A 56,184-nucleotide genomic window follows, 5' to 3' on the forward strand; every position below is an offset into this window, starting at 1 on the left:
GTGCGGACCTGTCGAACGAAGAGCTCTCCCTGCGGGTGATCCCCCGTCAGGCCGACGAGTTCACCTGCTCGCGCTGCTTCCTGGTGCACCACCGCAGCCAGCTGGCCTCTGAGAAGAACGGCCAGCAGGTCTGCCGGGAGTGCGCCGCCTAAATCCTGGAGCGAAGGAGCCCGGGGCGCGCGAACGGCACTCCCTGAGCGATCGCGACCAAGACCAAACGGAGGCACCGCGTGGCCGCACCAGAGAAAGACCAGCAACCAGGCAGTGAGATCGCCGACCCCGAACATGAGGTCGGCGAGCTCGTTGGCAGGCTCACCGCTCCCGGTGAGCTCGAGCCGGCCGAGCGGCGCAAGCTGCTCGGCCGACTAGCCCAGGCGCTGTCCGCCGGGGCCAAGAGGGCACGGGAGACCGGCATCGGCCGGGGCCGCTGGCTGGCCGACGTCTTCCTCAACATCGCGCCGCGCATCCCGATCAGAGATCTGCACACCCTTGCCGAGCATCATCATGGCCTGACCGGCGAAGAGCTCGCCGACGACCTTGTGCGCACCGCGCAGAAGGCCACGATGACGGTCGGCGCTATCGGCGGAGCACTGGCAGCGGCCGAGTTCGCCGCGCCACCCCTCCTGCTCTCCGCCCCCGCTCAGCTCGTCGCCGAGACCATCGTCGTCGCCGCCATCGAGGTCAAGATGCTGGCCGAGCTGCACGAGGTCTATGGCGTACACGTCCAGGGCTCCGGCACCCAGCGCGCCGTCGCGTTCACCGCGGCCTGGGCCAAACAGCGCGGCATCGACCCCCTCGCGCCCGCGTCCGTCTCCCTGGCACTGGGAGCCGCCACCAAGACCGCCCTGCGCAACCGTCTCATGCGGACGCTGGGACGCCATCTGACCACGTTCGGGCCCTTCCTCACCGGGGCCATCGCCGGTGGCGCGCTCAACCGCCTGGCCACCAAGAAGCTGGGTGCGGCCATCCGCGACGACCTGCGGGTCAAGCGCCCCTCGCTGCCCCAGGACCAGGAGCGGGACGAACTCACCCCCTAGGGGAGCGCAGGCCGTCGAAGATGATGGTGAGCAGCGTCTCAGCCAGATCGTCCGCCGAGGCGCCGCGCGACGGCTGGTACCACTCCGTGATCGAGTTGACCGCGCCGAACAGCAGGCGCGTCACCAGCGCGGGGTCCACGTCGGCGCGGATGCTGCCCTCCGCCGCCGCCTCCTTGACCAGGTGACTGACGAACCGGTCGAACTCCCTTCGCCGCTCCAGCGCCGCCTGCTCCGTCACGCTGTTGCCGCGCACCCTCAGCAGCAGCGTCACGTACGGCAGCCGCTCCACCAGGATGCGCACGCTCTGCCGCAGCACCCACTCCAGCCGGTCGATCGCGGCCCCCGAGGCGGCACGCGGGTCGGCCACCATCGCGAACAGCCCGTCCAGCGCCCGGTCCAGCGCGCGGGCGAGGAGCTGCTCCTTGCCCGGCACGTGGTAGTAGATGGCCGACTTGGTGACCCCGAGCGCCCTGGCGAGCTCCGCCATGCTGGTGCCGTCGTAGCCGCGCTCGTTGAACACGCCCACGGCGATGGCCAGCACCGACTCGGGGTCGTGGCCGCGCCCGCGCCGGCGGGCGGGGTTCGCGGTGGTCACGGGGTCAGGTCTTCCGCTGGTCGACGACCCGCTTGAGCTTGCCGACCGACCGCTCCAGCGTCTCCGGGTCCACGACCTCGACCTCGACGCTGACGCCGACGGTGTCCTTGACCGCCCTGCGCAGCGCCTCGCCCGCCTCCCGCCGCCCGGGGAAGCCGGGGCGCGCCTCGACCCTGACCGTCATCACGTCGAGCCGCTCGGGCCGCGTCAGGCGGAGCTGGAAGTGCGGCGACAGGCCCTCGACGCCCAGCACCAGCTCCTCGATCTGGGTCGGGAACACGTTCACGCCACGCAGGATGATCATGTCGTCGGTGCGTCCCGTCACCTTCTCCATGCGGCGGAAGGCCGGCCGGGCGGTGCCGGGCAGCAACCGGGTCAGGTCGCGGGTGCGGTAGCGGATGACCGGCATGGCCTCCTTGGTGAGCGTGGTGAAGACCAGCTCGCCCTGCGGGGCGGGCTCGCCGGTGAACGGGTCGACGGTCTCCGGGTAGAAGTGGTCCTCCCAGATGTGCAGCCCGTCCTTGGTCTCGACGCACTCGTTGGCCACGCCGGGGCCCATCACCTCCGACAGCCCGTAGATGTCCACGGCGTGCAGGTCGAAGCGGTCCTCGATCTCGGCGCGCATCTTCTCGGTCCACGGCTCCGCGCCGAAGATGCCGACGCGCAGGGACGACTCGCGCGGGTCGAGCCCCTGCGCGGTGAACTCGTCCAGCAGGGCCAGCATGTACGACGGCGTCACCATGATCACGCTGGGCCGGAAGTCCTGGATGAGCCGCACCTGCCGGGGCGTCATCCCGCCCGAGACGGGCACCACGGTGCAGCCCAGCCGCTCGGCCCCGTAGTGCGCGCCCAGGCCGCCGGTGAACAGCCCGTAGCCGTAGGCCACGTGCACGATGTCGCCGGGCCGCCCGCCGGAGGCGCGGATCGAGCGGGCCACCACCTCCGCCCACACGTCGAGGTCGTTCCTGGTGTACCCGACCACCGTGGGCAGGCCCGTGGTGCCGCTGGAGGCGTGGATGCGGGCGACCTGCTCGCGCGGCACGGCGAACATGCCGAACGGGTAGGACTCGCGCAGGTCCTGCTTCGTGGTGAAGGGGAACTTCGCCAGGTCGGCGAGCTCCTTGCAGTCGCTCGGATGCACGCCCGCCCGGTCGAACTTGTCCCGGTAGAGCGGCACGTTCTCGTACGCCAGGCGCAGGGTCCGCTGCAGGCGTTCGAGCTGGAGCGCCATGAGCTCGTCGCGGGACACGCACTCGATCGGGTCGAGCTCGTGCGCGGCGGGGGGATCTCCAAGTTTCACTTCAACTCCCGGCTCCGGCCGCGGAACTCCGCGACCACCTGACCGTCGGGGCGCCGCACGGTGACGTCGTAGATGCCGCTGCGGCCGTAGCGCGTGCGCTCGGCCGCCTCGGCCACCAGGACGTCGCCCGCGCGGGCGGGGGAGACGAACGCGATCTCGGCGCCCGCCGCCACCGTGACGGGGCCGTAGGTGTTGCACGCGCACGCGAACGCCGTGTCGGCCAGCAGGAACACGTACCCGCCGTGACACAGGCCGTGGCCGTTGACCATCGGGCCGGTCACGGTCATCCGGCACACCGCGCGGCCCTCGGCCAGGTCCGCCAGCTCGATGCCCAGGGCGGCGGAGGCGGTGTCGGCGTCCATCATGCGGCGCGCGCTCTCCAACGCGATCTCCCTCGTCAACTGACCGAATGTTCGGTAAACACACCACCGCCCGACTTGCCTGTCAAGAGGGCGCGAGCCGCGCCGCGGGGTATGCCTCTGTCGGAGCTACGCCCGGATGGCAGGAGGAGCGATGGTCAAACCGTTCGCCTCGTCGGCGGACCTCGGCGAGAAGAAGCAGGTCCTGGAGGTGCTCGCGGAGGGCGTGTACGCGCTCACCGCCGAGGGCGACCCGAACGTGGGCGCGATCGAGGGCGAGGACTTCCTCGTCTGCTTCGAGGCGCTGGCCACCCCGGTCGCGGCCCGCGAGTGGCTGTCCAGGCTGCGCGAGCACACCACCAAACCGATCCGGTACCTGGTGCTGTCGCACTACCACGCGGTCCGCGTGCTGGGCGCCTCGGCGTTCGGCGCGGACGTGATCGTCACGCACGAGAAGACCCGCGAGCTGATCGCCGAGCGCGGCGAGCAGGACTGGGCCAGCGAGTACGCCAGAATGCCCCGCCTGTTCAGGGAGCCCGCCTCGATCCCCGGCCTGACCTGGCCGACGGCCACGTTCAGCGACCGCTTCACGATCGACCTGGGCGGCGGGCGCGGCGACCTGGTGCTGCAGTACTGCGGGCGCGGCCACACCGAGGGCGACCTGGTGGCGTGGCTGCCCAGGCAGCGCATCCTGTTCGCCGGCGACCTCGTCGAGTCGCAGGCGGCCCTCTACACCGGCGACGCCTTCCACCGCGACTGGTCGTCGGGCACGCTCGACCGGGTCGCCTCGCTGGGGGCGGAGACGCTGGTCGGCGGCAGGGGCGCGGTGGCCAGGGGCAAGGAGGGCGTGGAGTCGGCCATCGGGCAGACGCGCGACTTCCTGGCCGTGATGCTGCGTGAGACGGGCGCGGCCGGGTCGCTGAAGGAGGCGTTCCAGCGCACGCACGCCGCCCTGGAACCCCGTTACGGCCGCTGGCCGATCTTCGAGCACTGCCTGCCGTTCAACGTCTCCAGGCTCTGGGACGAGTTGCACGGCGTCGAGCGCCCGCGCGTCTGGACCGCCGAGCGCGACCGTCAGGTGTGGGACGAGCTGCAGTCATGAACGAGCACCAGGTGATCGTGGTCGGGGCCGGGCCGGTCGGGCAGAGCGCCGCGCTGCTGCTGGCCCGGTGGGGCGTGCCGGTGCTGGTGCTGGACCAGCGCCCGGGGCGGGGGCGCGGCGGGTCGAAGTCCATCTGCCAGCAGCGCGACGTGCTCGACATCTGGGCCGCCGCAGGGGCGGGCAGGGTGGCGGAGGAGGGGCTGGCCTGGACCACGGCCCGCACCTACTACCGCGAGCGCGAGCTGTTCTCCTGGACGTTCCAGCGTGAGGGGCCGCTGCCGCCGTGCGTGAACATCTCCCAGACGCGCACCGAGCAGCTCCTCGACGAGGCCATCGCGGCCCAGCCGCTCATCGAGGTGCGCTGGGACCACGAGGTCACGGGGCTGAGCCAGGACGACTCCGGCGTCACCGTGCACTGCGGCCGGCGGCGGATGCGGGCGTCGTACGCGCTGGTCTGCGCGGGCGCGAGGGCGCAGGCGATCCGCGACTCGCTGGGCGTGACGTTCTCCGGGGAGACGTTCGAGGACCAGTTCCTGATCTGCGACATCAAGGCGGATCTGCCGGGCTGGGAGAGCGAGCGGCGCTTCTGGTTCGACCCCGTCTGGAACCCCGGCCGCCAGGTGCTGATCCACCCCTGCCCTGGGGGGACGTACCGGATCGACTGGCAGATCGCCCCCGACTTCATCCCGACAGAAGCTGATATTTCGCGAAAAATCAGGCAGATCATTGGCGATCGGCCGTTCGAGCTGCTCTGGCACAGCACGTACCGGTTCCACTCGCGGCTCGCCTCCCGCATGCGGGTCGGCCGGGTCCTCCTGGCAGGCGACTGCGCCCATCTGGTGGCCCCGTTCGGCGCGCGGGGGCTGAACTCCGGGGTGCCCGACGCCGAGAACGCCGCCTGGAAGCTGGCCTTCGCCCTCAACGGCTGGGCCGGGCCCGGGCTGCTGGAGTCGTACCACGCCGAGCGGCACGCCGCCGCGCTGGAGAACCTGGAGGTCACCGCCGCCACCATGCGCTTCCTCGTGCCGGGGAGCGTGGAGGAGCGGATGCGCAGGCGCGCGGCGCTGGAGGGCGGCCGGATCGAGGAGGTGGACTCGGGGCGCTTCGCCGAGCCCTTCTGGTACGTGGACTCGCCGCTCACCACGCCCGAGCCGGCCCGCCCGTTCCTGGGCCGCCCGCCCAAGGGAGCGCTGTGCACGCCCGCGCCCGGCGTGATCCTGCCCGATCTGCCGCTACCCGGGGGCCGGTTGCGGCAGCACACCCGGGATGGATTCCTCGTCCTGCTGGGCGATATGTGCGATTCGAGTTTGTTTGTGCAGGTCCTGGGCAAGGTCATTACGGCGCCGCTCGCCGTACGCGGGCTCGCGGAGATGGATGGAACCGGCTCGCTCGCTGAGAGGCTCGGCGCCGGGCCGGATGAGGCATGGCTCATCAGGCCCGATTCCCACATCGCCGCGATCATCCCCCATGCGGGGCCGGAGTCGGTGGCGGCTGCTGTGAGCCGTGCGCTAGGCGGCTTTCCTGATATTTGACCCCATAGGAGGACTGCGTTGAGTGGCCGTAGCTCGTTTCTGATCGTCGCGAACCGGTTGCCGGTCGATCGCACGATCGAGCCAGACGGAACGGCTTCGTGGCGCAGGAGTCCTGGCGGCCTCGTCACCGCGATAGCGCCGGTGATGCAGCGCCGCCACGGAGCCTGGGCCGGCTGGCACGGGGCGCCCGACGAGAAGCTGGAGCCGTTCGAGCAGGACGGGATGAGCCTCATCCCGATCCCGCTGTCCGCCCGTGAGGTCGAGCTCTACTACGAGGGCTTCTCCAACGCCACGCTGTGGCCGCTCTACCACGACGTCGTCGCCACGCCCGTCTTCGACAGGGAGATGTGGGAGACCTACCGCAGCGTCAACCAGCGCTTCGCCGAGGCCGCCGCGGAAGCGGCCGATGAGAACGCGGTCGTGTGGGTGCAGGACTACCAGCTCCAGCTCGTGCCCGCGATGCTCCGCAAGCTCAGGCCCGACCTGCGGATCGGGTTCTTCCTGCACATCCCGTTCCCGCCCACGGAGCTGTTCTGGCGGCTGCCGTGGCGCAAGGAACTGGTCGAAGGGCTGCTCGGCGCCGACCTGGTCGGCTTCCAGCTCCCCGGCGGCGCCTCGAACTTCCGGCGGCTGTGCCGCAGGCTGCTCGGGCTGCCGTACAAGGGGAACGAGATCTTCCTCGACGACCGGATCGTCACCACCCAGGCCTTCCCGATCTCCGTGGACTTCGCGCAGCTCGACTCGCTCGTCCGCGAGCCGCGCATCGTCGACAGGGCCAAGGAGATCAGGGTCGAGCTGGGCGACCCCGAGCACGTGCTGCTCGGCGTGGACCGGCTCGACTACACCAAGGGCATCGGCCAGCGCCTGGAAGGCTTCGGCGAGCTGCTCAAGGACGGCCGGCTGCGGCCCGGCGAGGCCGTGTTCGTGCAGATCGCCACGCCCAGCAGGGAGCGCGTGGAGGAGTACAAGAAACTGCGCGACGACATCGAGCTGCAGGTCGGCCGGATCAACGGCGAGCACGCCCAGCTCGGCTACCAGCCGGTGTGGTACTTCCACCAGTCGTACGGCCACGACGAGCTGGCGGCGCTCTACCTGGCCGCCGACGTCATGGTCGTCACGCCCTTGCGCGACGGGATGAACCTGGTGGCCAAGGAGTACATCTCCTGTCACCACGACCTGCACGGGGCGCTGGTGCTCAGCGAGTTCGCCGGGGCCGCCGACGAGCTGCGGCAGGCGTACCTGGTCAACCCGTACGACGTGGAGGACGTCAAGCGGCAGATGCTGGCGGCGATGCGGGCCACGCCGCACGAGCTGGCCCGGCGGATGCGCACGATGCGCCGCCGGGTCGCCACCTACGACGTGGACCGCTGGGCGAGTGAGTTCCTCACTGCCCTGGAGTCACCTGCTTCAGCGACTTCCACGCGTCGTAGCGCTTCTTGGCGGTCCGGTTGACCACGATCTGCGCCACGGACATGCCGACCCCCATGACGACGGCGTAACCGATCGCCTCGCCCATGCTGACCTCGGGCGAGTCGGTGTCGATGGGCGGCTCCTTGCCGGTCGCCTTCTTCCAGGCGAACCCGAGCACCTTCCTGGCCGCCCACGCCGTCACCAGCCCCACCAGGCCGCCGACGACGCGCCAGGCGATATCGGGCTTGTCCTCCGCCATGTCGATCTCCCTTCCCCTTTGTAACGAACACTAGTCTCTACCGCTGCGACGCCCGCGAAGCCGTACCATAAGGAGGCATGACTCAACAGCGACTACGCCGTCCATCCATGCCCCAAAAGCCGACCCTTGACGGCTTGGAGCAGGTATGGGTAGCTCGCTGGGAGGAAGAGGGCACCTACCGCTTCGACCGGTCGGCGCCGCGCGAGCGCGTCTACTCCATCGACACGCCCCCGCCGACCGTGTCCGGCTCGCTGCACGTCGGTCACGCCTTCTCCTACACGCACACCGACATCATGGCGCGTTACCAGCGCATGCTCGGCAAGTCGGTGTTCTACCCCATCGGCTGGGACGACAACGGCCTGCCGACCGAGCGCCGCGTGCAGAACGTCTACGGCGTGCGCTGCGACCCGTCCCTGCCGTACGACCCCGGCTTCGTGCCGCCGGACAAGCCGGGCAAGCGGGAGACCTCCATCTCCCGGCGCAATTTCGTGGAGCTGTGCCACCAGCTCACCGCCATCGACGAGCAGGCGTACGAGGAGATGTGGCGGCGCATCGGCCTGTCGGTCGACTGGTCGCTGCTCTACACCACGATCAGCGACGAGTCGCGGGCCGTGGCGCAGCGCGCGTTCCTGCGCAACCTGCTGCGCGGCGAGGCCTACCTGGCCGAGGCGCCGACGCTGTGGGACGTGTCGTTCCGCACCGCCGTCGCCCAGGCCGAGCTGGAGGACCGCGAGTGGCCCGGCGCCTTCCACAAGATCTCCTTCTACGGCGAGAAGGGGCCGGTCTGGATCGAGACGACCAGGCCCGAGCTGATCCCCGCCTGCGTGGCGCTGGTCGCGCACCCCGACGACGAGCGCTACCGGGAGCTGTTCGGCACCTCGGTGCTGACTCCGCTGTTCGGCGTCGAGGTGCCGGTGCTGGCGCACCGGCTGGCCGAGCCCGACAAGGGCACCGGCATCGCGATGATCTGCACGTTCGGCGACCTCACCGACGTCACCTGGTGGCGGGAGCTGCACCTGCCGACCCGGCCCGTGATCGGCTGGGACGGGCGGCTGCTGCCCGAGCCGCCGGAGGGCGTGGAGGCGGAGCCGTACAAGGAGCTGGCCGGAAAGACCGTGCACAGCGCCCGCGAGCGCATCGTGGAGCTGCTGCGCGAGTCCGGCGACCTCGACGGCGAGCCCAGGCCCGTGCAGCGCACGGTGAAGTTCTACGAGAAGGGCGACAAGCCCCTCGAGATCGTCACCACCCGCCAGTGGTACATCCGCAACGGCGGGCGCGACGAGGAGCTGCGTGAGCGGCTGCTGGCGCGCGGGCGCGAGCTGACCTGGCACCCGCCGCACATGCGGGTGCGCTACGACAACTGGGTCGAGGGGCTCACCGGCGACTGGCTGATCTCGCGGCAGCGCTTCTTCGGCGTGCCGTTCCCCGTGTGGTACCCGATCGACGAGGCGGGGCAGCCCGTCCACGACGCGCCGATCCTGCCCACCGAGGAGATGCTGCCGGTCGACCCGTCCTCCGACGTGCCGCCCGGCTACACCGAGGAGCAGCGCGGCGTGCCCGGCGGCTTCATGGCCGACCCCGACGTCATGGACACCTGGGCCACCTCGTCGCTCACCCCGCAGATCGCCGGCCGGTGGGGCACCGACGACGAGCTGTTCCGCCAGGTCTTCCCCGCCGACCTGCGGGCGCAGAGCCACGAGATCATCCGCACCTGGCTGTTCTCGACCGTGGTCAGGTCGCACTGCGAGTTCGGCACGCTGCCGTGGAGCGACGTGGCGATCTCGGGGTGGATCCTCGACCCCGACCGCAAGAAGATGTCCAAGTCCAAGGGCAACGTCGTCACCCCGATCGACCTGCTGGAGCAGCACGGCTCCGACGCGGTGCGCTACTGGGCGGCCAACGGCCGCTACGGCGTCGACACCGCCTTCGACGCCGGGCAGCTCAAGGTCGGCCGGCGGCTGGCCATCAAGATCCTGAACGCCTCGAAGTTCGTGCTGGGGCTGGCCGCCGGCGAGTCCGCCGCCGAGGTGAGCGAGCCGATCGACCTGGCCATGCTGGCGGCGCTGTCCGACGCCGTGCGCGAGGCCACGGACGCGTTCGAGGCCTACGACCACACGCGGGCCGTCGAGGCCGTGGAGCGCTTCTTCTGGGCGTTCTGCGACGACTACGTGGAGCTGGTCAAGGCCAGGGCCTACGACGACTCCGGCAACGGATCCGGCGGCGAGTCCGGCGCGGGTTCCGCGCACGCGGCGCTGCGGCAGGCGCTCGACGTGCTGCTGCGGCTGTTCGCGCCGTTCCTGCCGTTCGTGACCGAGGAGGTGTGGTCGTGGTGGCGCGAGGGCTCCGTGCACCGCTCCTCCTGGCCCGCCGTCGAGCGCGGCGCCGGCGACCCCGCCGTGCTGAGCGTCGCCTCGGAGGTGCTCGGGCAGATCCGCAAGGCCAAGTCCGAGGCCAAGCTGTCGATGCGGGCCGAGGTGTCGCGGCTGACCGTGTGGACGCCCGACCTGGAGCTGGTCCGGCAGGCGCAGGACGACCTGTGCGCCGCCGGGAACGTCGAGGAGTTCGTGCTCGAGTCCGGTGACACGCTGAAGGTCGAGGTCCACCTGGCCTGAACCTCGTGATCGCGTGACGCGGGGCGCGCATGCGCGCCCCGCGTCACGCGTCTCTGCTGACGTCCTTGTGCACGGCGAGGAAGAGCGAGTACGCCTCCCCGCCCGGCGCCGGCGGCCGGTGCGCGAACTCGTCGAACACCTCCTGCAGCCGCTCGGTCAGCTCGGCGTGCCCCTCGGGGGTGAGCCTGAGCCCGAGCCTGGTGAAGCTGCCCTCCTCGATGTCGACCAGCCTGATCTCCTCCAGGAACGCGTCCAGCATGGCGGTCCTGCCGCCCGTCACGCCGCTCTCCCTGACGTCCATCTCCCACGACTTGCCGGTGGCCCGGTAGGGGATCTCGGTCGAGCCGCGCGGGCCCGGCCGGCTCGGCTCGGCCACCAGGAAGCCGGTCTCCACCAGCTTGCGCACGTGGTGCAGGGTCGTGGCGGGGTTCGCGCCGAGCCGGTCGGCGATCTCCTTGTTGGTGAGCGCCTGGTCCAGGCACAGGCGCAGGATGCGCAGCCGTACGGCGGAGGCCAGCGCGCGGGCCTCGGCCTCGGTAGCGGGACGGCGTTTGGTGGCCATGGCAGGCCACCCTATAACCGGTTGAAATTACCCAATCGGTTGTGAGAGGTTTCTGCTCGTGAGCCTCTTACGCGACCACGACTTCCGGGGGCTGTTCCTGGCCGACACCGCCAGCCAGGTCGGCAGCCAGCTCCTCATGCTGGCGCTGCCCCTGGTCGCCGTGACGGCGCTGGACGTCTCGGCGTTCGAGCTGGGGGTCCTGACGGCGTGCGAGACGCTGGCGTTCGTGGTGATCGGGCTGCCGGCGGGCGCGATCGTCGACCGGCGGCGCAAGCGCGTCGTCATGGTGGTCAGCGACTGGGCGCGGGCGCTCGCGCTGGCCTCCGTCCCGCTGGCCTGGTGGCTGGACGTCCTGACGATCTACCAGCTCTACGCCGTGGCGCTGGTGCTCGGGGTGTTCACCGTGTTCTTCGACGCCGCGTACCAGAGCTACCTGCCGCACCTCGTCGGCCGTGAGCGGCTGGTCGAGGGCAACTCCACGCTGGAGGTCGTCCGCACGGTCGCGCAGCTCGGCGGGCCCAGCGTCGGCGGCTACCTGATCCAGTTCCTCACCGCGCCGTTCGCGCTGATCATCACCGTGGCCGGGTTCGCCTGGTCGGCGCTGTGCCTGGGCACCATCCGCAAGCGGGAGGAGCGCCAGGAGCGGCCCAGGGCCCACCTGGGCAAGGAGATCGCCGAAGGCGTCAGGTTCGTGCTCGGCCACCCGCTGCTGCGCCGCATCGCCGGCTGCACCGGCACCGCGAATCTGTTCTCCGCGATCATCCACCCGATGACCCTGCTGCTGCTGGCCAGGGAGCTGGACGTGAGCGCCGGCACGATCGGCCTGCTGATGTCCGCGGCGGGGCTCGGCGGCTTCGCCGGCGCGCTGTTCAACGCGCGGCTGGCCCGGTGGCTGGGGCAGGGGCCGACCATGTGGCTGGCCATCGTGGTCCCCGCGCCGCTGACGTTCCTGCTGCCGTGGGTGCAGGCCGACTGGCGGCTCGGGCTGGTCGTGCTGTACGAGTTCTGCATGGGGGCGGGCGTGGTCGTCTACAACGTCACCCAGCTCAGCTTCCGCCAGGCCGCCACCCCCGAGGCGCTGCTCGGCCGGATGAACGCCACCATGCGTTTCCTGGTCTGGGGGACGATGCCGCTGGGCGCGCTGATCGGCGGCGTGCTGGGCGAGGCGATCGGCGTCAGGAACACGCTGATGGTCGCGGCCGTAGGGGCGTGCCTGGCGTTCCTGTGGATCTTCACCTCACCCCTGCGGACGATGCGGGAGCTGCCCGTCCCCTCGGAGCTTCAGTAGCCGCCCCGCCGACGCCCGCACGGAGCCGTCGCCCGCGGACCGTCGGCTCAGTAGTCGCACACCCCCGTCGGGAAGATCTGCTTCAACCTGGCCCGCTGGTCCGGCGTCGGGTCCCACGAGCCGTACAGGCCCTTGGCGACCGCCCGCTCGACCGGCTGCAGGCGGCACTTGTAGACGCCGCCCTCGATCGGGCCGCCAGCCACCGTGCGGGAGGTGCCGTAGAGCGGGAAGCGCTGGGTGCACGGGCCGGGGGAGCGGCGGTCGAGTACACCGTCCCAGACGTGCGGGCCCGCGGCGATCTCGGTGCCGTCCGTGGCGAAGCAGCGGTCCACGGCCTGGGGCGGCTTGTTCCCGACGACGCCCCGCGCCGGATATTTCCGGATATTCGCCATCCAGGCGTCGATGACCTGGAGCGCCTCCGGCGTCTGGTCGAACATCGGCCCGTCAGGACGGGCGTCGGTGAACCAGATGACCTGGTTCCCGGCCCGGCCGTCGTGGTCCAGCATGCGCTTCCTGGAGGCGAACGACTGGTGCGCGTTGTGCATGTCCAGCCGCTCCTCCAGATAGTGCCGCCAGTCGATGACCGGCAGGTCGAGGTCGCCGCCGAACACCAGGCCGCTGCGCCGCACGCTCCTGATCGCCTCCGGGTCGCCCGTCCGCCTCGGGGCCGGGTCGCCGCTCAGGTTCGCGTTGCGGGCGCTCCACGGGTCGAGGTCGGCCGGGCAGGCGGTCCGTACGAACGGGCAGCCCTCCTGCACCATGTCGGCCGCCTCCTTCCACGACCCCACCTCGGCGTTGAGGTCGAGGAACTCCTCCGGCGTGATCACCCCGCCCGCCAGCGCCTCCAGCCCGTACTGGACGCCGACGTTGTCCCAGGTCGAACGGGCGTAGCCGCGCTCGTCCACGCCGTACACCTTGCGCAGGTCGTCCCAGTGCGTCCACTGGACGGTGTCCTTGACGCCCGGCGGGTCCATGCGCTGCCACTCGGGGTCGTTGTTGCTCGTCCACAGCGGGTTCATGGTCAGCGGGGTCAGACCGCGCCAGCCGTTGACGCACTCGTCGGAGCCCGGCCGGCCCGTGAGCGGGTTGACGACCGTGTCGCTGGCGTTCATGCCGATCAGGGCCGTGCGGTCGTCCCAGCGGGCCCAGCGGGGGTGGTGGTCCATGTAGCGTTCGAGCAGCTCGCAGTCGCCCACGTGGATGGTCTGGGTGACCATGTCCGGATAGGAGTACTGCGGGATGGCGGCGTCGATCACCCGGTCGCCGTAATTCTGGCCGTAGACGTACTGCTGGATCGCGCCGCCCGAGGCGCCCACGCCCACCGTGTAGAGCGGCGTGCCGTGCCGCTCGACGAAGCGCTCCTTGACCATCAGGGCCGTCTCGCCGCCCAGGATCAGGTTGTAGTGGGTGGAGGTGCGGGTGCCCGAGGAGTGCAGCACCGCGTAGCCCTTGCCCAGCCCGTACGGGTCGAGCGCGCCGCCGCCCAGCGTGCCCTGGTCGTGGCCGATCGCGACGCCGCCGTCGAAGCGGTAGATCGCCCGCTGGTTCCAGCCGTTCTCGATCATGGCGATCGAGTAGAGGAAGCGGTTGATCACGCCGCGCTCCCGCCGTACCACGAAGTCGACCGTACGGCCGTCCAGCAGCGTCGTCGTCGCCAGGTCGGCGGGATGGCCCTGCTCGGGCATCGGCTTGTACGTGCCGTCCGTGGAGCGGTAGAGGCGGTCGGTCACCACCGGGGCGAAGCAGTCCCTGCTCCAGCCGCCTTCGACGCGCATGCCCTGGCCGTCCTGGTTGTCCGCGACCGGCGGGCCCAGGCCGCTGCGCTCGGTCTTGCACAGGAACGGGTACTGGTGCGCGCCCGAGAAGACCGGGCCCTCGATGGGATGGTTGCGGATCCTCAACGACCTCCTGTGCGGCCCCGACGTGGCGGTGACCGTGTTCTCGCCCACGACCAGGCCGTCCACCAGGCCGGTGAGGCCGTTCCCCGTCCGCTCGAAGAGCGCCGTCACGTCCTCGCCGTTGCGCAGCACCCTGCTCGCGCCACGCACCCTGATCAGGGCGTCGCCGCCGGTCACCTGGTCGGGGCGGCTGGACAGGACCTCCAGCGCCAGGTCCGCGCGGGAGGCGGGAGCGGGGGTGAGTGACGCCAGCAGGGTGAGGACCAGCACCGTCTTCATGACCATGACGGTGACACGCGCTCCTGCCCTTGCCCAGGCCCGATCTGCCGGAGGTGAGCGGCACTTTCAAGTGCTGCGCCATTACGCTCTCGGCTGCCGGGCCGATATCCGCGCGCATCCAGGGCCAGGACGTGCCAGTCTTGAACACGTGCTCTCCGACCGCCCAACCAAGCTCGTGCCGCCCGTGCTCGCCAGAATGGCCGCATGGAGTGGGTGCCTGATCCTCGTCGGCGTGGTCGTCTACTTCATCGTCCAGGCGATCGCCCGCCTGGCGTTCGTCGCGCTGCCCGTGGCGATCGCCCTCCTGCTGACCGCGCTGCTGTTCCCGCTGACCAACTCGCTGCGCAACGCCGGCATGCGGCCCATCTACGCCACCTGGATCACCATGCTGGTGGCCCTGGCCGTGCTCGTCGGCACCGGCTGGCTGGTCGGGGCGCGCGCCAGCGAGGAGTTCCCCAACCTGGTCGAGCAAGTGCAGGAGACGGCCAGATCCGTGCAAGGGTGGCTGATCCAGGGCCCGCTGCACCTGGAGCAGACCCAGATCACCGGCTACGTCGACGAGCTGGCCACCATGCTCAACGCCCAGCGCACCGCCATCACCGGCACCGTGCTGTCGGCCGGCGCGGTGGCCGTCGAGGTGCTGGCGTCCATCGTGCTGCTGCTGTTCGTGACGTTCTTCCTGCTCAAGGACGGCGACCGGATCTGGTCGTGGTTCCTGAGGGGGTTCGGCGGGGTGTCGCCGCGCGTCGACAGGGCCGGGCGGGCCGCCTGGGCCACGCTCTCCCACTACGTCCAGGGCACGGTGGCGGTCGCCGCCGTGCACGGCCTCATCATGGGCATCGTGCTGGCAGGGATGGGCGTGCCGCTGTGGGCACCGCTGGCCGTGCTGATCTTCTTCGCCAGCTTCATCCCGATCGTCGGCATCTTCTTCGCGGGCACCATCGCCACCCTGGTCACCCTGGGGGCCAAGGGGCTCGTCTACGCGCTGATCTTCCTCGGCATCCTCATCGTGGAGCAGCAGCTCGAGAACCACGTGCTGCAGCCGCTGATCGTGGGGCGGGCGCTCAACTTCCACCCGCTGGCCATCATCCTCGTGCTGTCGGTCGGGGGCATCCTGGCGGGCATCGCGGGGGCCGCCGTGGCCGTGCCGGTGGCGGCCGTGATCTACCGGGCGCTGCCCGAGCTGCGACATCAGCAACCCGAGCTGCCACCCGGTCACAGCGACGCCCCTCCAGGTGACGATCCACCACCGCCGGGGCCGCGCGACCCTCAGGAAGGGGCCGCCGTCCCGCCGGACGCCACTGGCGACAAGCGTGGTGAGGACACGGAGTAACCTCGTCACCCGTGACGCGTTCCTCCCTCACCACCCCGCCGCCGGGCGCGCAGGCGCCCGCCGCGCATCCCGATGCGCCGCAGGCGGGCACCACCCTGGGCTCCCACTACAGTCAGTGCTTCGGCTGCGGCGCCGGCCACCCGACCGGGCTGCACCTCAACGCCAGAACCCCCGACGGCACCACTGTGGAGGCCGAGTTCACGGTAGGGGAAGCCCACCAGGGCGCGCCGGGCCTCGCCCACGGCGGCGTCCTGGCCGCAGCCATGGACGAAGTCATCGGAATGTCCGTCTACCTGTTCCACAAGCCCTATGTGACGGGACGGCTGGAGACCGACTATCTGCTCCCCGTTCCCGTGGGCACGACACTCCACCTGCGTGCCTGGTGCAACGGCATCGACGGCAGAAAGGCGTACCTTGAGGCTGAGGGGCGCATCGGCGCCCCAGACGGACCGGTCGCCGTCCGCGCGGCAGCGCTGTTCATCGAGGTGAACATGGAACACTTCGCCAAGCACGGCGATCTGGCCGCCATCGCCGCCGAACACCAGGACTACGAGGTGAACCCTTGACCGAGGCAGAGGTCCTCATCCAGCGGCTCGACCCCGAGCTGCCGATCCCGTCGTACGCCCATCCGGGAGACGCGGGAGCCGACCTCTACGCGGCCGGCGACGTGGAGCTGCTGCCCGGCGAGCGCGCCGTCGTCGGCACGGGCGTGGCGATCGCCCTGCCCGATGGCTACGCCGCGTTCGTGCACCCACGTTCCGGGCTGGCCGCCAGGCACGGCGTCACGCTCGTCAACGCGCCCGGCACCGTGGACGCCGGCTACCGGGGCGAGATCAAGGTGACGGTGATCAACACGGACCTCAAGGAGCCGTTCCGGCTGCGAAGGGGTGACCGGGTGGCGCAGCTCGTGATCCAGCGGGTGGAGCGGGTGGCGTTCACGGTGGCCGAGCGGCTGCCGGAGTCCGTGCGCGGCGCCAACGGATTCGGATCGACCGGCCGCTGACGGGAAGGGGCCCGGCAGGGCCCGGAGAACCACGGGCCCGCAACGGCCCGACGAGCAGGGAGAGTGAGGAACGTGTTCCGACGTCGTCGTCGTGAGCAGCCGGAGCAGGCGGCCGATCAGGAGGCCGCGGCGCCAACGCGAGAGTCCGGCCCGTGGGACGCCGACGAGCCCCACCCGGAGACCGAGCGGATCGACCTGGGCGGCCTCCGGCTGCCGCACAACCCCGAGTTCGACGTCCGGCTGGCCTCCGTCGGAGACCAGCACGTCGGCGTGGTCGTCCTGTACGAGGACAGCTCGTTGCAGCTCCAGGCCCTGGCCGCGCCCCGCAGCTCCGGCCTGTGGGACGAGGTCAAGACCAAGATCCTGGCCCAGGCCAAGCACCTGGAGGAGCGGCAGGGCCCGTTCGGCAGCGAGCTGACCGGCGAGATGAAGGTCGAGGGCAACAGCCGCCCGGCCCGCTACCTCGGCATCGACGGCCCGCGCTGGTTCCTGCTGGCGGTGATCTCCGGCAAGGCGGCCGCCGACGACGCGGTCGCGCAGGCCTACATCGACTTCATCAAGGACGTCGTCGTGGTCCGCGGCGACGAGCCGATGGCCCGCGAGGAGCCCATCCCGCTGCGCCGTCCGAACGAGCAGGCAGGCGAGGCGGGCGAGCAGCGGCAGGGCTTCAACCCGTTCAAGCGAGGGCCTGAAATCAGTGAGATTCGCTAAGAGCAGACATCACATAGGCTGATGCATCATGAGTACGGCAGAACCCCCTAAACGCGGGGGATTGCGCGGGTTCTTCAGTCGGCTGGCCACCAGCCAGTCCGAAATCGAGGCCCAGGAGCTCCGGGAGGACGCCGACGAGGTCGGCGCCACCCCGATCGTCTCGTGTGGCGGTCGCCGCCGCTTCTGCGTGGCGGGTACGCTACGTACGGTGACCCTGCGACCGAGGGGCGGCGCGCCCGCCCTCGAAGCCGAGCTGTACGACGGGTCCGACGTGATCGACCTGGTCTGGCTCGGCCGCCGCAAGATCGCCGGAATCGAGCCCGGCCGCACGGTCAAGGCCGAAGGCCTGGTCAGCATGCAGGACGGGCGCAAGGTGATGTTCAATCCGCGTTACGAGCTGCGCCCAGGGAGTTGATCAGGTGAGTGCTGAGGCGGAAGAGGTCGCCCACGACACCGTTGAGGCGGCGGTGCGAGCGCAGCTCGCCAAGGCCCTCGGCGGAGTGCGCGGCATCATCGAGGCGGCCGTCCCGACGATCGCGTTCACGTTGTCCTGGATCTCCAGCGAAGACCTGAAGCTGTCGCTCATCATCAGCATCTCGCTGTCGGTGGTGCTGCTGCTCATCCGGGTCATCCAGAGATCCACACCGCAGTTCGTGATCAACAGCCTGATCGGCATCGCGATCGGCGCGTTCTTCGCCAGCAGGTCCGGCGACGCGAAGGACTACTTCCTGCCCGGCATCCTCTACAACGCCGGTTACGCGGTGGCGATGCTGATCTCGATCGTCACGCGGTGGCCGGTCGTCGGGTTCCTGATCGGCTCGGTGACGGGCGATCCGACCGCCTGGCACAAGGATCCCGGCATCGTGCGGCTCTGCCAGCGGCTGACGTGGCTGCTCCTGCTGCCGTGCGCGGTGCGGGTGGCCGTTCAGGGGCCGGTTTACCTGTTCGGCGGTGGGGACGAGGCGGTGGCGGCGCTCGGCTTCGCCAAGATCGTGATGGGGTGGCCGTTGCAGGTGGCCGCGCTGGGCGCCATGTTGTGGCTGCTCGGCCGTGGTCGCACGCCGATCAAACCACCGGTCGCACCCGCCTGACCGCGCCTTCGGGCCCGCCTGAGCGCGGCTTCGTGCCCGCCTGACCGCGGCTTCGGGCCCGCTCGGCCGCCCTCGGGCCCGTTTGGCCCGCCCTCGGGCGGCCGGCGCTCCTCGCGGCCGTGTCCGCCTCGGGGTGTGATCAGCGGCCCCTGCGGGCGCGCTCCGCCGGTATCGCCAGCGGCCCTGTGGCCCCTGCGCCCTCGGGCGGTCAGAGGTCTCTGGTGCGGTGCCTGCCTTGAGGTGGTCGGCGGTCTCTGGGGCGTGCCTGGCTAGCCGGAAGTCTCTGGGGTCGTGCCTGGCTCGGGGTGGTCAGCGGTCTCTGTGGTCGGGGTCGAAGTCGGTGGGCTCGGCGGGCAGCGTGTAACGGGCGCCGATCAGGTCGGCCACGCGCTGCCTGCTGTCCTGTGGCGACAGGTCGGCCTCTTCCACGGCGGCCACCTCGTCCGCCAGCTCGGCGTCCCCGAGCTGCTCCCTGATCCACCTCGAGTAGTCGCCGTGCCGCAGGTGGTGCAGCCAGGTGTCGTCGTCCACACCCTCGCTCAGCTCGACGAACGTGTGCAGGTTCCTGGCCCGCAGCCGCAGCCGCTCCTCCGGCCCGGTGAAGTAGAAGCTCTTGTCCTTGGCCATGGTGCCCGCCGCGTACTTGCGCCGGTGGCGGGTGCGCTCGACGCGGGCCGGGGCCAGGGTCAGCTCGCGTGCCTCGTCCGAGCCGTCCAGCCAGAGCGCGATGTCGCTCTTCGGCGCCGGGCGCAGTGCGGGCGGCTGGAGGCCGCGGGCGGTGGCGAAGGCGGCCAGCGTGTCCGCCGGCTCCTTGCCCACCGCGATCGCGCTGGTGACCAGGCGCAGCGCGGCCGGGCTCAGCGCGTCCGGATGCACGGTGATCAGCAGCAGCGCGCCCAGGTCGCCGGGGTGCTGGAGGGGCACGTGCCGTACCTCGGCGGGCATCAGATGGTGGGCCTCGTCCAGGATGAGCCAGTGCGGGTGGCCCAGCTTGGCGCGCAGGCCGGTCAGGCGCGGCAGCAACTCGGCGAAGTACGCGGGCCGGTCGCGTAGCTGCAGGCCGATCAGGTTGATCACCACGCTGTGCGCGGGCTGCTCCAGGACGTGCACGACCTCGTCCACGGCCGGCACCCGGTCGGGGTCGCCGAGCACCGTCACGCCCGGGTACTCGGCGTAGTCGCCCTCCGGGTCCACGATGACGCACTGGTAGCCGTCGCCGGTGAGGCGTTCGAGCAGCGCGGTGGTGACCGTGGACTTGCCGCTGCCGGACGGGCCCGCCACCAGCAGGCCGATCCCGTACGCGGGCAGCCGCACCTCCTCCACGTCGGCGCGTTCCTCACCCCCGCGCTCTTCACCCGGATGTTCCTCACCTGCGCGTCCCTCACCCCTGCGTTCCTCGCTAGGACGTTCCTTGCTCGGACGTTCCTTGTGCACGTGGCCGAGCAGCACGTGGTGGCGGGGCAGGTCCAGCTCGTCGAGGTCGCCCGCCAGCAGCAGCCTCACCAGCTCGGCCACCCCGCGCCCGTCCGGCTCGTCCAGGCACAGATCGCAGGCGTCCTTGAGCGCGGGCAGGGCGTTGGCCACGGCGGCGCCGCACTCGGCCGCCGTCAGGAACGCGTGGTCGTTCTCACCGTCGCCCACCGCGACCACGCTGTGCCGCGACAGGGACAGCCGGTCGAGCGCCGCGCACAGGCCGGTGGCCTTGTTCACGCCGGGAGGCAGCACCATGACGGCGCCCTTGTTGTAGATGACCTGCAGCTCCAGCCCCAGCTCCCGGATCGCCCGCAGGACGTGCACGTCATGGGGCTCTCGCGTGGCGATCAGCACCTGCCCCACGCCCAGCGGGCTCACCCCCTCGGCCCGCAGCCGCTCGGCCAGCTCGGCAGGCGGGGGCGCGGCCAGGGTGTCGCAGGTGCGCTGGCGCGGGTCGTACAGGAGACCGCCGTTCTCGGCCACGATCAGGTCGAACAGGCCGGGATGCGGGAAGACCGAGAGCAGGTCGTCCAGCTCGCGCCCGGTGACCAGCAGCAGCTTGAACCCGGCCCTGGACAGCCGCTCCAGCGCCTCGATCGTGGCGTCGTCCACCTGGCTGTTCCTGGCCAGGGTCTCGTCATAATCGCAGGCCAGCACGTTGTAGCGCATGGTCCCTCCCTACCCGTGGAGAGGCCCGCATCCGGCGGTCCAGGTGAAGGCGAGGTGAACTTTGACCCCGCGTCAGCCCGTGGTGAAGTAGTGGCCCTCCTCCAGGTCGGCGAGCAGGCCGGGGTGGACGGGGTCCCAGCCGAGCAGGCGGCGGGTGCCGGCGTTCGGCATGGTGAGGTTCATTCCGGCGAACGTGGCGAAGAACCCGAAGTGCTCCTCGGCCCGTTGGGCGGGGATGCTCACGGCCGGAACCCCCAGGTGACGGGCGATGGCCTCGGCGATCTCGCGCACGGGGACGCCCTCCTCCGTCGCGGCGTGCACCTGCGCGCCCGCCGGCGCCTTCTCCAGCGCCAGCCGGTAGAGACGGCCGACGTCGAGGGCGTGGGCGGCGGGCCAGAGGTTGCTCCCGTCGCCGAGGTACCCGGACACGCCCGTGCTCCTGGCGATCCCGATCAGGGTCGGGACGAAGCCGTGCCGGTCCCGGACGCTGTGCACGACCGGCGGCACCCCCACGAGCACCGAGCGCACCCCCTCGTTCGCCAGCTCGGCGAGCATGCGGGCCGTGGCGGAGCGCGGGTTGGCGTTGATCGTCGCGTCCACGGCCTCGATGCCGGTGGGCTTGAACCCTACGCCCACGAGGGCCTTGCCCGTGCCCGCCAGCGCGTCGCCGAGCGCCCGCACCACGGTGTGGTCGGTGGCGGCGGCGTCGGCGAAGCCGCCCGCGGCGAGGGTGTCGTGGTTGAACGCGAGGTGGATCACCGCGTCGGCCTCGGCTGCCGCCTCGCGCAGCCCGTCCAGATCGGTGAAGTCGCCGCGGCGGACGTCGGCGCCCAGCTCCTTGATTACGGCGGCTGAGGCGTCCGATCGGGCCAGGCCGGTGACGTGGTGTCCGGCTTCGAGAAGTTCCGGGACGACGGCGGAGCCGAGGTGGCCGCTGGCGCCGGTGACGAAGACACGCATGTTCTCTCTCCCAGAGTGATGTGACTTGGTACCGTCAGAACGGTAGCAGGGTGACGGTACCAAGTCACATCACCTATGCTTGGCGTCCATGGGGAGATGGGAGCCGAACGCGCGGGAGCGGCTGGTCGCGGCTGCGGTCGATCTGTTCGCCGAGCAGGGGTACGACAGCACTACCGTCAGCGGGATCGCCGAGCGGGCCGGGCTGACCAAGACCACCTTCTTCCGGCACTTCCGCGACAAGCGGGAGGTGTTGTTCGCCGGGCAGGAGCTGCACAGCCGGATCCTCGCCGACGCGATCGCCGCCGCCCCTCCCTCGGCCACGCCACTCCAGGCCGTCGGCGAGGCGCTCGACGCGCTGGCGGGATCCTTCACTGATGGGCAACAGGTGTTCGCCGGACGGCTGCTGGCCGTGATCGCGGCCAATGAGGAGCTGCGGGAGCGGGCCGCGTACAAGAGTGCTGTGCTCGTGGGGGCCATGACTGAGGCGCTGCTGAAGCGCGGCGCGCCGGACGCGGTGGCGAGTCTGGCCGCCGAACTGGGGGTCCGGGCCTTTCACAGTGGTTTCGGGCGGTGGGCTGAGCTGGACGGTTCGCTCCCCGACTTGGTCCGGGAGGCGTTCGACGAATGGCGGGCCGCGTCGGCCGCTCTCGGTTGAGTGCAGCCGGGTTGCGACATAGTCAGATCATCGGTATATATCGGTGGTGTGAATAGTCGATCAATGCAGGAGCCGACGTTCCTGATCCTCACCGCGCTCGCCGCCGGCCCGCAGCACGGCTACGGCATCATCACCGACGTGCTGCGAATCTCCGAAGAGCGCGTACGCCTACGAGCCGGCACCCTGTACGCGGCCCTCGACCGGCTGGAAGGGGAAGGCCTGGTCGAGCCCGACCGCGAGGAGATCGTGGACGGCCGCGCCCGGCGCTACTACCGGCTGACCCCGCCGGGAGAGCAGCGCCTGGCAGCCGAGACCGAGCAACTGCGACGCAACGTGGAGACCGCCACCGCCCGGCTGCGCACCCGGCACGGCCTGAAGCCGATGGGGAGTGGCGCATGACCGGGCTGGAGCGGGGCTTCCGGCGCTTGCTGGCGGCGTACCCGAAGGAGCACCGCGCCCGGCACGAGGACGAGATGGTCGCGGTGCTGCTCGCGAGCGCGGAGCCGGGCCGGCGGCGGCCGTCGCTCGGGGACGCCTGCGACGTGCTGCGCGGCGGCCTGACGATCCGCCTGCGCCGCGCCGTCGAAGGCCGCTCGAACCTGCACTGGCGCGACGCGCTCAACATCGCCGCGCTCCTCGCCCCCATCGCACTCTTCGTGCTCGAACTGGACGCCGCCGCCAGCTATGGCGAGTGGGTCCTGCGGGGCGAGTTCAACCGGGAAGGCCTGCGGCTGATGGGGGAGACGGGCCTGCAGGCGCTCCCGTACGGGCTGATCGCGTTGTTCGCCTGGCTCAACCGGCCCTGGGCCGCGGTCGCGTGCGCCTCGGGGTATGCGTTGCTGTCCGGGTGGTCGATCTATCGCGTCGAGTACGAGTTCGCGCTGTGGAACGCCGACGGCGTGCTCGTCCAGGCGGACCCCGTCGATGCGAGCGACATCGCCATGGGCATGCTGCCCGCCGCCCTGTGCGCCGTGATGCTGGCCCTGGCTCCGTCGCCTGGCCCCGGCTCCGCGGGCACCCCGCGCCTGCTCAAGTGGGCGGCCGCCCTGGCCGGGCTGTCCGTTCTGGGTGCCATGATCGTCCGGTGGGCGGGTTTCCCCGTCGCGGTCGCGGTCGTGCTGGTCGCGGCGGTGTTGGCGTTCCGCTCTCCCGTCGGACGGCGGGTGGTGGTCGTGCTGGTGCCGATGGCTTCGATCGTCGGCGTCGGGATGGTGCGGGAGGCGGATCTGCTGGGCCTGGTCCTGCTCACCACGCTGTCCGTGGGGGTGCTGGGGGTCGTGGGGGTGCTCGCCAGGGCCGGATCGGTGCCGTCGTCCGCTGCCGGGGCGGGGGGCTGAGGGGCTGGTTCGTCCGCGTCTAGGCTGCCTGCATGACGATGATGCAGGTGCCTGGATCGAAGTCCATCACGGCCCGCGCCTTGTTCCTGGCCGCCGCCGCCCGGGGGACCACCGTGTTGAGGCGGCCGTTGGTGTCCGACGACACTGAGGGGTTCGTGGAGGGGCTGGTCGCGCTCGGGTACCGGGTGGAGCGCGGGCCGGAGGCGGGTGCGGGTGACGGCTCGCCTGGGGGTGGCTCTGTGGGCGGCGGCGAGGTGTGGACAGTTGAGGGCCGGCCGGAGGGGCCTGCTCGCGGGGAAGCGGAGGTGTTCTGCCGCGACGGCGCCACGACCGCGCGCTTCCTGCCCGCACTGGTGGCGGCCGGGCACGGATTGTTCCACTTCGACGCCTCCCCGCAGATGCGCCGCCGCCCGCTCGGCCCCCTCACCCGCGCGCTACGGGAACTCGGCGTGAACCTCACGCACGAGGGCGAGGAAGGCCACCACCCGCTCACGGTCCGGGCCAACGGCATCAAGGGCGGCCGGATCACGCTGGACGCCGGGTTGTCGTCGCAGTTCCTCACCGCGTTGCTGCTCGTCGGGCCGTTGACCGCCGAAGGGCTGGAGATCACCGTCACCGACCTCGTGTCGGTCCCGTACGTGGAGATCACGCTCGCCATGATGCGCGGCTTCGGGGTCGAGGTGCGGCGCGAGGGGGAGACCTTCCACGTTCCGCCGCAGGCGTACCGGGCGACGGAGTACACCATCGAGCCCGACGCCTCCACGGCCAGCTACCCGCTCGCCGCTGCCGCCCTGACGGGGAACACCATCACGGTGCCCGGGCTGGGGTCGGGCGCTTTGCAGGGGGACGTTCGCTTCGCCGAGGTCCTGTCGCGCATGGGCGCTTCAGTGGATATGTCGCACGATTCCGTGACCGTCACCGGCACCGGCCGCCTGCACGGCCTGACCGTCAACATGCGCGACATCTCCGACACCGTCCCCACCCTCGCCGCCATCGCCCCCTTCGCCGACGGTCCCGTACGCATCGAGGACGTCTACAACACCCGCGTCAAGGAATGCGACCGGCTGGAGGCCTGTGCCGAGAACCTGCGGCGGCTGGGTGTGCCTGTGGCCGTCGGGCGCGACTGGATCGAGATCACCCCGGCCCGGCCCCGTGCGGCCGAGATCGCCTGCCACGGTGACCATCGGATCGCCATGTCGTTCAGCGTCACGGGGCTGCGCACGCCTGGGATCACGCTGGACGAGCCGGGGTGCGTGAAGAAGACGTTCCCCGGGTTCCATGAGGCGCTGGCGGGCCTGCGTGAGGAGTGGGGGATCGGGGTGGTGTAGGGCTGAGGTGTGCGGCGAGAGCTCGGTTTCGGGTGGTGTCGGGCTGGGGTGCGTGACGGGAACTAGGCACTCGGGTCGGGTTGAGGCGTGGAACGAGGTCTGGGGGCGAGGGCGTGGCAGCCGGGTAAAGATCTTCGCATCGAACCCTGAACCACTTGATCCACATCCCCGGGTACGAAGGCTGGCGAAAGATCACCTCACGCCACAACGGGGGACCACCATGTACAAAGCCGCCTTCGCTGCCTTCACCATGACCGCCGCCGCCCTGCTCCTCGCCGCCGCACCCGCCCTTGCCGGCGACGACCTCGACTTCCACGGCCCGTCCTTCATCATGTGCGAGAACGGGATGACCAACGTCGTCAAGATGGACGCGCCGATGACCCTGTGGACCACGACCGCGGGGTGTGCGGACACGGACGACGACGAGAGCCACGGGCACGGCATGAACTGAGCTCGTACGTGATGCGGGAGGCCCCTCGCGGGAAAAAGTCGCGGGGGGCCTCCCGCTGTGGTGCGAGGGCTACCGGGCCCGTCCTTCGAGCAGGGCGGCCCAGAGTGCGATCCCTTCGGGTGTCCGGATCCAGGGGCTCTCGTACACCCGTTCCTCTTGAGGTGTTCTCTCGGTCCGGCGGATGTGCAGCAGGCCGCCTGCGGCGCACAGTTCCCAGATGGTGGGCAGGCATTCGCAGGTGTGGCTGCGGATTCTGAAGGAGGCGCTCCTGCCCGCCGATTCGGACCAGTCGATCTTGACGTGGTCATGTCGTGGGGGCTTCGGGTGGGGAAAGGCATGCGGGGTGTTGACAGGGAAGAGGCGGCCGTTGCTGACTTGGTCGCCCTCGCTCTCTGTGGATGGGGGGTCGCTGGTGCTGTCCTGCGGTCCCGTCACGTGACTCCCTTCTTCTGGCATGGCGCGGGGGACAAGCGAGGTGTCGGGTTGGGAGCTTGCAGCGTCTTTGAAGAAATATTCGCAGTCGGTTCTGATACGTCTATAGTACGTATCTTAGAGGCACGCCGGCGGATCGTCTAATCAAAACTAGGCCAACCTGTACCCATCTGTCTAGGCCTAGGTCTGACGGTGTCTGTACTGCTTGGTCTATCTATGAGTTGTACTGGCGGTCTAGGGTCCGCCCCGTGAAGCTACCTGACGCTCCGTGGACCGATGACGACTGGAACCCGGAGCTTTACCGATATGAGCAGATCGCGGACTGGATCGGGGAACGGATCGACTGTGGCGACTACCCGCCGCGGACTGTGTTGTCCGAGATCCGACTGCAGGGCTACTTTGGCACTGGCCGCGCGACCATCCGGAAGGCATTCGAGATTCTCCGCGAACGCGGGTTGATCATCACGAAGCCGGGCAGGGGATCGGTCGTTCTACGGCGCGACGACATCACCCATTGATGACGAGCGCGCCATGACGTCGTAGCGGCGCGCTACGACCGTTCGGTATGAGGGTTGTGCGTCGGAGGCGCGGCCTCGTGGATGCTTAAGAGGTCCTAACAGAATCATCAGCGGACAAGGCGTCTCCAGCAGATGATCGCGGCGGCGAGCTTCATGAACGCTTCGTGGATGTCGTCGCGGATCTCCCCGCGGATGCGCAGGCGGCGGAACCAGTGCAGGAGCGCGATCGTCCGCTCGACCACCCAGCGGTGGGTGCCCAGGCCGGAGCCGTGCGGGGTGCCGCGCCGGGCGATGATGGGTTTGATGCCGGTGCGCCAGACCAGGCGGCGGTACTTGTCGTGGTCATACCCGCGGTCGGCGTAGAGGCGGTCCGGGCGCTTGCGCGGTCGGCCGACGCGTCCGCGTACCGGTGGGATGGCCTTGATCAGGGGCATGAGCTGGGTGACGTCGTTGCGGTGGCCGCCGGTCAGGGAGACGGCGAGGGGGATGCCGCCGCCGTCGGTGATGACGTGGTGTTTCGAGCCCGGCTTGGCGCGGTCGACCGGGCTCGGGCCGGTTTTGGGCCGCCTTTGAGTGCCCGGACGTGCGAGCTGTCGATCACCGCTTGGACCAGTCGAACTGGCCGGCGGCGTGCAACTCGGCGAGCAGGAGCTGGTGCAGCCGGTCCCACACCCCGGCCGCGTGCCAGTCGCGCAGCCGCCGCCAGCAGGTCATCCCCGAGCCGAAGCCCAGCTCCTGCGGCAGGAACTCCCACGGGATGGCGGTGTAGAGCACGAACAAGATGCCCTGCAACGCCAGCCGGTCATCCAGCCGCTTACGCCCTGGGTGGCGTCGGCGTCGCTCCACCTTCGGCAGTAGCGGCTCGATTCGCTCCCACAGACTGTCCTGCACGATCCACGGCAGTTGCTCGCCCTTCTTCACGCGAAGATCAACGATCAGCAGCACCATGGGACGCGGCTATAGATCATTTTGTTAGGACCTCTAAGTGCGGGAACGCGCTAGTTCGGCCGCCTTTGCGCTGACAGCTCCTACTTCCTGCGAGGAATGAACCTTCGCTCCAAGGTTCTCAAACACCTGCTCAGCTTCCTCGTAAGCCTTCGTCTCTGCCGGAGTCTCCGGCGGAGCGATCACAACTTCGAGATCCACATCTGGAGTGATGAGGCTGACGTTTCCGAGTGCGTCCACTACTCGCGCTTCTTCTCCGTCCCGGAAGCGTCCGATCGCATAGCCCCACGACTTGACCCTGTCGGGCACTTCGTCAACCTGAGTCAGGCGGAACGACCACGTCTGAGTGAGCTGGAGGACCCTGCCGTTGGCGATGGCGAAATCCATCGACGATTGCAGCTTTGCGCCCACATGTAGTTGCACCTTCGTGCGCACCAAGTGCTCGGCGATGTTCGCATCCTGGTATGCCTTGCGCATCTGACTTTGCAGTGCGTGACGGGTCACCGACGGATGCCTGGGTGACTCGACCGGATCGACGATCAGGTGCTCGAAGACGAACGCTAGCGCCTCGTGCGCATCGTTCGCGATCACCGGTGCCGGAGCGCTGAACTGCACGATATTGCGGTAATCGTGGTGGAGTCTGTACAGCCAATCTTCGCCCAGAGGCTCGCCGGTGTCCTCCACAAGTGCCGCCTGGTTGCGCTCGATCTCGTCGTACAGCCTGAGCAGGCATCCGGTTGCCGTCTCCAGGACGGGACGGTCGACGAAGCGGCGTACTCGCTGCAAGTTGCTGAGCTGACGCAGCGACCAGTCCCCTGTAGTGGGGTCGCCCGCTATGGCGCCGATGTTGACGAACTCCCCCGTTTTGGGGTCGGGGAGACAGCGAACAATCGAGTAGATATAGCGACTCATCGGCCGACCTCCCTTCACATTAGTGCTCGGATCCTGCTGGCAACGGCCGGCGCGCGATGCTCCAGAAACCAGCCGAGTGCTTCCAGATCGTCGTCGCTTACTGGCCACGATGCTGGCACGCCACGCACAATCTTGACGAGAGCATCGCGGCTTATTCTCTCAAGCGCCTGTGACACATCGGCGATCGCCCGAGGATCCAGCCCCGAGGGCGGGTCGGTGAGAGAGTTCGGCTCGTCCGCGCAGTCGACGAGATACCGGCGGGTGATGCGCCCGTCGTGCGGTGGAAGGTAGAGGCCGTGATCATGACTGTAGGCAGCGTGGTCGCCCTCAAGGTCGTGCAGCCACTGAGGGTCATCTCCGAAGCACCAATCGTAGAGGGCGTAGAGGCCTACGTGTCGGCGTCGGTTGTCGTCTCGTGCCCGGCCTGTCAGTGCAGGCCGGGCCTCGATGGCTCGTTCCAAGGCGGCGCTCGCATGGGCCAGGCCAGCTGTCAGCTTGCCACCCGAGGGGAGAGGCCAGTCATCGAACTCCTCGGGAATGCGGATCAGGCTGTTGCCGCAGACCGGCGCACCAATGAGTCTCCCCGCCTCGGCAATCACGTACTCCACAGCGACGGATCCCTGGGCGAAGTCTGGACATCCGCCCAAGGTCTTCATGTAGTAGCTGTGTCCGTCACTGGCCAGCACGCGAATGGGGTGGGCCCATGACTGGCTGGACGAGCCGCTGACAGCTCGAACGCTCAGAGTGTCGAATCGGTCATGTCGACCGTGGACCAGTCCGGCCCAGTCCCGTGGATGAACCACAGGGCCTCCTTCGGAGTACTGCTTGACCGGTAGCACCCTAGGGGAGGAGGGTAAGTCTCGTGCCCAAAATCGCACCCACTTCTTGATTCGCAGGACTTGTAGGCCTAGAAAATCGGACAATGCTCGCACCTGGTGCGTCGAATCTCAGGCCGGTGTAGCGAATCGCATGACAATACGACCATGCCGACTCATGTGCGAGAGCCGCGACTCGCGTACGGCGCCTGAGAGTTCGTTGAGCGCTTGTCCGCCCAGCCGATTGAAGCCTCCTTCCTCGTGTGACCTTGGTTCAATGTTGTCGAGCGAGGGCGCCCGTTTGCTGAACTGAATGCCGATCTTCGAAGCCACGTCATTGTCCGAGGGTGTAGGGGGCCGGGAGGCCCCCTGCCTGTGGGATCGCGGCTCCGCCGCGATCCCACTTGAACACAGTCCGAGCCGAAGGCGAGGCCCTTTCGGGGCGGGCATCGGACGGCCCACCCGGTAACCGAGTAAGGAGTGGGCTACTCCTTGACGACCAGGGCGACGCATTCCACATGGTGTGTCATGGGAAAAGCATCAAAGGCACGCAGGTCCGACAGCACGTATCCGCGCTCCCCGAACCAAGCCAGATCCCGAGCCAACGTAGCCGGATCACAAGACACGTACACGATCCGCAGAGCGTCCAGGGACACGATGCGTTCCACCACGTCCCGCCCCAGCCCGGCCCGAGGCGGGTCCACCACCACAAGATCGGCCCGTTCGATCTGGAACCGGTCCAGGGCCTCCTCGACGCGCCCCCGTTCCACCCGGGCCTGGGGCAGGTCGCGGAGGTTGGCGCGGGCGTCGCGGACGGCGGCGGCCTCGGACTCCAGGCCGAACACCGCCCCTTCCGGGCCGACGATCTCGGCGAGGCCGGCGGCGAAGAGGCCGACGCCGCAGTAGAGGTCGAGCGCCCATTCGCCGGGTTCGGGGGCGGCGTAGGCGAGCACCGCGTCCAGGAGGGTCTCGGCGGCCCCGGGGTGGACCTGCCAGAAGCCGCTGCCCGCGACCCGGAACTCGCGGTCGCCGACCTGCTCGTGCAGGACGCCCGAGCCGCGGCGCGGGACCGTGCGGCCCTTGCCCTGGTCGAGGAGGACGGAGGCGGGCGCCTCCAGGTCGGGGACGGTGACGCTGCGGCGGGGGCGCGGGGCGACGACGACGGCGCGGTCGCCGCCGGAGGAGGCGATGACCTCGACGCCGGCGGCGCCCTGCCAGGTGTGGTCCTCGGCGCCGACGGCCTCGACCTCCGGGTGGGCGATCAGGCAGGCGTCGACGACCTCGATGTCGTGGGAGCGGTGCCGGCGGAAGCCGAGCTCGCCGGCCGGGGTGGCGGCGAACTGCACGCGGGTGCGCCAGCCGAGCCCGTCCTTGGCCCCCGGCACCTCCTCGACGACGACCTCGCGTTCGATGCCCGCGAGGCGGTGCAGTTGCTCGGCCACGACCTGGGCCTTGAGGCGGCGCTGCGCGTCGAGGGTGGCGTGCTGCCAGTCGCAGCCGCCGCAGCGGCCGGGGCCCGCGTACGGGCAGGGCGGGACGACGCGGTCGGGGGAGGCCTCCAGGATCTCGACGGCGTCGGCCCGCAGGAAGCGGGTGGTCTCCTCGGTGACGGCGGCGATCACCCGCTCGCCTGGCAGGGCGTGCCGTACGAACACCACCCGCCCTTCATGGCGCGCAACACACCAGCCGCCATGGGCGACCGGACCTACCGTCAGCTCGAGAGATGCCTGTTCCACATCCGACACCTTAGTGCCCCTACCCGGATGACCACTTATCGGACTTGATCCATTACTCTGGGTGTTCATGGAAAGGGTGGTGCGGCGGCGGCTCGGGTTCGGGGGGACGCTGCTGGCCACGCTGTTCGCCTGCGCCTCGCTGACGCCGTCGCTGCTGCCGCGCACGTGGCTCTACCAGGGCGTGATGGGGGCGGTCACCGGCATTCTGGGGTACGCGGTGGGCGCGGCGATCGGGGCGCTGTGCCGTACGATGATCAAACTGCCCGATCGGGGGCGGCGGGCCGCCTGGCGGGTGATGCTCGGCGGGTGTGCCGCGCTGGCGGTGGTGGCGCTGTGGTACAGCTACGACTGGCAGCGCGACCTGCGGGCGCTCATGGGCATGGACACGCGGATCGAGTGGTTCCCGCCGGTGATCCTGGCCCTGGCGGTCGTGCTGTTCGCCGCCGCGCTGCTGGCCGCCCGGCTGGTACGCCTCGGGGGCCGCAAGCTGATCTCCTGGCTGGACCGGTACGTCCCGGTGTACGTGGGTCACGCCGTCGGGGTGGTGGTCATCGGCCTGCTGGTGGCGGTGTTCGCCAACGACGTGCTGTTCAACGGGTTCGTGGCCAGGATGAGCGACATCTCGTCCGTCGCCAACGACGGCACGCATCCGGGGGTGCGCCCGCCGGTGTCGGCGTACGTGTCGGGCGGGCCGCGCTCCCTGGTGAGCTGGGATTCGCTGGGCCGGGAGGGCCGCCGGTTCACCGGGACGGCCGCGACCCCGGCCCGGCTGCGGGCCTTCTCCGGCAGGCCCGCGGCGGAGCCGATCAGGGTTTACATCGGTCTTGACAGTGCGGCCACTCCGCGGGCGCAGGCGGCGCTGGCCGTCCGCGAGCTGGAGCGCACCGGCGCGTTCGGCAGGCCCGTGCTGGCCGTGCTCGGCACGACGGGCACCGGCTGGGTCGATCCGCACATCGCCGACACGCTGGAGTACATGTACAACGGCCGCTCCGCGATGGTCGCGATGCAGTACTCGTACCTGCCGAGCTGGGTGTCGTTCCTGGTCGACAGGGAGAAGGCGGCCGCGGCGGGCAGGGCGCTGTTCGAGGCGGTGCGGGAGCGGTGGGCGCGGCTGCCCGCGGGGGAGCGGCCGAGGCTGCTGCTGTCGGGTGAGAGCCTCGGCTCGTACGAGCTGGAGCAGGCGTTCGGCGACCTGGCGGACCTGGTGGCGCGGGCGGACGGCGCGGTGTTCGTGGGGCCGCCGAACGCCAACCCGATCTGGCACCGCCTCACCAGCGGCCGTGACCGCGGCAGCCCCGTGTGGCGGCCCGTCTACCAGGGCGGCAGGACGGCCAGGTTCGCCCAGCATCCCACCGACTTGTACCGGCCGGCCGCGCCGTGGCCGCGCCCGCGCGTGGTCTACCTGCAGAACGCCTCCGACCCCGTCGTGTGGTGGTCGCCGCAGCTCATCTACCGCAGGCCGGCCTGGCTGGAGGGGCCGCGCGGGCCGGGCGTCAACCCGCAGATGAACTGGTTCCCGCTGGTGACGTTCTGGCAGGTGCTGGTGGACATGACGAGCGCGCTGAGCGTGCCGCCGGGCCACGGCCACCGGTACGGCGCCAACATCGTCGACGGCTGGGCCGCCGTGGCCGCGCCCCCGGGCTGGGGCCCCAACGACACGTGGCGGCTACGGGCGCTTGTCGGCTAGCTGCTGCGACTCCTCCTGGACCGTCTGGTGCCAGGGCCGCCGCACCGCGCCGGGCGCGAACGGCTCGGGCCTGCCCAGCAGCCTGTCGGACGAGTGGAGCTGCCACGGCACGCTGGTCACCATCACCCCGGGCTTGAACAGCAGCCGCGCCTTCAGCCGCAGCGCGCTCTGGTTGTGCAGCAGGTGCTCCCACCAGTGGCCGACCACGTACTCGGGGATGAAGACCGTCACCACGTCGCGCGGCGAGCGCCGGCGGATGGCCTTGACGTAGTCGAGGATCGGCTGCGTGATCTCCCGGTACGGCGAGTCGAGCATCTTCAGCGGCACCGGGATGCCGCGCCGCTCCCACTCCTCCTGCAGCTTGCGCGCCTCGTCGCCCTCCACGCCGACCGTGACGGCCTCCAGCGTGGACGGACGGGTGGCGCGCGCGTACGCCAGGGCCCGCATGGTCGGCTTGTGGATCTTCGAGACGAGCACGATCGTGTGGTTGCGGGCGGGCAGCATGGCCGGCTCGTAGTCCTCGGTGAGCTCCAGCTCGGCCGCCACCTTGTCGTAGTGCCGCCTGATGCCCTTCATCATGAGGAACAGGATCGGCATCGCGATCACCACGATCCACGCCCCGACCAGGAACTTCGTCAGCAGCACCACGACCAGCACCAGGCCCGTCATGACCCCGCCGAAGAAGTTGATCACGCGGGAGCGGTGCATCTGGTGGCGGACCCTGGGGTCGGTCTCGGTCTTCAGGTGGCGCGTCCAGTGGATGACCATGCCGGTCTGACTGAGCGTGAAGGAGACGAAGACGCCGACGATGTACAGGTTCAGCAGGCGGCTGACGTCCGCCTGGAACCCCCACAGCAGCAGGCACGCGCCCAGCGCCAGGATGATGATGCCGTTGGAGAAGGCCAGCCGGTCGCCCCGCGTGTGAAGCTGGCGCGGCAGGTAACGGTCCTGCGCCAGGATCGAGCCGAGCACCGGGAAGCCGTTGAACGCCGTGTTCGCCGCCAGGAACAGGATCAGCGCCGTCACCGCCGAGATCACGACGAACGGCAGCGACCCGCCCCCGAACACCGCGTCGGCCACCTGCGAGATGATCGGCTGCTGGTAGTAGCCGGGGCCGACGGGCGTGCCGTCCGGCTTGAGCAGGTCCTCGGCGACGACGGACGGCTCGGCCACCTTCACACCCGACGCCAGGCCGAGCGCGATGATGCCGCTGAACATCGTGATCGCGACCAGGCCCATCATCAGCAGCGTGGTGGCCGCGTTCTTGCTCTTGGGCTTCCTGAACGCGGGCACGCCGTTGCTGATCGCCTCCACACCCGTCAGCGCCGCACAACCCGACGAGAACGCGCGCAGCACCAGGAACGCCGCGGCGAAGGCGGTGAGGTTCGTCTGCTCGGGCTCGATCGTGAAGTGCGCGCTCGGGGCCTCCAGGTCCTCGCCCAGCACCAGCAGCCGGAAGCCGCCCCAGAGGATCAGCCCCAGAACGGAGATCATGAACGCGTACGTGGGAATGGCGAAGGCGGCGCCGGACTCGCGGATGCCGCGCAGGTTGACCACGGTGAGCAGGACGACGATGACGATGGCGACGGCGGGTTTGTGCTGGCCCACGAACGGGATCGTCGCGCCGACGTAGTCGACGCCGTTCGCCACGGACACCGCGACGGTCAGCACGTAGTCGACCATGAGCGCGCTGGCGACGGTGAGCCCGGCGTTCTTGCCCAGATTGGTGGTGGCGACCTCGTAGTCGCCGCCGCCGCTGGGATAGGCGTGCACGTTCTGCCGGTACGAGGCCACGACCGTGAGCATCACGACCACGACGGCGATGGCGACCCACGGACTGTAGGAATAGAAGGAAACCCCGGCCAGGGACAGGATGACCAGGATCTCCTGGGGCGCGTACGCGACGGAGGACAGCGCGTCGCTCGCGAAGACCGGCAGTGCGATCCGTTTGGGGAGTAGTTGCTCGTGGAGCTGCCCGCTTCGCAGGGCGCGCCCCACGAGCAAGCGTTTGACAAGATCCGTTACCTTCGCCACGTAACGAGATGCTAGCCGCATGCCGAGGCCCTAAACGCGGCGCTCCCCCCTGGGGCCATACTGGTGTCCAGCAACCGGCCGACCGCTGACGATGCGGGGGGAAATGCATATAGTGATCATGGGATGTGGCCGGGTGGGATCGACCCTCGCGCACATCCTCGAAGACAGCGGACATTCCGTCGCCATCATCGACCGCGACCCGCAGGCGTTCCGCCGGCTGCGCGCCGGGTTCCGCGGGCGGCGGGTGACCGGCGTCGGCTTCGATCGCGACGTGCTCACCGAGGCTGGCGTCGAATCGGCCACCGCGTTCGTAGCGGTCTCCAGCGGCGACAACTCCAACATCATCTCCGCCCGGGTGGCGCGCGAGACGTTCGGCGTCGACAACGTGGTGGCCCGCATCTACGACCCGCGCAGAGCCGAGGTCTACCAGCGGCTCGGCATCCCCACCGTGGCCACCGTCCGGTGGACCGCCGACCAGATCATGCGCCGCATCCTGCCCGAAGGCGCCGAACCGCTCTGGCGCGACCCCACCGGCACCGTCGTCCTGGCCGAGGTCACCGTGAACACCACCTGGATCGGCACCCGCGTCACCGACCTCGAAAGCCGCGCCCGCACCCGCGCCGCCTTCATCAACCGCATGGGCGAGGCCGTCACCATCGCCGACGACACCGTGGTGCAGGAAGGCGACGTCCTTCACGTCATCGCCGCGGAGAACGACATGGACCGGATCAACAAGGTGCTCGCCGCGGCACCGGAAGAGGACGAGTGAGATGCGCATCGCCATCGCCGGGGCGGGTGCCGTCGGCCGTTCCATCGCGGCCGAGCTGCTGGAGAACGGGCACGAGGTGCTGCTCATCGACAACGACCCCCGGGCCATCAAGATCGACAGTGTGCCGCGGGCCGAATGGCTGCTCGCCGACGCGTGCGAGATCGCCTCACTGGACGAGGCGGGGCTGAACAACTGTCACGTCGTCGTCGCCTCTTCCGGTGATGACAAGGTGAACCTCGTAGTCTCGCTGCTGGCCAAGACGGAGTACGGGGTGCCGCGGGTGGTGGCGCGCATCAACCATCCCAACAACGAGTGGCTGTTCAACGAGTCGTGGGGGGTGGACGTCGCCGTCTCCACGCCGCGGCTGCTCAGTGCGCTCGTCGAGGAGGCCGTCAGCGTTGGTGACCTGGTGCGGCTGATGACGTTCCGGCAGGGGCAGGCCAACCTCGTGGAGCTGACCTTGGCGGAGGACGCGCCGGTGGTGGGGCAGCGGGCGGGGTCTGTGCCTTGGCCGGTGGACTCCGCCTTGGTGGCGATTCTGCGGGAGGGGCGGGTGCTGGTGCCTACTGCGGATGATCCGTTGGAGGCGGGGGACGAATTGTTGTTCGTGGCCAGTCAGGAGGTTGAGGAGGAGCTCGCTCACCTGCTCTCCCAGCACTGAGCCCTCCCGTCTTACCGGGCTGGCCGTTGGGAGCCCGCCCCAATCCCGTTTACCGGGTGGGCCGTTGGGAGCCCGCCCCGAACGGGCCTCGCCTTCGGCTCGGGCTGTGTTCGTCGCGGGATCGCGGCTTCGCCACGATCCCGCAGGCAAGGGGCCTCCCGGCCCCCTGCACCCCCGTGTGTGGGCCCGATCTTTCTGGCCTCCGTTTCACACCGGCACGTGCGCCCGCCCGAAGTCGCCACTCGTAGCCTTGCGGGCCTTGGCGTAGTCCGCGGGCTCGGCCTTGATCCTCGCAGTGGCCCGCCAGCCCGCGACGACCTCCTGAACGGTCGCATCCACATCCAGCTCAGCCGCGCTGCGAAGCGCTCCAACCAGCTCGACGGTGAATTGCCATAGCTCGTCCCGTGACAGGTCGTGAACTCACGGGAAGACCTCCGGCAGGGCGATGATCAGCGCATGTGCGGTGGCCGGCGTCTGATTACGGGCGGGTTCTCGTCTCGGTTCCTCCGGTATCCCGCTCCTTAGGATCGACCTCAGCCAGTCGGCGAAGGCACCAGGGGCCCGTTGCGCGCCACCAGATCCCTGGTGACGGCGCGGCCGTCCACCCCATCCTTCCAGCCGCTGTCAGCACACGTCTCGCCCTTGATGATCTGCTGGATCGCCTCAGGCTGCGTCATCCAGGAACGCGTACCAAGGGCCCGTCACGTGCCGGAGATCGCTAGACCCGCCCTGCGGGGCTCCAGACGTGACCCAAGCCGTCCCCTCCCCACAGACGTCAGCCATATGGATCCACATAAGGCTTGGTGGATTGCTGCACCGAATCAAGGACAGGCCGCATGGCGGGACCGGCGACGTAGTAGCGCCCCCTGGCCTGTCCCTGAGGAACAGCCACCCCATTCGGCACAACTGCCGGATGTCCCGCACCGCCTGCTGCGGGCTGAGTTCCGCGTCCTGCTGATAGACCGTGCGCCGGACGCGCGAGGACCAGAAGGCCGGTAGGAGCGCGAAGACAGTGCGTTCGTCGAGCCCCGCGCGGGCAATGGTGGTGGACAGTTCCCTCCAGGCGCGACTCAGCAGATCGACGCGGCGTTTGGCTTGCTGTGCCTGGAAGTGGTGGGCGTGCAAGCAGAATTTGATCCACGGGTGGGTGTCGCGTTCAGGGCTCCATTTGGGCCCGCCCACCTTTTTGAGAACCTGGTAGTACGCGTACGTGTTCTGGCCTCTGCCAAGCCATTCCTCGATCGAGGAGAATTCAGGGGGAATCAGAACTTCACGCGCGAATACGAGGGTGGACAGCGCCCGGGACATGCGGCCGTTGCCGTCCGCCCACGGGTGGATCTTCACTAGGTTGAGATGCGCCATCGAGGCTCGGACATGCGCTGGGGCGTCCAAGTCCCCTTCGTTCAGCCATTCGACAAGCTCTTCCATCAGGCCCGGCACCAATTGAGAATCTGGGCCGGTGTATGCCGGGAAGGCAGGATCGTCGGGATCGGTGACGTAGACGGGACCTTGGCGGAGCCGTCCGGGCCGTTTGTTGGGATGGTGCTCCTGGATCATGAAGTGGAGCCCGTTCAACAGGCCGAGGTCGTAGCGGAACTGATCACCGGCGTCGGACAGGCCCTGAATGAATGTTGTGGCCCGTTGGTGGCCCTCCACCTCTCTGCGAGTTCTCTCGCTGCACTCCAAGGGTTCTTCGCCCGCCATGAGCGCCTCGACGTCGTCGACGGAGGCCACGTAACCCTCGATCGCGTTGGAACCGACGATGGCTCGCGCGGTAAGGCTTCTGCGGAGTTGTTTCATCCACCGGGCCGGAGAGTGAACATGCGAGCGGAGATCGAGTCGCATCCGTTCGATCTCCTCAAGGGCTCGCAGGTCGGCCTCGTTCAGCCGGGGCGTACGACAGAGCATGGCGCTATCTTCGTGTCAAAGTTGGCTGCCCGGGGTCGGATCGGGCCGATCACGCTCGCGCGGCTCGCCGACGCCGTATGAGCTCACGGCTGACACCCGGTCCTTCAACGGGCCCCAGGGGATCGGGACGCACTCGTACCCAAGCGAGGCGTACACGTCCCGGTGAATCCGCTCGAACCGAAGAGCCTCCTCGGAGCTGATCCGCCGCGCCGCCGTCGGCGTCACGAACCCGGGGCTGCACACGAACAAGACCGTCTTCTCGTAGATCTGCAGCCCGTTGAGACGTTCCAGTTCCCGCTCCAACTCGGGCGCGACAGGATGCCCGAGGTAGACGGCCAGGGCGTAGGTGCAGATCGGGGAGCGGTCGTAGAAGTGCACGTCGCCCGGCAGGCCGTCGGCCCGCTCCTGGCGGTGCCGTTGCAGGGTGACGACGTCCGCCAAGAAGGACGGGCGAGTCCACGGCTCATCGTCCCCCTCGGCCTGGCACAGGGCGATGACGTCCGTCGCCGCCTCTTCGACGACGGTGTGGCCGTCGAGTTCCAGCCGCCGCAGGATGGCGGTCTTGCCCGCGCCGGGGGTGCCGGTCAAGATGTAGCGCTGCACTGGAACGCTCCTCACCTGGTCCTGGATCCGGGCGCCGTTCGACGCCGGATCGTCCTGATCCGTTGGTCGTTGGGCTGAGCGGACGGTGGCGATTCAGGCCGATGAATGTGCCGCGAGAGGGCTGCGGAAGCGCCGGTCGGCGCAGGGCGCGGGATGCCAGTGCGGCAAGTGACCGTGTGGGCTGCAGCGGATCACGGGAGTCCGGTGCGGCTGATGACCGTGCGGGCTGCAGCAGAGCAGGTGAGTCCAGCGCGGCAAGTGACCGTCCGGGCTGCAGCGTATCAGCCGAGTGAGGTGGAGTTGCGTCGTGACGGCGACGCAGCGGGCGTGAGGCGCCGCGCATGGGTGGCCGAAGTCACCCTCGGCCGCTACCCCGCGCGGATGATCTTCCAACCCGATCGGCGGGGCATCGGCTGGCATCCGCGTCCGCAACGGGGTTTCGGTCCCTCCACCGTGAGGGCCCGATGGCCTGCCCAGACGTCCCACCGATCACTTTGGTTTACACCCGCTTTAGGGAAATATTCCGTTTTAGATGACAAGTCGGTATCGGTCCCGACAGAATGCGGTGCCATCCAGCGTCTACCGCAACTGGAGGAAACCCCCTATGCGTAGACCCCTTGGGGTACTAGCCGCAGCCGTCAGCCTGGCAGCGATCGCAGCGCCCGTGAGCGCGGCGCAGGCTGCCGCGGCGTCGGAGACGGCGCGGTGTCGCGTGAGTGTGGCTAAGCCACAGGTCAGCGACACACTGAAGATCCAGACTTCCGCCGCTCGCCGCGGCTGCTTCAATTCCGCGCTGCTGCGCATCCGCATCCTGCGGGCCGTTCCGGGCAAGGACCCGGTCGTCAAGAGCGGCGCCACCAGGAAGGGCCGCCTCACGCTCGCGCTCGCCTGCGCGCCCGGCACCTACTACGCGACCGCCACCGACTACCGTGGCCGTCCCGTCAAGTCCAAGGCCGTCAAGCTGACCTGCACGCCGGGCAGCGGCACGCCGAGCCCGGGCACGCCGACCCCCAGCCCGAGCACGCCGGCTCCCACGCCGAGCACGACGGCGCCCGCGCCCGCGCCGAACCCCACCACCTCGGCGCCGTCCACGGGCACCGTCGGCACGGCCGAGGAGAACGAGGTCGTCGCGCTGGTCAACGCCGAGCGGGCCAAGGGCGGCTGCTCCGCCGTCAAGCACGACCCGCAGCTTCGCGCCGCCGCCTTCGGGCACTCGGCCGACATGGCGGCGAAGAACTACTTCAGCCACACCTCCCAGGACGGCCGCTCCTTCCTGGACCGCATCAAGGCCGCAGGCTTCACCGGCGGCTCCGGCTGGGCCGAGAACATCGCCAAGGGGCAGCGCACGCCCGCCGCGGTCATGCAGTCCTGGATGAACAGCTCCGGGCACAAGGCGAACATCATGAACTGCAAGTACAACCTGATCGGCGTCGGCGTGGCGAAGGACTCGTCAGGCACGCTCTACTGGACGCAGGACTTCGCGGCCAGGTGATCTTCCGCGGGCGATCGGGTTTCGCCTGCGACGAGGGCCAGGGTTCTGCGGGCGCCGAGGCGCCGGAGCCCTGGCCTTGTCACTGAACAGGGTGCGAACGGCGATCATTGGACGGTCAGCACCAGCTTGCCCGTCGTGTGCCCTGTCTCCCCGAGCGCGTGCGCCTTGGCCGCGTCCGCCAGCTCGAACGTCCCCGCGATCTCGGCGCGCAACCGGCCCTCGGCGGCCAGCCCCGCGACGACCGTCATCCCGGCATGGTCGGCCTCCACGAGCATGACCTCCGCGCGGACCCCCAGCCGGGCCGCCTCCTCCGCGAGTGCGGACATGCCGCCGTCGAGGCGGAGCGAGACGAGGAGGCCGCCGGGGCGGAGGCTGCGCAGGGAGCGGGTGGCGTGTTCGCTGCCCTGGGCGTCCAGGACGACGTCGGCGTCGCGGACGGTTTCGGCGAGGTCCGTGGTTCGGTAGTCGAGGACCTCGTCCGCGCCCAGGGAGCGGACGAAGCCGTGCTTGGGGGCGCTGGCGGTGCCGATGACGTACGCGCCGCGAGCCTTGGCGATCTGGACGGCGAGATGGCCGACGCCGCCGGCCGCGGCGTGGACCAGGACGCGCTGACCGGGTTCGAGGCGGGCGGTGTCGACGAGGGCCTGCCAGGCGGTGAGGGCGGCGAGCGGCAGGGCGCCGGCCTGTACGTGGTCCAGGGCGGCGGGTTTCGGGGCGAAGGCGCGGGCCGGGCCGGTGACGTATTCGGCGTGGGAGCCGGCGCCGTGCGGGTACGGCAGCATGCCGAAGACCGCGTCGCCCGGCTTGAAGAGGGTGACCCCCGGGCCGGCGGACTCGACGACGCCGGAGACGTCCCAGCCGAGGACGAACGGCGGCTCGCCGAGGAACAGGCCGGGGAGGGCGCGGTGCTTCCAGTCGGTCGGGTTGAGGCCGGCGGCGTGGACGCGGACCAGCAGCTCGCTCAGGCCCGGGGCCGGGCGCGGGAGCCTGATCTCCTTGAGGACGTCCGGAGCGCCGGTGACGTTCTGGCTGATCGCACGCATCGTGAGGATGTCGTTCATGGCTCCCAGACTGCGGGGTGCGGCTGCCCGAGGGGAGTGGCATGAATGTCATCCATCGATAGAATCCTGCCATGCATCGGGTCGTGGTACTCGCGCTGGACGGGGTCTATCCGTTCGAGCTCGGGATTCCGCAGCGGGTCTTCGGCACCGCGGACGGTCTGTACGAGGTGGTGACCTGCACGGCTGACGGCCTGCCCGTGCGCACCTCCGCCGATTTCGTGATCATGGCGGAGCGCGGGCCGGAGGCGCTGGCCGGGGCCGACACGGTGATCATTCCTCCGTACCGGGCGGCTCCGGAGTCGGCGGAGCTGCCGGTGGCGGTGGCGGGCGCGCTCGGGCTCATCCCGCCCGGCGCGCGCATCGTCTCCATCTGCACCGCCGCGTTCACCCTCGCCGCCGCCGGGCTGCTCGACGGGCGCCGCGCCACGACGCACTGGGCGTTGGAGCCCCGGTTCCGTGAGCTGTTCCCGCAGGTGGAGCTGGACGCGGGCGTGTTGTTCGTCGATGACGGCGACGTGCTCACCTCGGCGGGGGCGGCGTCGGGGGTGGACGTGTGCCTGCATCTCGTACGCAAGGACCACGGCAGCCAGGTGGCCAACCGCGTCGCGCGCCGGTGCGTGGTGCCGCCGTGGCGGGACGGTGGGCAGGCGCAGTACATTGAGCAGCCCGTGCCGGAGCCGTCCAGCGCGGGGACGGCGGCGACGAGGGAGTGGGCGCTCGCCCGGCTGGATCAGCCCTTGGCGCTGACGGACCTCGCCAGGCACGCCCGGATGAGCCTGCGGACGTTCGCCCGCCGGTTCAGGGACGAGGTGGGGATGAGCCCGGGGCGGTGGCTGATCCAGCAGCGGGTCTCGCGGGCGCGGGAGTTGCTGGAGTCCAGCGATCTGCCGGTCGAGGTGATCGCGGGGCGGGTGGGGTTCGCGACTGCGGCGTCGTTGCGGCAGCACCTGCACGCCGCGATCGGCGTCTCACCCCAGTCGTACCGCCACACGTTCCAGGCCGCGGGTGATGGGCTCAGGGAATGAGCGCGCACGACGACGGGTGCGGGTGGAGGCCCGTTAGCGTGTCACCCACGCGTGCACCGGTACGTGGTCCGACCACCGTCGCCTGGCGTGGTCGACGAAGCAGCCCCGCATCCGGCCGTCCCCGGCGAACACGTAGTCGATCTTCCGTTTCCGGGTGACGTAGGTCCAGCGCTCGCGCGGGTCGCATTCGTCCCGTCCCTCGTAGGCGGCGGCAGCGGCGCGCGGGACGAGATTGAGATCGCCCCCGACGACACCCCGGCGGCCGAGCGCGAACAGCTCGCGGAGCTGCCGGTGCCGGTAGGGCGCGCCCTTCTGCCGGTCGTCGTAGACCGAGCCGGACGAGAGGTGCGCGGTACAGAACGCCCGGTCGGCCGTGCAGATCGCGGGCCTGCGCAGCCCCCACGGCGGGGTGGTCAGCGCGTGCACCTCGAAGCGGGCGTCCTGGCGGGCCAGGGCGAGGGTGACGCTCTGCACGCCGCGTGGCCGGCCGTTCCAGTCGGGGGAGCACTGGTACGGCGAGCCGTCCGGATGGGCGAACCCGGCCGACTGGACGCTCCAGGCGCGGCCGGTGCGCGCCTCCAGTTCGCGTTCCAGGTCGGCGTCGGCGCCCGCGCAGAACTCCTGGAGGAAGATCACGTCCGCCTTGGTGGCCAGCACGGCGACGTGCCAGGCCAGCTCGGCGGTGCTGCGGCGGTGGAGGGGGCAAGCGCTGTACGTGCCCGCGCAGACGTTCCACGTCATCACGTGCAGCGGAGCGGAGGCCGGGGCGGGCGTCGGGGACGCGTCGAGGGATAACAGCCCGGCGATCACGAGATGGCGGATCATCGGTGGTCATTCCACCGTCAGGGATGAGCGCAGGCGGCCCATCTCCTCGGCGATCGTGGCCACCGTCCAGTGGGCGTTGAGGCCGCTCGGGTTCGGCAGCACCCACACGCGGGCCCCGCCCACCGTCTCCGGCTGCGGCCCGATGACCGCCTTGGGGCGGGCGAACGCGGTGCGGTAGGCGGAGATGCCGAGCACGGCCAGCACCTTCGGGCCGAGCGCGGCGACCTTGGCCGCCAGGGCCTCGCCGCCCGCCACCAGTTCCTGGCCGGTCAGCTCGGCGGCCTTGGCGCTGGCCCGGGGCACGATGTTGGTGATGCCCAGCCCGTACGAGGGGAGCAGGTGCTGCTCGGCGGGTGCGAGCAGGCGCGGCGTGAAGCCGGACAGGTGCAGCGCCGGCCAGAAGCGGTTGCCGGGGCGGGCGAAGTGGTGGCCGGTGGCCTCGGACATGAGGCCGGGGTTGATGCCGCAGAACAGCACGTCGAGCGAGGGGCCTAGGACGTCGTCGAGCACACGCCGGAGGTTAGCCGATGAAAGGGCGTGATTGGCCCATATCCTCAAGCCGACGAAGGGGCGTGATCGGCCCATATCGTCAAGCCGGCGAAGGGGCGTGATCGGCCGATGTCCTCCAGCCGGCGAAGGGGCGGGCGTCAGCCCATGTCCTCCAGTCTGCGCCCCTTGGTCTCCCGCACCCACTTGCTCACGAAGATGAACGACAACACCGCGAACAGCGCGTACATCGCGTAAGTGACCGGCAGGTTCCACTCGGCCAGCGCCGGGAACGACACCGTGATCAGCCAGTTCGCGATCCACTGCGCGGCGGCGGCGACGCCCAGGGCGGCGGCGCGGATGCGGTTGGGGAACATCTCGCCCAGCAGCACCCAGACGACCACACCCCACGACAGCGCGAAGAACAACACGAACATATTGGCTGCCACCAGCGCGATCGCGCCCTGCGGGTCGGGCAGCGAGACCGACTCGCCCTCGCCCCCCGCGAAGCTGAACGCCCACGCGGCCGTGGCCAGGCCGACCGCCATGCCGGCCGAGCCGATCAGGAGCAGCGGCTTACGGCCGATCTTGTCCACGAGCGAGATCGCGATGAACGTGCCCACGATGTTGATGATCGAGCTGGAGAAGCTGATCAGCAGGGAGTCGCTCTGGTTGATGCCGACCGACTGCCACAACACGGACGAGTAGTAGAAGATCACGTTGATGCCGACGAACTGCTGGAAGACCGACAGCACGATGCCGATCCACACGATCGGCAACAGTCCCATCGTGCGGCCCCGCAGGTCCTTCAGGCCGGGGACGCGTTCGGTGCGCAGCACGTGCTGGATCTCGGTGATGCGGTTGTCGAGGTCCACGTCGTCGCCCTCGATCTCGGCCAGCACCTCGCGGGCGCGCCGCGTCCGTCCGGACATGACCAGGTAGCGGGGCGACTCGGGGATGGTGGAGGCGAACAGCAGGAACAACAGGGCGGGCACGACGCAGACGCCCAGCATCCACTGCCACGCCTCCAGCCCCCACAGCTCGTTGTTGACGTCGCCGCCCGCCAGGCGGGCGATCAGGTAGTCGACGAGCTGCGCGACCGCGATGCCGAGCACGATGGCGAGCTGCTGGAACGATCCCAGCCGGCCACGGTAGGCGGGCGGGGCGACCTCGGCGATGTAGGCGGGGCCGAGCACGGACGCCATGCCGATCGCGAAGCCCGCGATGACCCGCCAGAACCCCAGGTCCCACACGGCGAACGGCAACATCTGCCCGATGGAGCTGACCGCGAACAGCAACGCCGCGACCTGCATGGAGCGCGTACGCCCCCAACGGTCCGCCAGCCCGCCACCGACCCAGGCGCCCACGGCGGAGCCCAGCAGCGCGATCGCCACCACGAAGCCGGTCTCGAACGAGCCCACCTGGAAGTGCTTCTGGATGCCGATGACGGCGCCGTTGATGACGGAGCTGTCGTACCCGAACAGGAACCCACCGATCGCGGCGGCCGCCGTGATGAAGATGACGTGCCCTAGATGCTCATGATGGGTGTATTGCGTAGCCATGCGGTTACCTCCCCGAATGGTCGGGGAACTACCCGGCGCTCACCTACCTATTCCCATCGGGGCCGCAGCTCACAGGCGTGGGTCGACCGGTTCGGACTCCAGGGCGAGCACGGCGAAGACCGGCTCGTGCACCCGCCAGCCCGCCTCGCCGTCCGCCAGCCGCGACAGCGCCTCCAGGCCGAGGGCGTACTCGCGCAGCGCCATCGACCGCTTCTTGCCGAGGAAGCGGCGCCGCAGCACGTCCAGCGACTCGGTGTAGTCGGGGCCGTAGATGATGCGCAGGTACTCGCGCCCGCGCACCTTGACCCCCGGCTGCACCCGGCCGGGCACGTACGAGGCGGGCTTGACCACCATGCCCTCGCCGCCGTCGGCCGTCATCGACTCCCACCACGCGGTCGCCGCCGCCCTGGACTCCGGCGAGTCGAGCGTGACGAACACGTGCCGGGTCGCGGTGATCAGCGGCGAGTCGAGCAGCGCGAGCGTGGACAGGTGCCAGGCGTGCGGCTCCAGCGCCGTGGCCCGCCCCTCGCAGGCCAGGACCTGGAACGGAGCCACCCGGATGCCCTCCAGCCCGTCCACGGGCCAGCAGTAGCGGGCATAAGCGTCGCGAAACAGGGCAGCGTTCTGCGAGCGGCGGCGGGCGCGGTCAAGCAGATCGCTCACACCCAGCCCGCGTCCGGCCGCCGCCTCCAGCGCCGCTACCGCCTCCGGCAGCGCCGCGCGGGCCGCCGCGCCGACGGAGGCGTACTGCGACCTGATCAGCTCCCCGGCCTTGGCCGACCAGGGCAGCAGCTCGCAGTCGAGCACCACCCAGTCGGACTCCAGCGCGGACCACAGCGGCTCGCACGCCTCCCGCAGCCGCTCCACGAGCGGCGCGGTGTCGGCGAAGAACGGCCGTCCCGTACGGGTGTAGAGCGCGCCCGCGCTGCCGTCGTCCACCCCGAACCTGGCCGCGGCCACCTCCGGCGTGCGGCACAGCACGGCCACGGCCCGCGAGCCCATGTGCTTCTCCTCGCACACGACCTCGCGCACCCCCGCCGCGGCGAACTCCTCGAACGCCTCGTGCGGGTGCTCCAGGTAGCCGTCGAGCCTGGACGTCTCCGGCGGGGCCATGGTCGGCGGCAGGTACACCAGCCAGCGCGGATCCACCGCGAAGCGGCTCATGACCTCCAGCGCGGCGGCGGCGTTCTGCTCCATGACCTTGACCCGGCCGCCGGTCCTGGTCTCCACGTGCCGGGTGCCGGTCACGTCGTTGATGTCCAGCATGCCCGGGTCGCGACCGCCGGTGGCCGCCAGCGGCTTCGTCGGCTCGTACCACACCTTCTCCGCCGGAACCTGGACGAGCTGACGCTCCGGGTAGCGCAGCGCGGTCAGGTGGCCGCCGAACACGACGCCCGTGTCGAGACAGATGGTGTTGTTCACCCACTCGGGGGAGATCGTGGGGGTGTGGCCGTAGACGACCATGGCCCTGCCCCGGTACTCGTCGGCCCACGGGTAGCGGACCGGCAGGCCGTACTCGTCGGTCTCGCCCGTCGTGTCGCCGTACAGGGCGAACGCCCGCACCCGGCCCGACGCGCGGCCGTGGTACTCCTCCTTCAGCCCCGCGTGCGCGACGACCAGCCGGCCGCCGTCCAGCCGGTAGTGGCTGAGCAGGCCGTCCATGAACGTCCTGGCCCGCGCCACGAACTCGGGCGGCTGCGCGGCGAGCTGGTCGAGCGACTCCTGCAGGCCGTGCGCCACCTTCACCTTGCGGCCGTTCAGCGCGCGCACCAGCTTCTGCTCGTGGTTGCCCGACACGCAGATCGCGGTGCCCGCCTCCACCATGTCCATGACCAGGCGCAGCACGCCCGGCGTGTCCGGCCCGCGGTCCACCAGGTCGCCGACGAACACCGCCGTCCGGCCCTCGGGGTGCCTGAGGCCCTCCCAGCCCAGCTCGCGCAGCAGCGTCTCCAGCTCCGAGCGGCAGCCGTGCACGTCGCCGATGATGTCGAACGGGCCCGTCAGCTCCGTCTTGTCGGACCACGCCTTCTCGTACGTGATCGTGGCGGCCTCGATCTCCTCCAGGCCGCGCAGCACGTGCACCCGCCTGAAACCGTCGTTGGAGATCTTGCCGAGCGAGCGCCGCAGGTCCTTGCGCTGCCTGATCACCACGCCGGGGCCGAAGTCACGGTCGGGGCGGGCGGCGTTCCGCTCGATCGCCACCTCCTCCGGCGCGTCCAGGACGATCGCGTCGGCCAGCACGTTGTGCCGCCTGGCCAGGTCGATGAGGCTCTTGCGGGCGGCGTACTGCACGTTCGTGGCGTCCACCACCGTGAACAGGCCCCTGGACAGGCGCACGCCGACGATGTGGTGCAGCAGGTCGAACGCCGCCGGGGTGGCCGCCTGGTCGTTCTCGTCGTCCGAGACCAGGCCGCGGCAGAAGTCGGACGAGATGACCTGCGTGGGCTTGAAGTGCCTGCGCGCGAACGTGGACTTGCCGCTGCCGGACACGCCCACGAGCACCACCAGGGAGAGCTCAGGAACGCTGATCAAGGGTGAACACTCCCATCTGGGTCGGCGGGCCGAGCTCGGGGTCGTCGTCGCCGACCGGGGCGAAGGCGACCTGGTAGCCGTACTGGGCGGCCACCCGGGTGGCCCAGCCGGCGAACTCCGCCCGCGTCCACTCGAAGCGGTGGTCGGGGTGGCGCAGGCCGGTCAGGAACTCGTAGCGGACGTTGTACTCGACGTTCGGGGTGGTGACCAGCACGTGGCTGGGCCTGGCGCGGCCGAACACCACCCGTTCCAGCGCGGCCAGGCGCGGCGGGTCCACGTGCTCGATCACCTCCATGAGCACCGCCGCGTCGTAGCCGGACAAACGCTTGTCGGTGTACGTGAGCGCGCCCTGGAACAGGGTCAGCCGGGCGCGCTTGGCGTCGGCCATGCGGTCGAGGCGGAGTTTGCGGGCGGCGATGGTGAGGGCCATCGGGGAGACGTCCATGCCGGCGACCCGGGCGAACCTGGGCCTGGAGAGCAGGGCGCCGACCAGCTCGCCCTGGCCGCAGCCGAGGTCGATCACGGTGGTCGCGCCGAGTTCCTCCAGCTTGGCGAGGATGGCCTCGCGGCGGAGGGTGTTGAGGGACTTCGGCTTGGGGGTGGTGGGCTGGTCCTGGGGGAGGGGCTCAGAATCAGGGGCTGCGGCCTCCGCCTCGGCTTCCGCGGCGGTCGCCTCATCGGCGGCCTCCGCTTCCGCGGCGGCGGCCTCGTCGGCGGCCGTCACGTCCGCCGGGGCGTCCTCCTCGACCGCCGGCTCCAGCTCCTCCTCCGTCTCGTCGCCCAGCTCGGCCAGCCGCGCCAGCGCCGTACGCGCCAGGGCCCAGCGCCGCCCCAGGTACCGCCGGGTGATCAGGCCGCGCTCCGGATGGCCGCCCAGCCACCCTTCACCGGCCCTGATCAGCTTGTCCACCTCGTCGGGCGCGACCCAGTAGTGCTTGCCGTCGTCGAGGACCGGCAGCAGCACGTACAGGTGGTTGAGCGCGTCGGCGAGGCGGACGGCGCCGCGCAGGGTGAGCCCGACATAGCGGGACTCGCCCCACTCGGGGAAGCCTTCGTCCAGCGGCACGGGCCGCGCGTCCACCTCCCAGCCGAGCGGCTCGAACAGCCTTTGCGCCAGCTCAGGGCCGCCCCGGCAGGGCAGCGCGGGCAGCCGCAGCTCCAGCGGCAGCGGCGTGCCGGGCAGCTCGGGCCTGGCCTTGCACCGCCCGGCCCGCGCCGTGCGGAACACGTCGGCCAGCGCCACCGCCAGCAGCGACGAGGCCGCGTACGGGCGGTCGTTGACGTACTGCGAGAGGCTGAAGTCGGGGGAGTTCCTGCCGCGCGACCTGACCAGGGCGATCGGGTCCACGTCCAGCATGAGCGCCACCGTGCAGCGCTCCTCGGCCGCTTCCGGATAGAACACCGTGGCCTTGCCGAACGACTGGCTGAACTCCTGCACGCGGTCGGGGTGCTTGTGCAGGAGAAAGCCCAGGTCGGTGGCGGGCCTGGCGGTGGTGGTGATCGTCAGCAGCACATCCCAAGTGTGCCGCAACCGCGCAAAGCGCCGCCAACCGATTACCGCCCGCCGCCCAGCCGGTCGTCACACGTGGGGCAGGACCTCGGCGGCGATCAGCTCCAGGTGCTCCAGGTCGCCCAGGTCGAGGATCTGCAGGTAGATCCGCTCGGCCCCGATCTCACCGAACTGCCCGATCTTCTCCAGGACCTCCTCCGGCGTCCCCGCCAGCCCGCCCTCACGCAGCCGATCGGGATCCTCCCCGATGGCGGTGGCGCGCCGCTCGACCTCCGCCCGGTCCTTGCCGACCACGGTCGTCTGCGCCGCCGACAGCCGCAGAGTGCGCCCGGTCTCCTCACACGCCTCGCGTACCCGGTCGAAGGCGGCGCGGGTGTCGCCCACCGTGTGGAAAGGCACGTTGTACTCGTCCGCGTACGCGGCGGCCAGCCGGGGCGTGCGCTTGGCGCCGACCCCGCCGATGATCACCGGCGGCCGGGGCCGCTGGGCGGGCTTGGGCAAGGCGGGGGAGTCGGCCAGCCGGTAGTAGCTGCCCTCGAAGGAGTAGCTCTCCTCCGCGGCCCACAACCCGGTCAGGATCTCCAACTGCTCCTCGAACCGCCCGAAGCGCTCCTTCGTCGGCGGGAACGGGATGCCGTAGGCGGAGTGCTCGCCGTCGAACCAGCCGGTGCCGAAGCCCAGCTCGACCCGGCCGCCGCTCATCTGGTCGACCTGCGCCACGGTGATCGCCAGCGGCCCCGGCAGCCGGAACGTGGCCGGCGACACCAGCGTGCCCAACCTGATGCCGGAGGTCTCCCTGGCCAGGCCGGCAAGGGTGATCCAGGCGTCGGTGGAGCCGGGGCCCGGGTCGCCGGCGCCGATGCGCTGGTAGTGGTCCGACCGGAAGAAAGCGTCGAAACCCAGGCGTTCGGTGGCCTGGGCGACGGCGAGCAGGTCGTCATACGTGGCGCCCTGCTGGGGCTCGGTGAAGATCCGCAGCTTCATGGTCCACATTATCCGCACACAACGGACGTGAACCGGAAAAGGCCCGCGCCGCGCCGTACGGGCTTGCTAGCGTGCGGGGGCAGTGCTGTAAGTAGCCGACCGAACACTCGGGGTGGCCCATGCCTCGGCACAAAAGGGAGCCCGGTCTGCTCCCGCGCCCGTTCGCCGTTCTCGGGGCGCTCGCGCTCGCGGCCGGCACCGTCACGGTGGTGCGCCTGCTGCCGGCGGACGCCACCGCGCCGTCGCGCCCGCCCGCCGCGCGCCCGTCCGGCACGCCGCCGCCGACGCCGGTGGGGGCGCCGCGCGCCGCGTTCGTGGGGTTCGTGGACACGGCCCGCGAGCCCACGTTCGACCTGCCGGGACAGGCACGCCGTACGGGGGTGCGCCGGTACGCGCTCGGCCACCTGGTGGCGGGCGGCGACGGCTGCTCGCCCAAGTGGAGCGGCCTGCCGGACGCGGCCCCGCCCGTCCTGGCCGACGGCGCGGACGAGAGCGCTGCGACGGCTGGCGACGCGGACCAGGACAGCGACGTCCCCGACCAGGACGGCACCACCGCGGCCGCCCGCGCCCACACCCGCGCCGGCCTCCTCGACCCGGGCGGGAACCCGGTGGCCAACCGGATCGGCAAGCTGAGGGCGATGGGCGGCGACGCCGCGCCCGTGTTCGGCGGCCCCGACGGCCCGGAGCTGGCCACCACCTGCACGAGGCCGGGCGGCCTGGCCACCGCCTACCGCCGGGTGGTCGGCGCGTTCGACGCCGAGGCCGTCGACTTCGAGGTGCGCGACAGCGCCGACCGGGCCGCGGTGCTGCGCCGCGCGCGGGCGATCCACGCCGTGCAACGCGAGCGGCGGCTGAAGGTCAGCTTCACGCTGCCGCTGCGCCGCGACGGCCTGGCCCCCGGCGACGCCGCGATGTTGCGCGCCACCCGCGAGGCGGGCGCCGAGGTCGGCACGGTCAACCTGCTGGCCGCCATCGAGCCGCGCAGCACGCGGGGCGCCCGGCTGGGGCTGGTGGCGGCGTCCGTGCGGGCGGCGGCGGAGCAGGTCGCGCGGGCCCATGGCCTGACGGATCCCGTGGCGGCGTGGCGGAGCATCGCGCTGACGCCGGTGCTGGCGGACGCGGGCGACATGAGCGAGCGCGACGCCCGTACGCTCACCGACTACGCCGCCCGTCGCGGCCTGGCCTGGCTGTCACTGCGCGGAGTCACCCCAAAGCCGGACGTTTCCCGAATTCTTTGGCGAAGTCCTGCCTGAAGATAGGATTCCGCTGACAGAGAGGCGACAGTCAGCAGGGGGAGGGCGTGATGGCGACACGTCCCGACACCGCGCGGAAGCTGCTGCTCTACTGGATGTACGGCACGATGGGCCTGGTCTGGCTCATGTCCGTCGTGTACATCACCGGCGACGCGGTGAACGGCGACGTGCCCGCCGCCACGGCGGTGGTCAACGCCGTCCTGGCGACCGGCTTCTTCGTGCTCAGCCCGATGCTGCTGACGGAGGCCTTCGAGCACCGTCCGAAACCCACGCTGAAGCTGCTGGCCGCGGGCCTGATCTCGGTGGTGCTGTTCTTCACCTCGCCCCTCGACGGCGCGTCGACGGCCATGTGGATGCAGACGCTGACCTTGTGGACGTCGCTGGCCGCCCTCTATCTGCCGCTGCGCGCGACGGTCGTGCTGGCGGCGTCGCTGTGCGTCGGCGTCGCGTCCTACGCGGGCTTCGTGACCGGGCAGCCCTGGCAGAGCATCCTGCTCATCGAGGCGCTCAACTCGTTCATCATGATCGCCGCCATGCTGGCGTGGCGCTGGTTGTGGTGGGTGATCAGGGACGCGCACAAGAGCCGCGAGGCCAGGGCCAGGCTGGCCGTGGCGGAGGAGCGGCTGCGTTTCGCCCGCGACCTGCACGACCTGCTCGGGCACAGCCTGTCGGTCATCACGCTGAAGAGTGAGCTGGCCGCCAAGCTGGCGACCAAGGACCAGGACCGGGCCGCCGCCGAGATGGCCGCGGTCCGCGCGCTGGCCGGTGAGTCGCTGTTCGAGGTGCAGCAGGCGGTGCACGGCTACCAGGCGCTCGACCTGGACGAGGAGCTCGCGGGGGTGCGCGCGGCGCTGGAGGCCGCCGGGGCGAGCTGCGTGATCGAGGCCAGCACGGACGGCCTGTCACCCTCGGCCAGGATGCTGCTGGCCTGGGCGGTGCGCGAGGGCGGCACGAACATCCTCAAGCACAGCACGGCCACCCGGTGCGTGATCAGGATCGACGAGGGGGTGCTGGAGATGGTCAACGACGGGGTGACGGACCTGGGGGCGGCGCCGGGGAGCGGCCTGCGCGGACTGTCGGAGCGGCTGGTCACGCAGGGCGGCTCGTTCTCCGCCGGGCCCACGCAGGGCGGGCACTTCCTGCTGCGCGCGGCGGTGCCGGCGTGAAGGTCCTCGACCGGCTGCGGAGCGCGAGCAAGCTGACCAAGGTCCGCTGGCTGATGGTCTACTGCGCGGACCTGCTGCTGCTGATCCCGCTCTTCGGCTACTACGACCTGTATCTGCGCTGGCGGGACTACGGGGTCCCGCTGTGGCTGGTCCTCATCGGCGCCGTCCTGCTGCTGGTCTTCAACGTGCTCAGCACGCGTCCGTTCAGGATCGCCGTGCGCGGCGGGAGGCGTCCCGTCGCCATCCTGGCGATCACCGGGGTGATCGCGGTGCTGCTGGCCGCGGCCGGGCAGGTGTTCGCGCTGCCCACCTGGCTGGCGCTGCTGTCGCTGTTCGTACGCGTCCGCACCGCCGTCGCCGTGTCCGTCCTGTCGATCGTGCTGTTCAACGTGTACGCCGCGCTCGCCGGGAACTTCACCCTTCCGCTGCTGATCTTCGTGCAGACCGTCTTCACCACGATCAGCGTCGGCGCGCTGCTGGCCAACCTCAAGCTGTGGCGGCTCACCATGGAGGCGCACGAGGGGGAGGAGGCGATGGCCAAGCTGGCGGTCTCGGAGGAGCGGCTGCGCTTCGCCCGCGACCTGAACGACCTGCTCGGCCGCAGCCTCACCGACGTCGCCGTCCGCACAGAGCAGGCCGAGCTGAGGCTGCGCGCGGACCCGGAGGCGGCGGCGGCCGAGATGTTCGAGGTGCGCGACCTGTCCAGGCGCTCGCTGCGCGAGGTGCGCACCGTCGTCCAGAACTACCGCGCCATGGACCTGGACGAGGTGCTCGCCAGCGTGCGCGCGGTGCTGGAGGCGGCGGACGTGCGCTGCACGGTGCGCGCGGACACCGGCTCGCTGCCGGCCGAGACCAGGACGCTGCTGGCCACCGTCGTACGCGAGGGCGCGACGAACGTCCTGAAGCACAGCAGGGCGGAACGCTGCACGATCACGATCGAGAACGGGGTGCTGGAGATGTCCAACGACGGGGTCAGCGGACCGGTCGGCGAGCACGCGCCGATCGGCCTGGCCGGGCTCGCGCAGCGGGTGCGCGCGGCGGGCGGCACCCTGGAGGCCGAGCCCGTGCCGGGAGGCCGCTACCTGCTGCGGGCGGCGGTGCCCGCATGACGACCCGCGTGCTGCTGGCCGACGACGAGCACCTGATCCGGGGCGCCATCGCGGCGCTGCTCGACCTGGAGGACGGCATCGAGGTCGTCGCCCAGGTGGGCAGGGGCGACGAGGTGCTGGCCGCGGTGGCCGAGCACCGTCCCGACGTGGCGGTGCTCGACATCGAGATGCCCGGGATGGACGGGCTGAGCGCGGCCGAGCAGATCAGCTCCCAGTGCAAGATCGTCATCCTGACGAGCCTGGGCCGCCCCGGCTACCTGCGCAGGGCCATGGCGGCAGGCGTCAGCGGCTTCCTCGGCAAGGACGCCTCGGCCGAGGAGCTGGCGATGGCCATCCGCAAGGTGCAGTCCGGCGGGCGCTACCTGGACGCGGAGCTGGCGGCGGCGGCGATGGCGGCGGGGGACAGCCCGCTGACCGAGCGCGAGCGCGACGCGCTGCGCCTGGCCGCCGAGGGCGCCACGATCTCCAGGATCGCCGCGGAGCTGCACCTGACCGAGGGCACCGTGCGCAACTACCTGTCCAGCGCCATGACCAAGCTCAACGCGCAGAACCGGCTGGAGGCCATCCGCACGGCCCAGCAGATGGGCTGGCTCTGACACCAGGCAATTCCACACGGAACGGCTGTCCGTTCCGGCACTGAGCCCAGGCCTTCACCCGAGCTGTACTCATCTTCGGCCGCCGATGCGCGGCGGCCTGTCATCAGACCCGGGTCACCAGACCAAGGTCATCCGACAGAGGGGGAGAGATGGGTACGACAGGGGCCACCGAGAGACGTTCGAGAGCCACCGTCCTGCGCAGGCACGGCGTGCGCGCGCTGACCGCGGGCGCCGCGCTGGCGGCCTCGCTGCTGGCCGTGGCCGGCCCGGCGCACGCCGCCGCCAACGTGAGCGTGTCGGCGCCGATCCTGCGGATCACCGCGGACGGCGCCGCCGACGCCATCACGGTCACCCAGGTGGGCGGCAGGCTGGTGGTCAGGAACGACGGCGGGCTGCTGTTCCCCGGCGCCGGTTGCGTGGCGACCGCCAAGAACGTGTCGGTGTGCGACGCGGAGGGCGTCACCACCATCGCGGCGGACACGGGCGCGGGGGACGACACGCTGACCAACAGGACCACGCTGCGTTCGAGGGTCGTCCTCGGCGCGGGCTCGGACCTGTTCTTCGGCGGTACGGCCGTGGACATGGCGGCCGGCGAGGCCGGCGACGACCGGATGGCCGGCAACACGGGCGACGACGTGCTGATCGGCGGCGACGGCGTGGACAGCGCGAACGGCGGCGACGGCGCCGACAAGTGCGACGCCGAGACCGTCACGGCCTGCGAGTAAGGGAAGGGCGCTCCCGGCCGCGGTCTCAGGTACGCGGCCGGGAGCGCCGGGTCAGGCGGTTCCGGTGTCAGCAGGTGACGTAGGCGGAGCGGCTGGCGGCCTTGTAGGAGCAGGAGTCGACGAGCTTGCCGGTGGCGTTGCGCACGTAGGCGGTGTCCTGGTCGTTGTTCCACACGTACTGCTTGCGGTTCCAGAACACGCTGCTCGTGCCGTCGCTGCCCTGCCCGGTGCGCAGGGTGATCCGCTTCTTCGGCCCCAGCACCGCGTCCGCGCCGAACTCGTAGGTGTAGCCGGTCTTGTCCCGCACGCTCCACCCTTCGAGGTCGATGGCCTTCCTGGTGGTGTTGAGCAGGGTGACGTACTCGGCGTTCAGCGAGGCGTTGGAGCGCCGGTCCGCCCCCGGCGAGTCGTAGTAGATCTTCACGATCTGGAGGGCGGGGGCGGCGGCCTGGGCGGGCAGCGCCGCGCCGAGGGTCGCACCGGCAGCGAGCAGCGCTGCGAGCGTGGAGGCAAGTCTCACCGTCGAGGTCCTTCACGGATGTATGTGGCTTATGTGACGGATGTAGGACGGTGGAGGGTGGCTCCTGGTTGTCCCCGCGCGGACCATATGTACGGGGGTCCGGGAGCGTTCTCGCGAGACGTCTCGAAAGCGTCACGGCCCTTGACTGCACGGACACCCGGAATTTACGTTCGCGGTACTTATCCGGTTCAGCAGGCCCGGCAGGGCCTGCGATCTATGAACAGAGAATCGCTCACCGGTCCCTTCGCGCGGGCGTCGTTTTGTGTCAGCGCTGGGAGCGCTCCCAAGGGCCGGGCCAATCGGGGGTCTGACAGGCGTACACACCTTCGCGCCAGAGCGCGGAGGAAGGAGAGAAGCGATGCGTAACCGGGCTCGGATCATGATTCCGCTCGTAGCGGCGGGCCTGCTCGCCACGGCCTGCTCCGGCGGCGGAGCCACGCCGACCCCGCCGGCCTCCCAGCCGCAGAGCCAGGGTGCGGCGGCCAACCCCGACCAGCTTCCGCGCAACGAGACCCTCTACACCACCGGCACCCAGTGGGGGCCGCCGCCGAACTTCAACCCGATCAGGGAGTGGGACTCGGCGGTCGGCACCAAGGGCCTGGTGTACGAGACCCTGTTCCACTACGACCCCAACGCCGCCAAGCTCAACGGCTGGCTGGCCGAGAGCGGCTCCTGGAGCGACGACACCACCTACCAGGTGAAACTGCGGCAGGGGATCAAGTGGGCCGACGGGCAGCCCTTCACCGCCAAGGACGTCGTCTTCTCCTTCGAGCTCGGCAAGATGGAGACCATCCCCTACCACCACCTGTGGGACTGGCTGAAGACCGTCGAGGCGGTCGACGACCAGACCGTGAAGTTCACCTTCACCAAGGCCAACTACCAGCAGTGGGACTTCAACCTCTACAGCCGCTCCATCGTCCCCGAGCACATCTGGAAGGGCCGCTCGGAGAAGGAGGTGCTCGACGGGATCAACGAGAACCCGGTCGGCACGGGCGCGTACAAGTTCCTGAGCAAGGACCAGGACCGCGTGGTCCTGCAGCGGCGCGACGACTGGTGGGGCAAGACCGCGCTCGG

At 70.4% G+C, this 56,184-nt stretch carries 54 protein-coding genes and 1 pseudogene (2 of these 55 running past the window's edge); 30 read left to right on the forward strand and 25 right to left on the reverse strand.

The genetic code is table 11. The features are described 5' to 3' along the window. Together ABD331_RS00515 and ABD331_RS00520 are read left to right on the forward strand one after the other, a co-directional pair. Nucleotides 1–152, forward strand: partial view of a DUF4193 domain-containing protein gene (locus tag ABD331_RS00515; protein WP_020542847.1) — the 3' portion only. 148 nt of this gene lie to the left of the window's left edge; only the last 152 of its 300 coding nucleotides appear in the window; its start codon lies beyond the left edge, outside the window; its stop codon occupies nucleotides 150–152. Nucleotides 153–230: 78 nt separating this feature from the next. Then, on the forward strand, nucleotides 231–1,037 hold the full coding sequence (locus ABD331_RS00520; RefSeq protein ID WP_344470114.1) for a hypothetical protein: 807 nt from the start codon (nucleotides 231–233) through the stop codon (nucleotides 1,035–1,037). On the opposite strand, the gene ABD331_RS00525 is transcribed toward ABD331_RS00520, so the two are convergent. The 3 genes from ABD331_RS00525 to paaI are packed head-to-tail and all read right to left on the reverse strand — an operon-like array spanning nucleotide 1,027 to nucleotide 3,297. Then, nucleotides 1,027–1,632: a TetR/AcrR family transcriptional regulator gene (locus tag ABD331_RS00525; protein ID WP_344470115.1), complete on the reverse strand. Its 606-nt coding sequence runs from the start codon at nucleotides 1,630–1,632 to the stop codon at nucleotides 1,027–1,029. The genes ABD331_RS00520 and ABD331_RS00525 overlap by 11 nt on opposite strands. A gap of 4 nt (nucleotides 1,633–1,636) precedes the next feature. Continuing rightward, the gene (paaK, locus tag ABD331_RS00530) at nucleotides 1,637–2,932 is read right to left on the reverse strand and encodes a phenylacetate--CoA ligase PaaK (protein ID WP_344470116.1); all 1,296 of its coding nucleotides are present in this window, start codon (nucleotides 2,930–2,932) and stop codon (nucleotides 1,637–1,639) included. Beyond that, nucleotides 2,929–3,297, reverse strand: a complete 369-nt coding sequence (gene paaI, locus ABD331_RS00535; protein WP_344470730.1) for a hydroxyphenylacetyl-CoA thioesterase PaaI — start codon at nucleotides 3,295–3,297, stop codon at nucleotides 2,929–2,931. The genes paaK and paaI overlap by 4 nt, the downstream gene beginning before the upstream one ends. A gap of 148 nt (nucleotides 3,298–3,445) precedes the next feature. On the opposite strand from paaI, the gene ABD331_RS00540 reads away from it, so the two are divergent. The 3 genes from ABD331_RS00540 to ABD331_RS00550 are packed head-to-tail and all read left to right on the forward strand — an operon-like array spanning nucleotide 3,446 to nucleotide 7,377. Further along, nucleotides 3,446–4,393 (forward strand): MBL fold metallo-hydrolase, encoded by a 948-nt coding sequence (locus ABD331_RS00540; RefSeq protein WP_344470117.1) that lies wholly within the window; start codon nucleotides 3,446–3,448, stop codon nucleotides 4,391–4,393. Then, nucleotides 4,390–5,925, forward strand: coding sequence for an FAD-dependent monooxygenase (locus ABD331_RS00545; RefSeq protein WP_344470118.1), 1,536 nt, complete (start codon nucleotides 4,390–4,392; stop codon nucleotides 5,923–5,925). Before ABD331_RS00540 ends, ABD331_RS00545 begins: the two co-directional genes overlap by 4 nt. Before the next feature lie 18 nt (nucleotides 5,926–5,943). Further along, complete coding sequence (locus ABD331_RS00550; RefSeq protein ID WP_344470120.1) at nucleotides 5,944–7,377, forward strand: alpha,alpha-trehalose-phosphate synthase (UDP-forming); 1,434 nt, start codon at nucleotides 5,944–5,946, stop codon at nucleotides 7,375–7,377. Here the strand turns inward: ABD331_RS00550 and ABD331_RS00555 are convergent. Continuing rightward, complete coding sequence (locus ABD331_RS00555; RefSeq protein ID WP_148434265.1) at nucleotides 7,310–7,594, reverse strand: DUF4235 domain-containing protein; 285 nt, start codon at nucleotides 7,592–7,594, stop codon at nucleotides 7,310–7,312. The genes ABD331_RS00550 and ABD331_RS00555 overlap by 68 nt on opposite strands. A 77-nt stretch (nucleotides 7,595–7,671) precedes the next feature. Between ABD331_RS00555 and valS the strand changes: the two genes are divergently transcribed. After that, a complete protein-coding gene (gene valS, locus ABD331_RS00560) occupies nucleotides 7,672–10,206 on the forward strand; it encodes a valine--tRNA ligase (RefSeq protein ID WP_344470121.1) in 2,535 nt (844 codons plus the stop codon). Between the two features lie 43 nt (nucleotides 10,207–10,249). Here the strand turns inward: valS and ABD331_RS00565 are convergent, their stop codons facing one another. Then, nucleotides 10,250–10,768 carry an ArsR/SmtB family transcription factor gene (locus tag ABD331_RS00565; protein WP_344470123.1) on the reverse strand — a complete coding sequence of 173 codons (519 nt, stop codon included), beginning with the start codon at nucleotides 10,766–10,768 and terminating at the stop codon, nucleotides 10,250–10,252. Between the two features lie 58 nt (nucleotides 10,769–10,826). On the opposite strand from ABD331_RS00565, the gene ABD331_RS00570 reads away from it, so the two are divergent. Further along, the gene (locus ABD331_RS00570; protein ID WP_344470124.1) at nucleotides 10,827–12,056 is read left to right on the forward strand and encodes an MFS transporter; all 1,230 of its coding nucleotides are present in this window, start codon (nucleotides 10,827–10,829) and stop codon (nucleotides 12,054–12,056) included. Nucleotides 12,057–12,103: 47 nt separating this feature from the next. Here the strand turns inward: ABD331_RS00570 and ABD331_RS00575 are convergent, their stop codons facing one another. Then, nucleotides 12,104–14,233, reverse strand: coding sequence for a DUF6351 family protein (locus ABD331_RS00575; RefSeq protein ID WP_344470125.1), 2,130 nt, complete (start codon nucleotides 14,231–14,233; stop codon nucleotides 12,104–12,106). 148 nt (nucleotides 14,234–14,381) lie between these two features. Here ABD331_RS00575 and ABD331_RS00580 point away from each other — a divergent pair, with 148 nt between their 5' ends. From ABD331_RS00580 to ABD331_RS00605, 6 genes are all read left to right on the forward strand, one after another. Beyond that, a complete protein-coding gene (locus ABD331_RS00580; RefSeq protein WP_344470127.1) occupies nucleotides 14,382–15,566 on the forward strand; it encodes an AI-2E family transporter in 1,185 nt (394 codons plus the stop codon). A gap of 11 nt (nucleotides 15,567–15,577) precedes the next feature. Further along, nucleotides 15,578–16,132, forward strand: coding sequence for a PaaI family thioesterase (locus tag ABD331_RS00585; RefSeq protein ID WP_344470128.1), 555 nt, complete (start codon nucleotides 15,578–15,580; stop codon nucleotides 16,130–16,132). Beyond that, complete coding sequence (gene dut / locus ABD331_RS00590) at nucleotides 16,129–16,569, forward strand: dUTP diphosphatase (RefSeq protein ID WP_344470130.1); 441 nt, start codon at nucleotides 16,129–16,131, stop codon at nucleotides 16,567–16,569. Before ABD331_RS00585 ends, dut begins: the two co-directional genes overlap by 4 nt. Before the next feature lie 72 nt (nucleotides 16,570–16,641). Then, the gene (locus tag ABD331_RS00595) at nucleotides 16,642–17,280 is read left to right on the forward strand and encodes a DUF3710 domain-containing protein (RefSeq protein WP_344470131.1); all 639 of its coding nucleotides are present in this window, start codon (nucleotides 16,642–16,644) and stop codon (nucleotides 17,278–17,280) included. 208 nt (nucleotides 17,281–17,488) lie between these two features. Further along, the gene (locus ABD331_RS60860) at nucleotides 17,489–17,695 is read left to right on the forward strand and encodes an OB-fold nucleic acid binding domain-containing protein (protein WP_225289212.1); all 207 of its coding nucleotides are present in this window, start codon (nucleotides 17,489–17,491) and stop codon (nucleotides 17,693–17,695) included. 4 nt (nucleotides 17,696–17,699) lie between these two features. Then, complete coding sequence (locus tag ABD331_RS00605; RefSeq protein ID WP_344470132.1) at nucleotides 17,700–18,371, forward strand: DUF3159 domain-containing protein; 672 nt, start codon at nucleotides 17,700–17,702, stop codon at nucleotides 18,369–18,371. Between the two features lie 309 nt (nucleotides 18,372–18,680). Here ABD331_RS00605 and ABD331_RS00610 read toward each other — a convergent pair whose 3' ends face one another. Both ABD331_RS00610 and ABD331_RS00615 read right to left on the reverse strand, forming a co-directional pair. Further along, complete coding sequence (locus ABD331_RS00610) at nucleotides 18,681–20,513, reverse strand: HAD hydrolase family protein (RefSeq protein WP_344470133.1); 1,833 nt, start codon at nucleotides 20,511–20,513, stop codon at nucleotides 18,681–18,683. A 72-nt stretch (nucleotides 20,514–20,585) separates the two neighbouring features. Beyond that, nucleotides 20,586–21,473 carry an SDR family oxidoreductase gene (locus ABD331_RS00615; protein ID WP_344470134.1) on the reverse strand — a complete coding sequence of 296 codons (888 nt, stop codon included), beginning with the start codon at nucleotides 21,471–21,473 and terminating at the stop codon, nucleotides 20,586–20,588. An 88-nt stretch (nucleotides 21,474–21,561) separates the two neighbouring features. On the opposite strand from ABD331_RS00615, the gene ABD331_RS00620 reads away from it, so the two are divergent. The 6 genes from ABD331_RS00620 to ABD331_RS00645 all read left to right on the forward strand — a co-directional run bounded on the left by ABD331_RS00620 (nucleotide 21,562) and on the right by ABD331_RS00645 (nucleotide 26,194). Further along, nucleotides 21,562–22,128, forward strand: a complete 567-nt coding sequence (locus ABD331_RS00620; RefSeq protein ID WP_344470135.1) for a TetR/AcrR family transcriptional regulator — start codon at nucleotides 21,562–21,564, stop codon at nucleotides 22,126–22,128. A gap of 63 nt (nucleotides 22,129–22,191) precedes the next feature. After that, the gene (locus ABD331_RS00625; protein WP_344470136.1) at nucleotides 22,192–22,527 is read left to right on the forward strand and encodes a PadR family transcriptional regulator; all 336 of its coding nucleotides are present in this window, start codon (nucleotides 22,192–22,194) and stop codon (nucleotides 22,525–22,527) included. Then, the gene (locus ABD331_RS00630) at nucleotides 22,524–23,465 is read left to right on the forward strand and encodes a hypothetical protein (protein ID WP_344470137.1); all 942 of its coding nucleotides are present in this window, start codon (nucleotides 22,524–22,526) and stop codon (nucleotides 23,463–23,465) included. The genes ABD331_RS00625 and ABD331_RS00630 overlap by 4 nt, the downstream gene beginning before the upstream one ends. A 32-nt stretch (nucleotides 23,466–23,497) precedes the next feature. Next, nucleotides 23,498–24,793, forward strand: coding sequence for a 3-phosphoshikimate 1-carboxyvinyltransferase (gene aroA / locus ABD331_RS00635; RefSeq protein ID WP_344470138.1), 1,296 nt, complete (start codon nucleotides 23,498–23,500; stop codon nucleotides 24,791–24,793). Between the two features lie 220 nt (nucleotides 24,794–25,013). Continuing rightward, on the forward strand, nucleotides 25,014–25,244 hold the full coding sequence (locus ABD331_RS00640; RefSeq protein ID WP_344470139.1) for a hypothetical protein: 231 nt from the start codon (nucleotides 25,014–25,016) through the stop codon (nucleotides 25,242–25,244). A 680-nt stretch (nucleotides 25,245–25,924) separates the two neighbouring features. Next, complete coding sequence (locus tag ABD331_RS00645; protein WP_344470140.1) at nucleotides 25,925–26,194, forward strand: GntR family transcriptional regulator; 270 nt, start codon at nucleotides 25,925–25,927, stop codon at nucleotides 26,192–26,194. Nucleotides 26,195–26,301: 107 nt separating this feature from the next. On the opposite strand, the pseudogene ABD331_RS00650 reads toward ABD331_RS00645, so the two are convergent. The 4 genes and pseudogenes from ABD331_RS00650 to ABD331_RS00665 all read right to left on the reverse strand — a co-directional run bounded on the left by ABD331_RS00650 (nucleotide 26,302) and on the right by ABD331_RS00665 (nucleotide 30,581). Then, nucleotides 26,302–27,142: pseudogene (locus tag ABD331_RS00650) on the reverse strand (IS5 family transposase). 33 nt (nucleotides 27,143–27,175) lie between these two features. Further along, nucleotides 27,176–28,051, reverse strand: a complete 876-nt coding sequence (locus tag ABD331_RS00655) for a DUF3037 domain-containing protein (protein WP_344470141.1) — start codon at nucleotides 28,049–28,051, stop codon at nucleotides 27,176–27,178. A gap of 14 nt (nucleotides 28,052–28,065) precedes the next feature. Continuing rightward, nucleotides 28,066–28,737 carry a hypothetical protein gene (locus tag ABD331_RS00660; protein WP_344470142.1) on the reverse strand — a complete coding sequence of 224 codons (672 nt, stop codon included), beginning with the start codon at nucleotides 28,735–28,737 and terminating at the stop codon, nucleotides 28,066–28,068. Nucleotides 28,738–29,351: 614 nt separating this feature from the next. Then, on the reverse strand, nucleotides 29,352–30,581 hold the full coding sequence (locus ABD331_RS00665; RefSeq protein WP_344470731.1) for a class I SAM-dependent RNA methyltransferase: 1,230 nt from the start codon (nucleotides 30,579–30,581) through the stop codon (nucleotides 29,352–29,354). A gap of 88 nt (nucleotides 30,582–30,669) precedes the next feature. Between ABD331_RS00665 and ABD331_RS00670 the strand changes: the two genes are divergently transcribed. Further along, nucleotides 30,670–32,289: an alpha/beta hydrolase gene (locus tag ABD331_RS00670; protein WP_344470143.1), complete on the forward strand. Its 1,620-nt coding sequence runs from the start codon at nucleotides 30,670–30,672 to the stop codon at nucleotides 32,287–32,289. Here the strand turns inward: ABD331_RS00670 and ABD331_RS00675 are convergent. Next, the gene (locus ABD331_RS00675; protein WP_344470144.1) at nucleotides 32,269–34,323 is read right to left on the reverse strand and encodes an APC family permease; all 2,055 of its coding nucleotides are present in this window, start codon (nucleotides 34,321–34,323) and stop codon (nucleotides 32,269–32,271) included. The two genes, ABD331_RS00670 and ABD331_RS00675, sit on opposite strands and share 21 nt — an antisense overlap. A gap of 103 nt (nucleotides 34,324–34,426) precedes the next feature. Here ABD331_RS00675 and ABD331_RS00680 point away from each other — a divergent pair, with 103 nt between their 5' ends. After that, nucleotides 34,427–35,092: a potassium channel family protein gene (locus ABD331_RS00680; RefSeq protein WP_344470145.1), complete on the forward strand. Its 666-nt coding sequence runs from the start codon at nucleotides 34,427–34,429 to the stop codon at nucleotides 35,090–35,092. 1 nt (nucleotide 35,093) lies between these two features. After that, on the forward strand, nucleotides 35,094–35,753 hold the full coding sequence (locus tag ABD331_RS00685) for a potassium channel family protein (protein WP_344470146.1): 660 nt from the start codon (nucleotides 35,094–35,096) through the stop codon (nucleotides 35,751–35,753). 207 nt (nucleotides 35,754–35,960) lie between these two features. Here ABD331_RS00685 and ABD331_RS00690 read toward each other — a convergent pair whose 3' ends face one another. The 4 genes from ABD331_RS00690 to ABD331_RS00705 form a co-directional block, all read right to left on the reverse strand. After that, nucleotides 35,961–36,092: a hypothetical protein gene (locus ABD331_RS00690; RefSeq protein WP_344470147.1), complete on the reverse strand. Its 132-nt coding sequence runs from the start codon at nucleotides 36,090–36,092 to the stop codon at nucleotides 35,961–35,963. Nucleotides 36,093–36,286: 194 nt separating this feature from the next. Further along, entirely contained in the window at nucleotides 36,287–36,430 is a 144-nt protein-coding gene (locus ABD331_RS00695) for a hypothetical protein (RefSeq protein ID WP_344470148.1), read from the reverse strand. After that, a complete protein-coding gene (locus tag ABD331_RS00700) occupies nucleotides 36,417–37,661 on the reverse strand; it encodes a Fic family protein (protein ID WP_344470149.1) in 1,245 nt (414 codons plus the stop codon). The genes ABD331_RS00695 and ABD331_RS00700 overlap by 14 nt, the downstream gene beginning before the upstream one ends. A 15-nt stretch (nucleotides 37,662–37,676) precedes the next feature. After that, nucleotides 37,677–38,264 (reverse strand): ATP/GTP-binding protein, encoded by a 588-nt coding sequence (locus ABD331_RS00705; RefSeq protein WP_344470150.1) that lies wholly within the window; start codon nucleotides 38,262–38,264, stop codon nucleotides 37,677–37,679. A gap of 718 nt (nucleotides 38,265–38,982) precedes the next feature. Between ABD331_RS00705 and ABD331_RS00710 the strand changes: the two genes are divergently transcribed. Then, a complete protein-coding gene (locus ABD331_RS00710) occupies nucleotides 38,983–39,756 on the forward strand; it encodes a CAP domain-containing protein (protein WP_344470151.1) in 774 nt (257 codons plus the stop codon). Between the two features lie 104 nt (nucleotides 39,757–39,860). On the opposite strand, the gene ABD331_RS00715 is transcribed toward ABD331_RS00710, so the two are convergent. Further along, nucleotides 39,861–40,799: an NADP-dependent oxidoreductase gene (locus tag ABD331_RS00715; RefSeq protein ID WP_425565926.1), complete on the reverse strand. Its 939-nt coding sequence runs from the start codon at nucleotides 40,797–40,799 to the stop codon at nucleotides 39,861–39,863. 89 nt (nucleotides 40,800–40,888) lie between these two features. Between ABD331_RS00715 and ABD331_RS00720 the strand changes: the two genes are divergently transcribed. Continuing rightward, nucleotides 40,889–41,842 (forward strand): GlxA family transcriptional regulator, encoded by a 954-nt coding sequence (locus ABD331_RS00720; RefSeq protein WP_344470153.1) that lies wholly within the window; start codon nucleotides 40,889–40,891, stop codon nucleotides 41,840–41,842. 33 nt (nucleotides 41,843–41,875) lie between these two features. Here ABD331_RS00720 and ABD331_RS00725 read toward each other — a convergent pair whose 3' ends face one another. From ABD331_RS00725 to ABD331_RS00750, 6 genes are all read right to left on the reverse strand, one after another. Next, on the reverse strand, nucleotides 41,876–42,667 hold the full coding sequence (locus tag ABD331_RS00725; protein ID WP_344470154.1) for an endonuclease/exonuclease/phosphatase family protein: 792 nt from the start codon (nucleotides 42,665–42,667) through the stop codon (nucleotides 41,876–41,878). Nucleotides 42,668–42,673: 6 nt separating this feature from the next. Continuing rightward, nucleotides 42,674–43,177 carry a G/U mismatch-specific DNA glycosylase gene (gene mug / locus ABD331_RS00730; RefSeq protein WP_344470155.1) on the reverse strand — a complete coding sequence of 168 codons (504 nt, stop codon included), beginning with the start codon at nucleotides 43,175–43,177 and terminating at the stop codon, nucleotides 42,674–42,676. A 137-nt stretch (nucleotides 43,178–43,314) separates the two neighbouring features. After that, the gene (locus ABD331_RS00735) at nucleotides 43,315–44,715 is read right to left on the reverse strand and encodes a sugar porter family MFS transporter (protein WP_344470156.1); all 1,401 of its coding nucleotides are present in this window, start codon (nucleotides 44,713–44,715) and stop codon (nucleotides 43,315–43,317) included. Between the two features lie 69 nt (nucleotides 44,716–44,784). After that, the gene (locus tag ABD331_RS00740; protein ID WP_344470158.1) at nucleotides 44,785–47,247 is read right to left on the reverse strand and encodes a polynucleotide kinase-phosphatase; all 2,463 of its coding nucleotides are present in this window, start codon (nucleotides 47,245–47,247) and stop codon (nucleotides 44,785–44,787) included. Continuing rightward, nucleotides 47,231–48,760, reverse strand: a complete 1,530-nt coding sequence (locus ABD331_RS00745) for a 3' terminal RNA ribose 2'-O-methyltransferase Hen1 (RefSeq protein WP_344470159.1) — start codon at nucleotides 48,758–48,760, stop codon at nucleotides 47,231–47,233. The genes ABD331_RS00740 and ABD331_RS00745 overlap by 17 nt, the downstream gene beginning before the upstream one ends. Before the next feature lie 66 nt (nucleotides 48,761–48,826). After that, on the reverse strand, nucleotides 48,827–49,741 hold the full coding sequence (locus ABD331_RS00750; RefSeq protein WP_344470160.1) for an LLM class F420-dependent oxidoreductase: 915 nt from the start codon (nucleotides 49,739–49,741) through the stop codon (nucleotides 48,827–48,829). 119 nt (nucleotides 49,742–49,860) lie between these two features. Between ABD331_RS00750 and ABD331_RS00755 the strand changes: the two genes are divergently transcribed. From ABD331_RS00755 to ABD331_RS00775, 5 genes are all read left to right on the forward strand, one after another. Then, nucleotides 49,861–50,994 (forward strand): glycoside hydrolase family 18 protein, encoded by a 1,134-nt coding sequence (locus tag ABD331_RS00755; protein ID WP_344470161.1) that lies wholly within the window; start codon nucleotides 49,861–49,863, stop codon nucleotides 50,992–50,994. Nucleotides 50,995–51,044: 50 nt separating this feature from the next. Then, nucleotides 51,045–52,160, forward strand: a complete 1,116-nt coding sequence (locus tag ABD331_RS00760) for a sensor histidine kinase (protein WP_344470162.1) — start codon at nucleotides 51,045–51,047, stop codon at nucleotides 52,158–52,160. Next, nucleotides 52,157–53,269, forward strand: coding sequence for a sensor histidine kinase (locus ABD331_RS00765; protein WP_344470163.1), 1,113 nt, complete (start codon nucleotides 52,157–52,159; stop codon nucleotides 53,267–53,269). Before ABD331_RS00760 ends, ABD331_RS00765 begins: the two co-directional genes overlap by 4 nt. Next, entirely contained in the window at nucleotides 53,266–53,865 is a 600-nt protein-coding gene (locus ABD331_RS00770; RefSeq protein WP_148434298.1) for a response regulator transcription factor, read from the forward strand. The genes ABD331_RS00765 and ABD331_RS00770 overlap by 4 nt, the downstream gene beginning before the upstream one ends. Before the next feature lie 149 nt (nucleotides 53,866–54,014). Beyond that, nucleotides 54,015–54,590 carry a calcium-binding protein gene (locus tag ABD331_RS00775; protein WP_344470164.1) on the forward strand — a complete coding sequence of 192 codons (576 nt, stop codon included), beginning with the start codon at nucleotides 54,015–54,017 and terminating at the stop codon, nucleotides 54,588–54,590. 67 nt (nucleotides 54,591–54,657) lie between these two features. Here the strand turns inward: ABD331_RS00775 and ABD331_RS00780 are convergent, their stop codons facing one another. Then, nucleotides 54,658–55,110, reverse strand: a complete 453-nt coding sequence (locus ABD331_RS00780) for a lamin tail domain-containing protein (RefSeq protein WP_344470165.1) — start codon at nucleotides 55,108–55,110, stop codon at nucleotides 54,658–54,660. A gap of 358 nt (nucleotides 55,111–55,468) precedes the next feature. On the opposite strand from ABD331_RS00780, the gene ABD331_RS00785 reads away from it, so the two are divergent. Further along, nucleotides 55,469–56,184: the 5' portion of an ABC transporter substrate-binding protein gene (locus ABD331_RS00785; protein WP_344470166.1), read on the forward strand. It continues 1,036 nt past the right edge of the window; 716 of the gene's 1,752 nt are visible here — the first part of the coding sequence; it begins with the start codon at nucleotides 55,469–55,471; its stop codon lies beyond the right edge, outside the window.

The organism is Nonomuraea monospora (assembly GCF_039531895.1).
GTDB lineage: Bacteria > Actinomycetota > Actinomycetes > Streptosporangiales > Streptosporangiaceae > Nonomuraea > Nonomuraea monospora.

Coding starts and splice junctions, on each gene's coding strand:
- paaI (WP_344470730.1), bottom strand. CDS start 3,297: ATGATGGACGCCGACACCGCCTCCGCCGCCCTGGGCATCGAGCTGGCG.
- ABD331_RS00540 (WP_344470117.1), top strand. CDS start 3,446: ATGGTCAAACCGTTCGCCTCGTCGGCGGACCTCGGCGAGAAGAAGCAG.
- ABD331_RS00545 (WP_344470118.1), top strand. CDS start 4,390: ATGAACGAGCACCAGGTGATCGTGGTCGGGGCCGGGCCGGTCGGGCAG.
- ABD331_RS00555 (WP_148434265.1), bottom strand. CDS start 7,594: ATGGCGGAGGACAAGCCCGATATCGCCTGGCGCGTCGTCGGCGGCCTG.
- valS (WP_344470121.1), top strand. CDS start 7,672: ATGACTCAACAGCGACTACGCCGTCCATCCATGCCCCAAAAGCCGACC.
- ABD331_RS00565 (WP_344470123.1), bottom strand. CDS start 10,768: ATGGCCACCAAACGCCGTCCCGCTACCGAGGCCGAGGCCCGCGCGCTG.
- ABD331_RS00575 (WP_344470125.1), bottom strand. CDS start 14,233: ATGAAGACGGTGCTGGTCCTCACCCTGCTGGCGTCACTCACCCCCGCT.
- ABD331_RS00610 (WP_344470133.1), bottom strand. CDS start 20,513: ATGCGCTACAACGTGCTGGCCTGCGATTATGACGAGACCCTGGCCAGG.
- ABD331_RS00615 (WP_344470134.1), bottom strand. CDS start 21,473: ATGCGTGTCTTCGTCACCGGCGCCAGCGGCCACCTCGGCTCCGCCGTC.
- ABD331_RS00620 (WP_344470135.1), top strand. CDS start 21,562: ATGGGGAGATGGGAGCCGAACGCGCGGGAGCGGCTGGTCGCGGCTGCG.
- ABD331_RS00625 (WP_344470136.1), top strand. CDS start 22,192: ATGCAGGAGCCGACGTTCCTGATCCTCACCGCGCTCGCCGCCGGCCCG.
- ABD331_RS00630 (WP_344470137.1), top strand. CDS start 22,524: ATGACCGGGCTGGAGCGGGGCTTCCGGCGCTTGCTGGCGGCGTACCCG.
- aroA (WP_344470138.1), top strand. CDS start 23,498: ATGACGATGATGCAGGTGCCTGGATCGAAGTCCATCACGGCCCGCGCC.
- ABD331_RS00640 (WP_344470139.1), top strand. CDS start 25,014: ATGTACAAAGCCGCCTTCGCTGCCTTCACCATGACCGCCGCCGCCCTG.
- ABD331_RS00655 (WP_344470141.1), bottom strand. CDS start 28,051: ATGAGTCGCTATATCTACTCGATTGTTCGCTGTCTCCCCGACCCCAAA.
- ABD331_RS00670 (WP_344470143.1), top strand. CDS start 30,670: ATGGAAAGGGTGGTGCGGCGGCGGCTCGGGTTCGGGGGGACGCTGCTG.
- ABD331_RS00680 (WP_344470145.1), top strand. CDS start 34,427: ATGCATATAGTGATCATGGGATGTGGCCGGGTGGGATCGACCCTCGCG.
- ABD331_RS00685 (WP_344470146.1), top strand. CDS start 35,094: ATGCGCATCGCCATCGCCGGGGCGGGTGCCGTCGGCCGTTCCATCGCG.
- ABD331_RS00695 (WP_344470148.1), bottom strand. CDS start 36,430: ATGACGCAGCCTGAGGCGATCCAGCAGATCATCAAGGGCGAGACGTGT.
- ABD331_RS00700 (WP_344470149.1), bottom strand. CDS start 37,661: ATGCTCTGTCGTACGCCCCGGCTGAACGAGGCCGACCTGCGAGCCCTT.
- ABD331_RS00715 (WP_425565926.1), bottom strand. CDS start 40,799: ATGCGTGCGATCAGCCAGAACGTCACCGGCGCTCCGGACGTCCTCAAG.
- ABD331_RS00720 (WP_344470153.1), top strand. CDS start 40,889: ATGCATCGGGTCGTGGTACTCGCGCTGGACGGGGTCTATCCGTTCGAG.
- ABD331_RS00725 (WP_344470154.1), bottom strand. CDS start 42,667: ATGATCCGCCATCTCGTGATCGCCGGGCTGTTATCCCTCGACGCGTCC.
- ABD331_RS00735 (WP_344470156.1), bottom strand. CDS start 44,715: ATGGCTACGCAATACACCCATCATGAGCATCTAGGGCACGTCATCTTC.
- ABD331_RS00750 (WP_344470160.1), bottom strand. CDS start 49,741: ATGAAGCTGCGGATCTTCACCGAGCCCCAGCAGGGCGCCACGTATGAC.
- ABD331_RS00755 (WP_344470161.1), top strand. CDS start 49,861: ATGCCTCGGCACAAAAGGGAGCCCGGTCTGCTCCCGCGCCCGTTCGCC.
- ABD331_RS00760 (WP_344470162.1), top strand. CDS start 51,045: ATGGCGACACGTCCCGACACCGCGCGGAAGCTGCTGCTCTACTGGATG.
- ABD331_RS00770 (WP_148434298.1), top strand. CDS start 53,266: ATGACGACCCGCGTGCTGCTGGCCGACGACGAGCACCTGATCCGGGGC.
- ABD331_RS00775 (WP_344470164.1), top strand. CDS start 54,015: ATGGGTACGACAGGGGCCACCGAGAGACGTTCGAGAGCCACCGTCCTG.